Raw genomic sequence first — 44508 nt, forward strand, 5'->3', positions numbered from 1 at the left:
GATCTCGGCCGGGTCGATGTCCGCGTGCACGATCTTCGCGTACGGGGCGAACGAGTCCAGCTTGCCGGTGACGCGGTCGTCGAAGCGGGCTCCGAGGGCAACGATCAGGTCCGACCTCTGCAGGGCGGTCACCGCGGCGACCGTGCCGTGCATGCCGGGCATGCCCAGGTGCTGCGGGTGGCTGTCGGGGAAGGCTCCCAGTGCCATCAGCGTGGTGGTGACGGGCAGGCCGGTCAGCTCTGCGAGCGTCCTCAGCTCGGGGGTCGCCTGTGCCTTGAGCACACCGCCGCCGACGTACAGAATCGGGCACTTGGCCTCGACTATCAGCTTGGCCGCCGCACGGACCTGGCCGGTGTGCGGCTTGGACACCGGCCGGAAGCCGGGCAGCTTGGCCGGGGGCGGCGAGGGCAAGGCGGTGCGGGCCTGCAGGGCGTCCTTGGTGATGTCGACCAGGACTGGGCCGGGACGGCCGGTGGAGGCGAGGCGGAAGGCCTCGGCAATGGTCCGTGGGATGTCCTCGGCCTTGGTGACCAGGAAGTTGTGCTTGGTGATCGGCATCGTGATGCCGCAGATGTCCGCCTCCTGAAAGGCCCCTGTCCCCAGCGCCCAAGACGGCACCTGCCCGGTGACCGCGACCAGCGGTACGGAGTCCATGTAGGCGTCCGCGATCGGCGTCACCAGATTGGTGGCACCCGGCCCTGAGGTCGCCACGCACACCCCGACTCGTCCGGTGGCCTGCGCGTACCCCGTGGCGGCATGCCCCGCGCCCTGCTCATGCCGTACGAGAACGTGGCGGATGCGCGGCGCGTCCATGAGAGCGTCGTAGAAGGGGAGCATCGCCCCGCCCGGCATGCCGAACACCGTGTCGACCCCCTGCTGTTCAAGGGAACGGACAACAGCCATGGCACCCGTGCACGCCCGCTCACGTTCCCCCTCACCCTCACAAGCCCCCTGTAAAACTGGGCCGCTGATGCCGACCTGGCCTAAGTCGATTCCGTTTCCGCCCGGTTCGTTTTGCACAACGTGGAGGTCGACGTTCCCATGAGCTTCGCACGGGAAGCCGGATGCGGCGTCGTGGGGAGAAGTAGGCATGGGTGTGGCTCCAGGAAAGGCGTGAAGCGGTGGATGTGGGACAGAGCTTCATTGGAATGCCTGGAGCCAATGCCAGATAGGGGGGTCAGGCTGGCAACGTGTTGCATATGCCGTGAGTTCGTGCACTCGTGAAGATTCTTTGAACAAACTGTGGATGTCGTCCGGCCCGTCCAGGGCTTCCTGCTGCACCGCGACCTGAGGCCACGTGTGCCCGTCTTACCGGCGCCCCGCAGGCGTTTGACATACCTCCGTGCACGGGCTGGCGAGCCGGATGCGGCCGAGGCCGGACACTGCGAGGTCAATGGCCCGAACACGCGGCCTTCACCGGCATCGATCCGTAGATGCGCCGCTCCGACCGACCGGTACTGCCGATGGCCGGTCGGGCGGCACATCTGCCGGCCACCGCCATCGAGGAAGGCAGGGCCCCTTCCTCAATGGCGACAGCCTGGCCGACCGCTCCGAGTACCCGGGAGCGGACGATCTGGCATGGCGTCGAGGGACGACGACACGCGGGCGGCTGCTAGGACATGTCCAGGACGAGGTAGAGGGTGCTCCCGGGCTGGATCTGGTAGGAATCCACGGTCCGCCAGTCCGCCAGCACCTGGTTGGCGAAGATCAGGCGCTGCTGGTCCGGCGGAATCCCTTCCTTGTCCTGGATCTTGCCCTTGACGCTTTCGATCGTCTCGTCCCCCTGGACCTCGATCGTGATGATCTTCCCGGTCAGGGTGTGGACAAAGATGCCGAAGGTCTCCGGCGGACGGACCGTGCCGCTACCGGCCAGGGCGCCACAACCGGAGCTACCGGCGGCTTCACCACTGGCGCCGCCGAGGCCCATTCCGGTGCCCGTGGGGCAGGCTTGCGACGCCTTCACGCCGGCTGCGCCTCCTGCGCTGCCCCCATGGCTGAATGGCTTGTTGACTGCAAAAGCGGAAGTGGCTCCGGCAGCTGGCAATAGGAAACCGATCGCGGCCGCGAGTCCGACGGCGACCTGCCGGGTTCGAAAACCTGATAAACAAAAGACAGAGGGCATAAGCACTCCCTAAAGGCCAGGACAGACCATGCGTCTGCCGACCATCGCAACGCTAGCGGTGCTCAAGTCCCCAGATCCGTAAAGAAACGAGGGAGCCTTCACTGTTCTGACATCATTCAATTCGCACTGCTGCGGGCGTGACGGAAAATGTGCCAGACCCTCAGATGGGCCGCCATATTCGACCGGCACCGTGTCCGGGCCAGGCATAGTGGATCGGGCCCAGGCACGAGGGATTCTGGTGCGGGCTCTACCAGCTGACGCGGGCTGCACCATTGCCACCCGGACTGCCATCACTTCCATGCGCACCGCCCATGCCGCCGACGCCGGCTGTGCCGTCCAGCGAGCTGTAAGGCAGGCGGTTGTCGCTTGGGGATGACGCTTTGAAGAAGACTCCCGTAGCCGGATAGCTCTGGCCTTGAGCGCCGCCACCGCCGCCGCCGAGAGCGCCGCCACCACCACCGCCCATGGCGTAGCCGCCGTAGCCGGCGCCGCCTCCCCCACCGCCACCGCCGGTCCCGCTTCCGCCGCCGGAAGCGGCGCCACCTCCGCCGCCTCCGCCACCGTCACCGGAGGTGCCGGCCGTGCCAACGCCGCCGCCACCACCGCCGACCGCGCTGCCGCCGTCGTTGCCGCCGTTGCCGCCGACGCCCCCGCCGGGACTGTCGGCACCGCCGCCGGCGAAGCCGCCGCCACCTCCGCCGCCCCCATCGCCACCCTTGCCTCCGCCGCCGAAGGTGCCGCCATCACCTCCGGCGCCCCCGCTGTCACCAGCCTTGCCGCCGTTGGTGTTGCCGCCGTCGCCGCTGTGGCCTCCTCCGTTACCGCCGATGTCGCCGACTGATCCACCCCCGCCCCCGCCTCCTCCGCCTGCGACGAGGGTGGGGTTCTGGGCCGGGTAGGAGGTGTACTGACCTGGTTTGCCGATGCCGATGGTGAGCTGGCTGCTAGGGGTGACGGTGATGACGTCGCGAAGGTAGGCGCCGGCGCCGCCGTTCCCGCCGTTGCTGCCGGCGCCGCCTGCGGCGCCCCCGCCACCCGGACCCCAGAGTTCGAGGGTGACCTGCTCAACGTTGTCGGGAACGGTGAAGGTCTGGTCGCCGGGGTCGGTCATGAGGGCCATGGTCGGGGTTTCGGTGCTGAGGGTGAAGGGGCACCAGGCGTTGGTGCCCGCGCCGAAGGAGCCGTTGTCCTGGGACTGGCCGTTCTGCTCGCTGTCTGTCGTCAGGATTTGGGTGGTGGCCCAGAAGGGGGTTCCGGCGGTGGTGAGTGCGGTGGCGAGTTGGCTGGGCAGTCCGTCGAGTTTCCAGGCGGTGTTGATGGCGACCGGTGGGTTCTGGTCCTGGTCGTAGGTGTCGGCGTCGACGGAGACGCAGTTGGTGGTGTCGTGGTCGAAGAACCAGATCTTGCCGGAGCCGCCGTCCTTGGGTGAATAGAGTGCGGCCCGGATCCGGTTGAAGGCGAAGGCGGGGTTGTTGTCGGAGCTGCCGAACACCTGGGCGATGGGCTCGGCGTAGGTGTCCGTGTCGCGGACCTTGAACGTTGCGCCCTTGACGGACATCTTGCGGACGAGACCGCCCTGGAACAGATAGACCGCCGCCGGATCGTCCAGACAGAGCGCGGCGTCCAGCGGCTTCGTGCCGTCCAGACTCGTACCCCCTTCAACGGCGAACGGGTCGACATTGAAGAGGTCGGTCAGCGTGCCCGACTCTTCGGGAGCATCACCCCACCACGGCTTGCCCGCGGACGGGTCCCAGGCGTACCGGTCGTAGGTGTGCTGGCCGTTCGCCGCCTTGTACAGCCCGAACAGGCTCGGCCCCACCGTTTGAACGTCCGTGCCCCACGGAATATGCGCGGGTGCGGAGAAGACTGCGTCATACGCTTGCATCGCAAGGTGCCCCTTCCGTGACACATGGATGTCCTGACCGCCAGGACCCGCCAAGTCGTATGTCGCCGTCACAGGTTTCTCCCCTCGGCTGGGCGGCCTTGGGGTGAGGGGGCAAGGTCGTCGCGGCGTTGTCGCTCAGAGAACCCTCGAGCGAGCCCCGGCCACCCGAACGCCAGGTGAGCGACAGGCGTCACCACCGGGCAGATCGACATCTCCCCCGCCGCCTCACGGCGACCGACCCCGGCAGCTGTCGCACCTGTCGTACGCAGTCGGGGCCCATGGCATCGGCTGTGCGGTGCCCCCTTCTGCCGTGTCAGCGGGCGATGAGATTGCGCTCTCCGGCGGCGATCTCGGCGGTAAGGGTGTTGCCCGGGGGCGGGAAGGGGCAGATGAAGTGGTCGGCGAAGGCGCAGGGCGGGAGGAGCGCGCGGTTGAAGTCGACCGTCGTACGCCCCTCGGCGTCGGGCGCGGCGGGCCGCAGGAAGCGGAACCGGTAGCTGGAGCCCCCGCTGCTCGCGTCGGCGAACACCGCCCACAACGAGCCATCGCCCTCCACCGACACCTGCAACGTGTGCTGCTTTCCGGCCAGGTCGAAGGCCAGCTCACCGCCCAGGCCCAGGCCCCGCTCGACCCCGTCGGCGTTGGCCACCCGCACGGTGCGCACACCCTCGACAGTGCTCTCGGCGTCATACGGCGTGAAGCGCCCCTCCACCGCCCAGCGCGCGTCGTACCCGGTGGCCTCGATGCCCCCGAACGCGCGGCGCGTGGCGGACTCCGGGTCGAAGTCGCGGACCGCCCACAGCCCTTCGCGACGCAGCACCACGAACCGGCGCTCCCCCAGCGCGACGCGGGCCGCACCGACCGGGCCGGCATCGGCGGCAAGGCGGGCCTCGCCGCCGAAGGGCCGCCCGTCCAGGGCAAGTTCGCCACCGGCCTCGGCGGTCAGAACGATCTCGTCGCCCGCCTCCACCCAACGCCCGGGGATGTCCGGAAGTCGACCATCCGGATAGTCCGCGAGCCAGTACGTGCCGACGAGGGAGAGCGGACCATAGGGAGCCGACACCGCCTCCGTCCGCTGCTCGCGCCAGCGCTTCCAGTCGCGTGATGCGCCCGTCGATGCGTCCGTCGTCATGGGATCAACCCCTTCTATGCGGGCTCACTCGGCCCAAGATGCGAGCAGCGGCGTCGCGGCGCCCTCGTATTCCGTACGGGCGCCGACCTCGTCTGCGGCGCCCAGTGGTTCTACGGCGTGGGCCGGGGCCCATACCCTCGGGGCTGATCCGCGGCTCCGTCACGGCGTCGTTCGCCGGACCGGGCACCCCTGGACGCTGGCGTAACTGCCGTACTCGATCATGTGGTTGAGCGCGGCACGGGCGCCGACGAGCCCGCTGTCCTTCTTCGTGAGATGCGGTTGGTCTTGAATGCCACGGCCCCGAAATTGCCGAACCACACTAAAAGCCCCAAGGCGATGGGCACAACCTGACGTGGTCGCATTTCCCTGATCGGTCGAATGCCGAAGTGTGTTCTGCAGCCGAAGGGGATTCACGAGTGCACAAAGTCGCGTAGTGCGCCACGTGTTGGCTACCTGACCCCTCTTCCTGCGCCCTTCCCCCGGTAGTGCAATGAGGACCCCTGCCCGTTCCTCTCGGCTCGAAGATCCGTCAGCGGCCCTTGGCGCCGAGACGAAAGCATCGATCGTTTGGAGGGTCCATGTTCGCTTCAATGCGGGCCGTACGCCGACGGGGTGCCTGGATCGCGGTCGCTCTCCTGACGATGGCCGGCGCGGCCGTCGCGCCGACGGCGACGGCCGCGCCGACGCTCGCTGAAAGCGGCTTCACCTGCACCGGTAGCGTGCGTTTCGACTACTCGCCGGGGCTCACGCACGTACCCCAGCTCCTGACGATCGACATCAATGGGCAGCTCGACAACTGCACGGGGGCGGGAAGTCCGAGTGACTCCGCCGAGCTTGAGCCGTTGTCGATCCATGTCACCCGGTCCTGCACGGACCTGCTGGTGCCGCAGCACAACGTCGAGACGCTCGAATGGAGCGACGGTTCGACCAGCGTGCTCGACTTCCAAGCCACATCCGTCTACGCCAATGGTCAGCTGGTCGCGACTCAGGTCGGGTCCGTCACCAGCGGTCGCTTCGCGGGCCACACGATCGCCGGGACGGTGACGACGCTCGCCGATCTGACGAAGTGCAGTACCCCCGGAGGCCTCTCGACGCTCCAAGGGCCCTGGACTCTCACCTTCGTTCCGCCGCTGTAGTAGCGGAGCCGAGGTGCCGCAGGAGTGGATTTCCGCGGACGCGGAGTCGCCGTCGCACACGCCGTGATCGTTTCCTCGGTCCTGTCTCGGAATTCCGCCCAGAAATCATCAAGGAGGACGCATGTCGGCCGAGGAGAACATCGCGTTGGTACGCCGGTTCTACGAGGAGGTATGGGTCAAGGGAAACCCGGACGGGGCCGACGTATTCGCGGAGGACTACGTGCGTCACGACCTGCGCGGCACCGCGGCCACGCCGGGCCCGGAGGGGCAGCGGCGGATCGCACGGGACTTCCATGCCGCCTTTCCCGACCTGCACTTCCAGGTCGATCTCATTCTCGCCCAGGGGGAATTGGTGGCGGCCCGGTGGACCTCTGCCGGAACCAACACCGGTTCTTGGGGATCCGTGTCACCCACCGGCAGGTTCGCGCGGTTTTCCGGGGTCAACATCTTCCGTCTCCGCGACGGAAAGGTCGTGGAGATCTGGAACCACCGCGACGACCTGGCGCTGATGCAGCAACTGGACGCCCCTGTCTTCGGCGGTGCCGTCCCCGACCCGGGCCGTGCGTAACACCGCGACGGCGGCGTCCGGCGCCACATTGCCCAGCGCGGGCGGTCCCGCCCGCATCGTCGGCCGTATTCCCACGGCAAGAAGGTGAGACCGCCCATGGACCGGAAGAAACTCGTCGTCGTCACGGGCGTCGGCATGCGCAAGGCCGGCCGGCTGTTCAAGAACACCGACGCCGCGGACCACATCGACTACCGGGGGGACACCTTCAAGTTGAACGCCGCCGCCGGGAGCGCGGCGGAGCTCGGCAAAGCCGGGCACATCGTGTACATGGTCGGCGCCAACGAGACCTACCTGAACTATCTGGGCGAAAATCTCGTGCACAGTGCCTCGCACTACGCGGTCGTCGACCTCCTGGACCGGGACGCGACCGTGGCTCTCGCCGCCGAACTGACCGACCTGGCCCGCGGGCTGGACGCGGACCTCCATATCGTCCACTACGGCGGGGTCTCCGAGGTCGACGTGCCCCTACCGGACAACACGGTGTTCCTCGATCCCTGGCGCACCCCGCCGCCGGCCATCCCGGAGGTCATCGCCAGCAACACCTCCACCCTGCTCAACCTGTTGCAAGCACTGCGCGAGACGCTTCACACGCAGGAGATGACGAAGGTCGTCATCATCACCGCGGTCGCCGCCCAGCGCACCGCGCGCTTCCATGGCCTGGACGCCATGCAGAAGGCGGCCTGCCACGCCATGGCCCGCAGCCTCGCCGTCGACCTCACCCGGGAGCGCATCTACGTCACCGAAGTCATGCCCGGCATGACCGACACCGGCTTCTACGACCCGGACCCCACCTACACCGCGATGTCCCAAGCCGGTCGCGAGTACGGCTACGAATGGACCGAAGGCACCTTCCCGCTGTTCTCCTCCCGCAAGGTCGGCCAAGCCGTGTGCTTCGCTCTCGACACCGACGCCCACGTGCGGGAGCTCTCCCTCATCCCGTACGGCCAGTTCCCCCACCTGGGGGCCTAGCCATGCGGATCGCCTTCATCGGTACGGGAAACATGGGCGCGCCGATGGCCCTGCGTCTCGCCCGCGCTGGACACGAGCTGACGCTGTGCGACCCCCGCGCGGCTGACGTCGCGGAGCGCTTCAAGGGGCAGGACGTGCGCTGGTGCGAAATCCCGGCGGACACCGTCCGGGAAGCCGAGGTGATCTTCACGTCGCTGCCCGGCCCTGCCGAGGTCAAGCAGGTCACGCTCGGCCCCGAAGGCATCATCGAGGGGATGCGGGCAGGAAGCATCTACGTGGACCTGTCCACCAGCAGCCACGACCTCATCCGGAAGATCGACTTCCTTTTCCGGCCTCGCGGGGTACGGGTCGCGGACGCACCGGTCAGCGGCGGGGTGATCGGCGCCGATCAAGGAACCCTCGGCCTCATGGTCGGCGCGGATCCCGAGACCTTCCGCGAGATCCAGCCACTGCTGCGACTGCTCGGCTCGACCATCGTGCATGCCGGCCCGCTCGGCTCCGGCAGCATCGCCAAGCTGATCCACAACATGGTGGGCATCTGCACGCGCGCCGTCCTGTCCGAGGCCTTCACCCTCGGCGTAAAAGCGGGGCTCGACGCCTCCGCCTTGCTCGAGGCCCTGAAAGCCGGCGCGGTGGGCCAGGGACTGCTGCTCCAGCGCCTCATCCCGGAGATCGTCTTCACCGGGGACTTCGACCACGCCCGCTTCGCCTTGAAACATTCCAGGAAGGACATCGGGCTGGCGACAGCCCTGGCCCGTGACCACGACGTACCGACCCTGATCGCCAACGTGGTCGAACAGGAGATGATCCAGGGCATCGTCCGCGGCTGGGGCGACAAGGACTCCGTCTCCGCGTTCATGCTCCAGGAGGAACGCGCGGGCGTCGTCGTACGCACTCGCCTCGACGACGCCCGTCCCCCCGGCGCGGCCACCGGCGGACCGGACCAGCCATGACCCCGCCCACCCACGCGCTGGCCCCGGACCGGTTGTGCCTCGTCGTCGACGACCTGGACCAGGCCGCCGCACACGCCCGGTCGCTCGGCTTCACCCTCACTCCCGAGGGCGAGCACATGGTCGGATCCCGCAACCGGTGCGTGATGTTGCGTGGCGGCCAGTACCTGGAACTCCTCGACCCGCACGCCACGGTGCCCGACCCGGCGAGCCAGGCCTACGAAAGACGCCTCCGCCGATTCGGCGAAGGCCTGGCCGTGCTGTCCCTGCGCTGCGAGGACCTGCACGCCCTCGCCGAGACCTGGCGACAGGCGGGCTTCAACCCCTCACCTGTGCGCCCCTACAGCCGCACCATCGACCTGCCCACCGGCCGCACCGAGGCCCGCTTCGAACTCATCCAACTACCGCACCCGCCGCTGCCCGGCGTGCCCAGTCTGGCGATCTGCGCCTGCAGGCAGCTGACACCGGATGTGGTCTGGCGGCCCGACTGCCTGGACCATCCCAACGGCGCCGCCGCACTGACCGGACTCGAGCTGTACAGCGACGCCCCGCACAAGGACGCCAGCGTCCTTTCCCACCTCACCCAGATCCCATGGCACCCCACCCCGACCGGCCCCGACCTCACGCTCGGCACCGTGCGGATCCACCTCCGGCACACCACGCGCCGCCGGCCCATCGTCCAGCCCGCCGTCCTGACGCTCGAATCCCCCTGCCCCATCAGCCGCGCAGCCCTGTGCGGAACCGAATTGCTCGCCAGCGAAGGCGATGAAAGACCGAAATGAGAAATCAAAGAAGGCAAGGCCCAGGCTCCAGGAAAGGAACCAAAGTGATCCTCAGAAATCGCATCCTCCACCTCATCGCCGCCGTGCTCCTGATCGCTTCAGGAGGCCTGTACGCCTCTGGTGCCGCCACCGCGGCACCAGCAGCCGTCGGCGACCTCACGTGCAACGTCAGCTCAACGGTGACCTTTGACCCGCCCCTCACCAATACGCCACGGGAAACGGACATCACCTTCGAGGCGACGTACGAGAACTGCCAGTCCCTGACAGGCTCAACGATCACCAGCGGCTCACGCTCGGGATCCTTCACCGATGTCCGCTCATGCCTGGACGCCCCCCTCGACGGAGTGCAGCAAGAGTTCGCCGTGCACTGGGACGGCAAGCGCAGCAGCACGGTGAACGGTACGGCCCAGGGCGGCGACATCCTTGGAGTCACCGAACACACCATCACCGGTCCTGTCACCGGCGGTGAATTCGCGGGAGACACGTTCGCCGAGGTCGTCGCGCAGGTGCCCGGAAACCCCTTGGCTTGCCTGCCGCTCATCGGAAGCGGAATCGCGACTCAGACCGGGACCGGGCTGCTGACCATCAACTGAATCGGCTCGGCAACCGGCACGGCTTCAGGCCCTCATGATGCGCAGTTGTGCGATGACGTTGCGGGCCTGCAGGGTGTTGTTGCGCATGAAGTCGTTCAGCCGCATCCGTACATGTGCCCCGGCGCCGATGATCCAGATGTCCAAAGCCCTTCCGGCCACACGCACCCGCTGGTCGGCTGCGAGGCTGGTGACGGGAAGCGAGCCCGGGGGCGGATTCTCCAGGTGTATCCGGCTCCCGTGGTGGTAGAGGTAGGGCTTGTTGAAGCCGCAGGCGCACACCACGTGATGGAACGATTCCTGTTCACCGTCTGCCCAGGTGATTCGCCAGGATGCTGTCACGTGGCGGACCGATTCCACGGACCTCGTACTGATGCGTAGTTCCTTGCGGTCCAGGTGTGTCAGCAGGCTGCGGGCGTTCGGCAGGCTCATCGCGCTCAGTCGGCGCCGGAGAACGTCCCTGTGCGCGGCGAGGAGTTGCTCGGCGGCTTCCTGCGGTTGGTCGGGGAGCCATTGGTAGAGCTCTTCGAGGAGACTGATGGTGACGTCCTGCCAGGGGGCGGCGCCCTCCTGGCAGAGGCGGACCTCGTCACGCAAGCGCCGTACGGGGTCCGTCTCGCCGGACAGCTGCCGGCGCAGGGGACGGCGGTCCACCCTCCGCATGGCCTCGATGCAGATGCGGGCGAGCTTGTGCCGCAGGAGGGGATCGTCGATCGACAGGTCACGTACCCGGCGCAGGTCGACCGGGTCGGGGTGCAGGCCAGAGCGGGAGCGGACGGCGGGCAGTTCACCGGTGCGCGAGCTCATGGTCACCGTATGGCCGTCCCGGCACAAGATCCGCACCGCGTCGATGGCGGAGTTGCCCATGCCCAGCACCAGGACGCGCGCGCGGGCAGGGACTGCCGCGCGCAATGCCGCTGTCGGATAGGGGGTGGCGGTCAGCGCTGGGTGTCCGACCATGTCGGACACCAGATCGGGAACGACCGGGGATGCGAAGCCGGTGCAGACCAGCACCCTGGAGGCGGGCAGCACCCGGCCGTCAGCTAGCTCGATCACATGGCCCCCCGCGGCGCGGGCAGTCCTGATGGCGGTCACCCGCGCGGCGACGTACTCCAGGGTGGTACCTCGCCGTGCCGCCAGCTCTTGGTAGTCCCGGAAGCGCTGACGGCAGTAATCTCCGACGTGAGATCGGCGGGGGAAGTCATTCTGGTCCGCGAGCCCCTGCGCATGAAGGTAGGCGGTGAACTCCCCTGGCCTGTCAGGGAACAGCGAGTGCAGTGCGGCGCCCGAGTTCGCCAGCACATCCGGATCGGCGTCGCCCCACACCACACCGCCGATCGGCCGTGGATCCACGACGGTGACCGAACCGGACCATCCGGCATCCACGAGCTGCAGCGCCGCGGAAACGCCGGTCGCCCCCGCACCGATCACACATACTCGGGAAACAGTCGGCGGACGGGAGTCCGGTGGCGGCGTCGAGTGCTTGGGCGGGCCCGCAACCGGCTGCCCGTCCAGTGACCCTGGCCTCGGCGGCGATCCGGTCATAGGTGAAACGGTAGGCGGTTCCGGTCGGGGCCAATGGTCGTACGAATGAGTAGGGTGCTCGCTTCACTGATTCCGGGGCAGCTCGCCCAGGTGTGGGCAGGTCTCCCAGATCTTGCGAACGGCCACGTGGTGAACCGGCGTACAGGTGCGAGATGTTCAGGGGCGGCGCGGGCACAGTGCGTCGGCCTCAACCCCTGTTGCGGGGCGCGGCGGCCGGGCCCGCGATTCGGCGGCGAGCACCGACGACCACCGCGCAGGCGAGGGCGGCTCCGGCGGCGGGCAGGGCTGCGCCAAGGACCGGTCGCGCGGCGAGTACCCCGGCCAGGGCGGTGCCGGACGCCTGGCCGGTGCCGACGGAGGCGGCCAGCCAGGCGTACGCCTCGGTGGTGGTCCCGACCGGCGTGAGTGCGCCTGCGGTCAGGAACGCGTTGGTGAGCAGGGCGGTGAGGAAAAGGCCCGGCACCGCGGCCAGCACGGTCGCCCCCACTGGGCCGGTGACAGCGATGAGGGGCAGCCACCCGAGCGTGAACAGGACGCTGGCGGTGATGAGTTGAGCGGTGATGGTGCCGGGCCAGGCAGTCCGGCCGTACAGGAGTCCGCCGACGAGACTGCCGGTGGCCAGCACAGCGGGGATCAGCCCGGACAGCAGGCCTGTCTCGTGACGCTCGGCGAGCGCGACAGCCCATACGTTCAACGCGCCCAGCGCGAAGCCGACGCCCCCCATGGCGAAGAACAACCACCGCAGCCCGCCGTGACGCAGCGGCCCCAGGACGCCGGATCGGCCGGCGGCGGGGGTGGACCGCCAGAGCCGGGAGGGGGCCGCGGTCAGCACCACGGCGGCGCCGAGGAGGCCGAGCACCGCGGTGGTGACCATGGCGGCGATTGAATTCACCATCGTGGACAGAGCCGCCGCCAGCGGAGGCCCGGCAACGAAGATCAGCCCTTGGCTGCCGGTGTCGAGGGCGAGGGCGGCCCGTCGGCGTTCCTCGTCGGGCAGGACTGCGGGCCACAGGACGCGCAGCCCTGGCTCCAAAGGCGGGGTGCTCAGTCCGGCGAGCGCGGCAAGTCCTGCCGCGACGCCGGGCCGAGCGGTGACGTCGGCCCATGGCAAGGCCAACAGACAAGCAGTGGTGGTCAGGACCGCGACCGAGGTGACCAGAGTCTGTCCACACCGGTCGACCATCCGGCCCAGGACCGGCTGCCCCATCGCGGAGCCCACCCCGTACACCGCGCACAGCAGGCCGCCGACCCTGAGCGATCCTCCCTGCTCTGTGACAAGCAGGAGGATCGCCACAGGCGCCATGCCGTTGGGCAGACGCCCGATCAACGTGCCGAGCAGCAAACGGGCCACGTGTCGTTGCCCGAGCAGCAGGCCCGGGCCGGTGAAGAAGGTCAACGCACTGCTCTCCAGGGGGACTTGCGGTGCGTGGGGGGGGCGACGACGGGCCGGGCGGTGCGCCACCGCCCGGCACCGGGCAATCAGCTGGTGGATGACAGTGGGGCTCCTGGCAGCGGCAAGAGCACAGAGGCAGGCCGCCGGGGAAAGCTCATGTAGCGTCGGGAGGCGTATTGGATGCGTCGAGAGCCGACCAGATGACGAATGGCGTCATGGGCGTATGCGTCAGGGAGCCGGCGATGTGCGGCACGGCATCAGCAATGGCGGCGGCGATGGTGGCCGGGGGCGGAATGGCCCCACCTTCGCCCAGCCCCTTGAAGCCGCCCGGAATAATCTCGCTGGGGGTGTGCAAGTGCTCGACGGTTATCCGTGGAACGTCTGCTGTACGGGGCAGGGCATAGTCCTGCAGGGTCACCGCGAGCGGCTTCCCGTCGACGGGGTCGTGCTGGGCCTCCTCCAAGAGCGCGAGGCCGATTCCCTGGGCCACGCCGCCGATGATCTGCCCTTCCGCGAGGGCCGGATTGACGAGGTTCCCGCTGTCGTGCACGGTCCAGTAGTCCTCGACCGTCACCTTGCCGGTCTCCCGGTTCACGGCGACAGCCGCTCCGTGCACGCCATAGGCGAAGGTCAGGGCGGGAGGGTCGAAGTCGACGGTTTCCTCGAGCTGGATGCGTTCCTCGTGGGTGTTCCGGTCCCAGCCTTTCCAAGCCCGGTGGGCCACGTCACGCCAACTCACCGTCTGCGCGCTGTCCGTGGCCCGATACCGCGATGTGTCCGTGGTCGGTGCGTTCCCCGGCTCGACCTCCCACATGACGTCGTTCGGGTCGACGCCGAGCCTGCGGGCCGCCAGCGACCGCATGCGCCCGCGCATCCTGTCGGCGGCGAGCATCAGAGCACCGCCGGCCAGTGTCACCGAGCGGCTCGCCTGCGAAGACAGATCGGAGTACGGCGTGGCGGCGGTGTCGCCCAGCTGGACCGAAATCCAGGACAGTGGAACGCCCATCCGGTCGGCGACGATCTGCGCAAGGGCTGTCTCGATGCCCTGGCCGACAGGGATCACACCGGAGAAGACTGTTACGGTGCCGTCCTGATTGACCCGGATCTTGCCGCTCTCCCATCCTGCAGCGTCAATCCCGAGAGCGCCCAGCAACGAGGTCGGGGCATATCCCGTGAGTTCCACGCTCATGGTGATGCCGCTGCCACGGCTCACCGCTCCCTCGGACACCCGCCGTCGACTGTTGGCCATCTTGGCGGCTCGCAGCAGCGCAGCAGGGTAGTCCCCGCTGTCATACGTGAAACCTGATCGGGTCGTGTACGGCAGGTCCTTTGGCCGGATGCTGTTACGCAGCCGCAGCTCGACGGGATCCAGGCCGAGTTCACGAGCGGCCTCGTCGATCAGCCGCTCCCGGATCCAGGACGCCTCCTGCATGCCGTAACCACGGTAGGCCCCGGTGGGAGCGGCGTTGGTGTACACCGCGTCGACAGTCGCGCCCGCGCGGACGAACCGGTACGGCCCTTCGAGAGCCATGCCCGTAGCCTGAAACGGTCCGGAACCCGCCTGGGAGGGGAACGCTCCCAGATCTCCCACAATGTGCGCGTCCAACGTGAGGAAACGTCCTTGGGCGTCCAGTGCGAGGCGAGCGCGGGCCGACTGGCCACGGCCCTGGTAGGCGGCGGTCAGGTTCTCCCTGCGGTCCTCGGTCCACCGGACCGCACGCCCCAACCGCATCGAGGCCAGACAGACCATCGCCTCGTCGGGGTGGAGCATCGCCTTCCCCCCAAAGGATCCACCGACGTCAGGCGCTACCACGCGGATCTGATCAGCCCTCAGCCGTAGCGCGACCGCCAGGTCCTGCCGGACCACATGAGGGGACTGCGTGCTGTTCCACACCGTCAGGCACTCAGTGTGTGGCAGCCAGTCGGCCAGTACCCCGCGCGGCTCCATCGGGCTGTGGGCGATGCGCTGGACGGAGAGATTGCGCGTGACGATGTGCGCGGCCTCATCCATGACCCGGGCGATTTCCTCGGCTGTATCGCCCAGTTCGGCGGAGCCTGCGAGATTGGTCCCGTTCTCCGGGTAGAGCAAGGGGGCGCCCGGGGCCAAAGCGGCCTCCGTGGTGGCGGCGACGGGGAGTGGGGCGATCTCCAGGCGCACGCGCTCGGCGGCGTCTTCGGCCTCGGCCCTGCTGTCGGCGACCACCACGCCGATCGGCTGGCCGACGTACCGCACGGTGTTGATGGCAAGTTCGATGTGGTGAGGGTTCTGGCCGGGAAGAGTCCACGCCATGGGCAGTGGTTCGGTGAAACGCCCGATCTCATCTGGACCCAGTGCCAGCTTCGCCCCCGTTTCCGACAGTGCCTCACCAGCATCCCACTTGAGGATTCGACCATGGGCGACAGGGCTGCGCACAACAGCCGCGTGCAGGGTACGTGGAGCTTGGATGTCGTCGACGTAGTACCCCTGGCCACGGAGCAGCCTGGAGCTTCGACTGTTGGGCAGCGCACGCCCGATCCACTTGCCCGACGCCTCGTTCCCGGTCGCATTCGCGCTACTCATGTCGCCCCTTCCCCTTTCCACCCGCCGCCCAGTACCGCTCCACGGCCGCTCGGATCCCGGCGTAGCCGGTGCACCGGCACAGGTGGCCGGGAAGTACGTCCTCGGCGATTTCATGCCCCGTCAGCTCTTGCTCCTCGGCGTGGGCAAGACTCATCAGCAGGCCCGGAGTGCAGAAACCGCATTGCAGTCCATGCGATTCGAGCAACGCCCTTTGCATGCCGGAGAGATCGCCGTCGTCGCCGGTCAGACTCTCGACCGTGCGCACGGAACTGCCCTCTGCTTGAACGGCGAGCATCAGGCACGAAGGCACCGGAATATCGTCGACGAGTACGGTGCACGCTCCGCACACTCCCTGCTCGCAGCCGACATGGGTACCGGTCAGAAGGAGCCCGTGGCGCAGGTAGTCGCTCAGTAGGGTGCGGTCCTCGGCGGGCGCGGTCGCGGGTTTGCCGTTGACCGTCATGGTGACGTTTCGCCGCCGGGCCGGCGCGTCACGCCATCCGGGTGTTCCAGCGGCCTCAGTCATGAAGCGCCTCCAGGTTCCGCAGCCGGTCGGCGCAGCGGCACAGCAGCGAGCGCAGCAGAGCAGTTCGGTAGCGTGCGTTGCCGTGCTGATCGCTGGGCGGGGCAGGGCCCTCGCCTACCGCGGCGAGGGCACGGTCCAGGCCACCACCGCCCAGGGGGAGCCCCCGCAGCTTCTCCTCACACGCTGTCAGGCGCACCGGCCGGTCAGCGACTCCTGCCGCAGCGGCTCTCGCCTGGCCGATCACGCCTTCCTCAAGGCTGACGCCCAGGCACAGGGCGACCAGCGGGAGCCCTACCGCAGTACGCCGGGAGACCTCCGCGAAGACGAAGCGGAACTGCGGCAGGGGAGGGAACTCGACGTAGGTGAGGAGCTCGCCAGCGTGCAGAGACGTACTGTAGGGGCCGGTGAAGAAGTCGGCAGCGATCACGCACCTGCTCCCGGACAGACTCTCCACGGTCAACCTGGCGCCCAACGCCACGGCCACCGCAGGCAGTTCGGCAGCAGGGTCAGCATGACAAAGGCTTCCTCCAAGGGTGGCACGCTGACGAATGGTGTAGTGGGCCACTTTGCCGACAGCCTCGGCGAGTACCGGCTGCCTCTGCAGAATCAAGGGATGGGTCAGCAGACTCTGCAGCCGCGCCCTGGCCCCGATCCGCAGGCCGTCCGGGCCATAGGTGATTGCGTCCAGCCCGGACACCCCGTTCAGGTCGACAACGGATGAGGGGCGACGACTGCGCGCATTGAGTTGCGGGATCAGGCTCTGTCCACCGGCCAGTGGGGCACCGCCGGGCCCCGCTTCGGCGAGCAGCCTCAGGGCCTGCCGCAGGTTCGTCGGCGCGTAGTACGCAAGAGCCGCGGGTTTCATGGGCCCGCCTCCTAACCGCCGAGCACGCCGTGGAGTGCTCGGCCTCATCACGCATCAGCTCGGTCATGAGTCCCCTTGGACGGGCCCGGTCTCTCGATGGGGGCCGGTCCCTCGGCGGGAGCCGATCCCCCGGTGGGAGCCTGATGGCTTTGGGGCAGTGATCGGAGCAGGTCGGTCACTTCACCGCGTAGCTGCTCGTCGACTTCCCGTCGCTGGCCGACGGTCATCTCAAGCCAGGGCGTGCCGTAGTCCTCGAAGACGAACACGCCTTCCAGGAGAGGGCCACGCGTGTGCGGAGTGGCGGTTCGGGTCTTGTCGATCCAGCCGTGCTGCCGAAGTGTGCGATGCCCGACACTGCAGGTGGGGGTCACCGCTGCGATGGTGGTCTCCAGGTAGCAGCTGGTGTCGGTGAGGCCACGCACCGCTGCGTCCAGGACAGTCAGGCGTTCGGCTTCTGTGGCCGATTCCGGGATCTGGCCGTCCCAGGTCTTCATCAGCACACCCGGCCGTCCGCCCAGGGCATGGATGTAGAGTCCGAGATCGTCGGCAAGAACGGGCATGGATAAAGCCCTGCACCAGGCAAGGGCCTTTGCCCGGGCATTCCCCGCAGTCGTCACCGCGTGTTCCTCCACCGTCAGTGACATGTCGAGATCGCCGGGGAAGACGAGGGGCATGACGTCCCGGAGAACTCTGTGCCATCGGGCGGCCTTGAACGGGTTCGTGGTCGCGATCAGCAAAGTGGCCGGCAGCGGAGAGGTCACCACGACTCCCGTGGCCTGAGCTGCGGACGACGGCCGCAGGCGCCGAGGCGGCGGTTCGCGATGAGCCGGTCGAGGACATCGGTGGGCTCATCGCCGACGGTCAGGAGTTCCGCGTGTGCGGGAGAGAGGAATCCCTCGGAGACGGCGCCTCGGGCGAACGCGAGAAGACTGTCGTAGTAGTTCGCGGTGTTGAGCAGGCCGAACGGTTTGTCCAGATGGGACAGTTTGGCGAGGGTCCAGGCTTCAGAGATCTCGTTGACTGTCCCGAGACCGCCCGGAAGTGCGAGAAGCATGTCGGCCAGCTGGATCATCCGCTGCTTCCGCTCGGCCAGCCCATCCACCACGTACTGGCGAGACAGGGACGGATGTGCGACTTCTTCACGCATAAGGCTTCGGGGAATGACCCCGAAGACCTCGCCCCCGTTGTCGAGCACGGCGTCGGCCAGGATGCCCATCAGACCGAGGTGCGAACCGCCGTATACGAGCGTGATGCCACGTTCAGCGAGTTGCTCGCCGAGACTTCGTGTCGCCGACGCGTAGTCGCGCCGGTGACCGGCAAAGCCGCCGCAGAACACGCAGATCCTCATCCGGCCACCTCCACCAGACGCTCAACCGTCTCGGACGGGCTCGGCAGCTGTTGGATCTCCTTCTGCAGGCGCTGCGCTGCCGCACGGTGGTCGGCATCATTCAGCAATCCGTGGAGTGACGCGACGACGCCTTCCCTAGTCGCCGTACCCGGTTGCAGCATGCGCGCGGTACCTTGCCGGGCGAGCTGATCGGCGACGGTGAACTGGTCGGCCATGTGCGGAAGGATGAGCTGGGGTAGTCCGCCGGCCAGACAGGTCAGGGTGGTGCCTGCGCCACCGTGATGGATGACGACGTCACAGGTGGGTGCTACGTAGCTGAAGGGCAGCCAGGGGCCTGATCCGGGGCTCGCCACCCGCGCGTTGAGCGGCACTCGCCCATAGGCACCGTCTGCGGCCGCTCGTGCCTGCTGGTCGGGGAGGATGACGACGGTGTCGTAACCCAGCTCGTCCAGGGCCGGAAGAATCGCTGACAGAGCGTCGGTGCCGCCGGTCTGTGGGATGACGGATCCGAGAGTGACGCACACACGCGGCGGCGGCGCCGGCCTCAGGAGCCACGCCGGCACGGCACCTGGTCCCGAGTACGGAATGTGCCGTATGGCCCGAGCGCGGCCGGTCTGGGCGGCTTGCAGGCTGGGCGGCCACAAGTCCAGCTCGATTGCCGGAGGTCCCGGGCTAGGGTTCTGTCCCCAGCGCTCGTACAGATCGGCCAGTTCTTGATCCACGCCGCGCAGAGCTTCCCGCGGAAGCGCGGGGCCGAGGTTGATCGAAACAGCGGGAATGCCGGTGACCTGTGCGGCGATGGGGCCGGCGAACTCCAGTGCCGTATGGACGATCAAGTCGGGGCGCCATGCGCGGCACAGGTCAACGATCGGGTCCGTCAGGAAGTTCGCGAACCGGCTCACCGTCCGTATGGCGGTGACGTGCATCCCTCGGGGGTCTGATGACCAGTCGGCGAGCAGCTGTCGGTCGCCGACGCCCATGATGTCGCGCGTTCGGACGACCCCGCCCACCGTGACGGCCGGCAGCCCACTGGAGGCCACGGTTTCCGCGAACTGTTGGGGAACGGCCACCCGTACCTCGTGTCCGGACGATTGAAAGGCCCAGCCCAGCGGCACGAGAGGGAAGAAGTGACCGTACTGCGGGCACGACGTCATCAGGATTCGCATGTCTGGTCCTCGCGTTCGGGACGGTGGTACGCCAGCTCCGGGGCCCACGCCACCAGTCCGCCGAAGGCGATCATCCGAGCGTTGTCCACGCAGAGCGACATCTCGGGGAAATGGACCGTCATGCCCTTCTCGGCGGCACGGGCGGCGCACAATTGCCGGAGCCGTCGGTTCGACGCCACCCCTCCCCCAAATGAGATCCGGGGGGCGTCGTGGGCGGCGGCAGCGCTGAATGCCTTGTCGGCCAGGATCGTCATGACACATTCCTGCGCCGATACGGCAAGCAGTTCCAGATCTTCGGGGCCCGTCACGGCGCGCATCCGTTCCAGGACCTCGCCGTACAGCGCGTGGAGATCGATGTTGTAGCCGTTTCCGGCGTTCAGGACCTCGGTGCGAGGGAAGCGGACGAACTTCCAATCCGATCGCGTGCCTGCGAGCCTGTCGATCGCGATGGCTCCGTCCGGCTCGGCGGCCGGGACGAGCCCGAGCAGTTCGCTGCACCTGTCGAGGACCGCGCCCGGGGCCCGGCCGTGTCCAAGCCGGTTTCTGTCCGCCGCATCGTGCGTGCCCAGCAGCCGGTAACTGCCCACATCGGCGGCGAGCTGAAGGTGACAGTGGCCACCTGCCACGGTCAGGCCGATGAAAGGAAACTCCGGTGGAGGATCACACAGCAGTCCGGCCAGCAGATGGGCCTCGTGGTGATCGACCTCAATGACCGGCAACGACAGACGGACGGCGAGATCGGCCATGAGCTCCCTGGCGACCTCAACATTCGCGTTGTGTTTTCCCCTCACCACGGACACGGAGAGGAGCCCCGGACGCGGGGCCGACGCCATGGCCTCACCCAGCAACGTAGGCAAGGTCCCGGCGTGGAATGCCCTCAGTTCGTCTCGCCACTCCACGCTGTCCTGCACTATGGCGGGAGATGACGGCGTGAACGTCTCATTGCGTTCGCAGTGGACAGTGCGCTCCTGGTCCAGGACACACACGCAGCAGTTGTTGAACGTACTCTCCACCGCAAGGGTGACAAGGCCGTTCTGTGGACTCCCCATCGCTGTCCCCTCCGTGTCGTGGCGATTTACGCGTGCCTCATCGGACAGCGGGCATTGGCCCTGCTGAGGCCCGGTGCAGACGGTCCCGCACCGCCATCCAGTCCTCGTCCTCGGGAGGGGCCAGCACGGCAATCGTGCTGATGCCCCGGTCATCCAGACGATGCAGCGCGGCGTAGAGGTCAGCTCCATAGCCGGCGGGGTCATCGGGCAGCACCTCGACATGCTCCGCCCACGCCGTGCGAGCGACGTCGAGATCGACATGGGTGAGAATCCCGCATGGCTTCCCCAAGCCACTCTGGCCGGCCACTTCGACGTCATCCACGATCACGACCTTTGCCCGCGGGGCGTAGTGTCGTCGCCCCTGGCCGGGCGAGCGGGCAGTACCGTCACCGTCGCCAAATGAGGCCGCGGAGAAGTCGATTGCCCCGATGGCATCCCTCAGTTTCCGCAACGGCAGGGCCCCCGGGCGCAGCAGACGCGGCGGCGTACAAGTGATGTCCAGGACCGTGGACTCGATTCCCCACCTGCACGGCCCGCCGTCCACGATCAATGGCACATCGGGCAGGCTGCGCAGCACGTGTTGCGCGCACGTGGGCGACACGGACTCGGAACGATTGGCGCTGGGAGCGGCCAACGGCAGTCCGCAGGCCGCCAGCAGGTCTAGCGCGACCGGATGGGCGGGAACGCGAAGCGCCACCGTGCCAGTGCCTGCGCTGACCGCATCCGGCACATGGGCCGCGCGATCCACCACCAGCGTCAGCGGCCCCGGCCAGAACCGGTGAGCCAGCTCGACCGCCACTCCCGGCCAGACACGCGCCAGCGAGCGCGCCATGTCCGCGTCCAGGGCGTGCACGATGAGCGGATTCCAGTCCGGACGGTTCTTCAGGCGATAAATCTCCGCGATGGCGGGCGTCGAGAACGCATCGGCGCCCAGCCCGTACACCGTCTCCGTCGGAAAAGCGCACACCCCTCCCGCACGCAGAACACGAGATGCCTGATCAAGACCAGCCGCATCAGCGCTCACTATCACTGACGAAGTACGCACATTTTCTCCCGGAGCTCGTAGCGGGAAACCGCTCTTACTCAGCAAATACCTGCGCCTTAGCCGGGCGGAAGACGGATGCGACAACGAGTAGCGAGCACAGAGCGCAACCTTGTGAGATTGTGAACTTTGCCCAGCTTGATCTCTGCCCTGTGCCGGCGCACACGGCGTCAACACCGACCCGACCAGCGTGTCCCCCGGCTCCGGGACGGTTCCACTGGGCAGATGCCCGACCCGCCCGTCGATCACAGTGACCGAGCCCGACTCCACGCCCAAGTACGAACGACGAGAAGCACAGAGGTCCGATTCGAGCATGAGAAAATTCCCGGATCGAACAAGTTTCGCGAAGTCTCCAAGATCGCGCCGAACGCAAGCATTTCCCCTCGCCAGCTATCTCGGTGGCGCAAAGAACCGCTGTGCGCACTTGCGAAACGACGGATTGCACTCTGGGCGGAAGTCGGTGCGCAGGTAACGACGCTATTTTCTTGAGGTCTACGGCCCGACAACGTAGATCGACGAGGTCGGCTTCTCGCGCGAGCTTTTATCGAACAGCACCATCATTACATTGGTATGCGATAGCGGCATGGAACTTTCCCCATAGTTTTCGTGCCGGGAAAGTGACGCAACAGTAGTATCCAATCGCCGGGCAATATCCCGACGCAGCATGTAGATCGGAACGCCCTTTTCAATCAAGAACTTGTGGTTCGTGGGCTTCAGGCCGACGACCCCAAAATCTACTCCGCTAAACGCCATTCCGGAGAACCCGAGGTTTGGGTTGATGGCAGTGATGATGCCGCCGAGTTCTATTGGCACACCCTCTACCGATTGCTCCTTGGCAGCGGCTTGCAGTCTGGCATGAGCGTAGGAAAACAGCACACTCAATGTATTCTTCGGAGACCAGGCCGCGTTCCAGGCGCGTGTCATTTCTAGGGTATTTTCTGGTTCCCTTCCGGCATGCCGGGCAATCCCCTGCTCGGACTCGGTGCCGATCGGCGAATACGACACCCACGCAAACGGCAGTTCATGGCCTTCCAGGTACGCGCCAAATGCCGCGATTTCATCTTCTCGGGCTTTGTGTACGTAGTGGAGTTCTTCGGCATACAAACGGCTTGTTTCCAGATCGGTGCGCTTCATGACGATACGCTTTCCGGTACGCTCTTCTTTCACGATCACGCTGGTCGTACCGTCGGCCGCAGTACGGTATTCTCGGCCTTTGGTGGTGGTCGTAGGGTCTGCACAGTCAAACGTCGTCCCATCTCCACGCACGAAACCCGCTAAATCCGGATGCCGTTGCGCCCAGCGGTCGCTCGCTTCGCTCTGCCTTCCATAATGTGCCCGCACAACAGGGATAATGACATCCAAGTTTGGTCGCACCAATCCTTCGCTTACCCTGGCGCTAAACCTGTCACCTGCTTCGCCGCGAAAATCTGCTTCAGTCTGTGCCGCTACGTCGCGTATCGCAGCTGCCTCACCCTGCCATACGTCTTCCGGCTCGTAGTGGCATAACGAAAGCATGGACTGGATTGTGACATCAAGCTCACTCACAGCACCCGCCGCCTCGACCATTTCCAGTTCTGCAACAGTCGTTGAGATAGGCTCTCGGGTCAGATGTATAAGCGGGTTCGTATGCCACTTAAAGGCATCCCTGTCGATCACATAATCGGCGCCTTGCTCGCGCATGCTCTTCAATCCCATCCACTTTGCGACTTTGACAGAACATAAATGAATCTCGACTGAATGAAGTTCAACCGCTCGCCGGGCCAGTTGGCAGCGTGACCTGCGGCGCCGATGAACGCGGTGCTCCATGCCGTGCTGGACCCCAGACCGCCAAGACCTCCCCGAGCGGGTCCGACACCCCGTTCGGCGTAATCCCCGCCCTCCCCCACCACCACCGCCTCACCAGCAACGCCACCGTTGAGTCGCGCGGAACCCGAGCAGGACCTAAACATACCTTAGAGGGCGAAACGTGACATATTGACATAAAAGTAACACATGAAGAGTGGTGAGATGCAGCGGCCGTTTAACACAATGCCGCTGCAGTCCTTTATGGATCCGTCCGAATGGCTCATCTTTAACGAGGAAGTCGCGACCGTCGCCGCAGGCTTTCCGGACATCACTGGTGTCTTAGCCATCGGGTCGCTGGTTCAGTCGTTCCGACCGCCGATCAACTTCTATGAGAACCAACGAAGCGGACCGCTCGGTGTCGCCTATGAATCGATCCGACACCCTGAACGCCGCAAGGTTTTCCCCAGCAATCACTCTGACCTGGACATCTGGGTAGCCGTCCGGGATACCAAGGAATCTGCTGGCATAGAGCAAGCCGTCAGCTTGGGCGGCATCTCCCTGCTTGAAGAACTGGCTTCGGGTCGGGTACAGAGGGGCACACCGCAATGGGGCCGGAAAAAAGAGGCCGCATTCAACGCCTACTACAAAAACCCAGACCTCTACCCCCGCGGCTTTACCACTACCGCACACGACGGTGCCCAACCCTGGATGGCGACCAGGTTCAAATCAATGGTTGAGCAGGCCTTACTGCACCGCACTCCCGATTTCGTAGACCGAATTGCCCGATTTACCGAAAAGAAGATACCAGGCAACTTTCTCGAAGTCCGGGCGTTTCCCGAGTCAGTGTTTAATCTGCGACCGGACGACGTTGCCGTACCGGGAGACGGCGAAGATCGACAACCGTTCCCTCGTATTGCCGATGAACAATGGATTGGACCAAGTCACGCTTCCCGTGTCCTGCATGCGGCCGATGGCGCAGGCATTTATCCCTTTGCCGGCGAGGGCAGAATTTTAGGTCAGGCAATACATGATTACATACAGTCCAGAGAGCCAGGGTCGAGGAGTCGAAGTTATGGCGCGGTACTCTTAAAGCCGGATGCCATCGAAAACAATCAGGTAGCGATCATCAAAGCGAAGATCATAGAGGGCGTCGCCCGCTTCTCCGGCAAGGTCGTCATGGAACGCCTGTTTGAAGGGCTAACATTTGAGCAGGTCAGGATTATGTACCCTTCCCTGTCGGGGCAAGATCTTGAAGAAACGGCGATATATCTTGCGGGCGGCCGCAGCCTGGGGCTGGTAATCCAGGGTGACATCAGTCAGGACAGAATGCTGCATGAAGTGGATGCAATAAAAGGCCCGCGCGTGGGCGATCGAACCGAAGCACGATTACTTGAGGGCCGTAGACTGGTCGGCTCCGTACGTGACCTCCTGCCACTCCCAGGTGACGAAGAAAAATACCGGGCTCTACTGCCGGCCCTCTTTAGGCGCAGGATCGAGACTGGTCACCGATTCACGGACGAAGAATACGCATACTATTCCAGGAATCTCATACATTCGCCCGATAATGTCATAGAATTACAAGGGCTGCTGGATGTAATGGGTTTCGAGGGGCCGCGCGATTAATTATGGCCATAAAGATCATCGACCAAGCCGGCGAAGAAATAGGCTGTATCGAGAAACAATATCTTGTGCCGTTGGGTCTGCGGCACCAGATCGCCCGCGTCATCGTCTACGCCCGTAAGAGCGGCACTGTGCTCCTGCAGCAACGCAGCCAGGCCGATGATTCCTGTCCTGGTTTGTGGGATACCAGCGCAAGCGGTCACGTGGACGGCCACGAAGTATTGGTGCATGCAGCGATTCGTGAACTCAAAGAAGAGCTGTCCTTTGACGCCGGCGAAGACGCACTGGACTACCTCGGATCTTTTGATACGAGCGTGGAGCTGGGCGAGGGCCGGTTGGAACGCGAGACGCACATTTACCGCTTGGGAGTCGAAGAAGAAATCAACGTCTCTGTCGCAGATACGGACGAAGTAAAACAAACAGCTTGGATAAACCTGGAACAGCCCACACCTGATATAGAGCTAACCAAGGGAGCAGCACAGGCACTCCAGTTGTTCAAGTGCTGGCATGACCATGATCACCTGATGCGCGGTACTCGGTGAAGCACGAGGCGGGCGAGGGATTCATGGCGCGCCGCCTGAGAGAGATCCCGCTGCCCAAAGGGGCATCGAGCGAGCATGAGCACATGCTCCCTGTCGCACCCCCTGCCACGGGGCTCCGCACTCCGTGGCATCACCTCCCGGCCAATGTCCGTGGCGCCTTGGAGGAACTCCTCGGCGCGGCCGTGACCGAGGCGGTGACCCAGTCCGGAGGGTTCTCGCCCGGCGTGGCCGCGCGATTACGTCTGACTGACGGACGGCGTGTCTTCGTAAAGGCGGTCAGCGCCGACACCAACCCGGCGAGCCCGGACCTGCACCGCATCGAAGCCCGGCACGCGGCCGCCCTGCCGGACTCCGTACCGGCCCCCCGGCTCCTGACTTCCTACGACGATGGCACCTGGGTCGCCCTCGTCTTCGAGAACGTCGACGGGCATCAGCCCCAAGTACCGTGGAAGGCAACGGAATTAGAGCGCGTCCTCGACGCCGTCGGGGACCTCGCGGTCACGCTGACACCCGCCCCCATCGACGCGCGGCCGGTCGCCGAGACCAAGGCCAGTGCCTTCCACGGCTGGCAGCAGCTGACCGAGTCCGCCGAGGCTCATGCGGACGGCCTGGACCCGTGGGTCCGGCGCAACCTGCACATGCTTGCCGAACTCGCCGCTCCCTGGCCCGAGTTCGCGGTGGGCGACACCCTTGCCCACGGCGACCTGCGGGCCGACAACATGCTGCTCACCGCAGATGGACGCGTCGTCTTCGTCGACTGGCCGCACGCAGTCCTCGCGGCACGGTGGTACGACCTGCTGATCATGCTGCCGTGCGTGCGCGCCCAGGGGGGTCCGGACCCGGAGGCCGTTTTCAGTGCCCACCCGGTGAGCCGCGGCGCCGACCCGGGCGGCGTGACCGCCACCCTCGCCGCACTCGCCGGCTACTTGGTCCGGAACTCCTTGCTGCCCGCCCCGCCCGGACTGCCGACCCTTCGCGCCTTCCAGCACGCCCAGGGCGCCGCCGCCGTCGACTGGCTCCGGAGGCGGCTCGGCGAACCAGCGCTGCCCTGACGCGCGTGGTCTCGGGGGCTCAAGGCGATCGCTCAGCCGATCGTCAGTGTTACCGTCCCGCGGTTGTCCTGGTGGACGTTGCTCGCAAGGCACTCCAGGAGGTTGATGTTGGGCCTGACGACTACGACCAATACGACAGATCCCTCTCTGTACCCGCTGATGACTTCCCCTGTTGCGGTGACGACCGTTTGCCCAATTGGGTGGGTGACGACGGTGGTGTCGTACTGGACAGTGCTCTGCGATTGTTCGCCGGTGCTGGTCCAGTCGTAAGTGACCGTCGACGAAGGCGGCAGGGTGTCCTCGAGTGAAGGCAGGAGGCAACTTGCCTCTTGTTGGTAAGTGGATGTCGAACGTCCTTCGGTAACAACAGGATCCGCGCAATCGTAGTCTTCCTCGATTGAGACCGTGGTCTCTCGGAAAGTCGGTCCGAGCGGCGGATCATAGGTCGCTTCAATGGCGCCGACACACTCCATGGGAGCCTGATCAGCGTCAGCCGAACTGGCGGAACTGGAGGGGGCGATGATGCCAAGCGGAAGCAGCAGTACCAGGGCAGCTGATGAGCTGATTCCGATGCGGCGCAGGAGTCTCTTGGTAAACACGCGTGCACCTCCGATGGTTGTCTGTGAAACGGTCTTACCGGTGCACCAGGAAGGGTGCCGCCGGGCAGTCGGCAGATTTCCGTGAATCAACCGGAGTCTCAGGAAGAACTGAGGCCAAGGGAACATCCAGAATGCCCACGCTTGGCTCCAGGAGCCAGAGATGGGTCCCCGCGAGAAGAGCGCAAGAGAGCTCCCGCACGGCGCTCGCTGCCGACTGCGCGCCGTCTGGAGTGGTCAATGCCGCTGATGAGGTTTCTGAGAAGACAGTTCAGCCACCGGCAAGATCTCTGAGAGTTCCCCGGGCTTGCGTCACAGCGCATGGACCTTCACCACATGGACCTTCCCAGCTGCCGCTCAGCCCGCTGAGAGCATCGCAGGGTCCGAGATCGGGGCGGTGCCGGGGAAGGAAGCGACGGCGACTCCGGGAGCGGACCCGGCTCGGGTACGACCAGCCGACCAGAGTCTGAGCTGCCCCGACGGGCTTCGCAGAAACACCGGCTCTTCGCCGGTTCCCTGGGTGGTGGGGCGATGTCGAGGGGCCCAAGACGCCCAAGACCCTCGTTGGCCCGATCGGCCTCTGCCCGCCGCGCCGATGGAGTGACCTGGCTGATCCGTTCACGCGTGCCTACCAGCCGAATGCTTGGGCGCGGGCGTCCACTGGGACACGGCCCGGCCGCACCCGCACAGACGACGTTCGCGTCCACCACATACTTCTACAATGATGGCCCCGGAACCTTGCCCTGCTCCAGGAGCAGTGACTTACGCACCCTCCTCTGCACTTCTCCCATCTCCCAGGCCTGGCTCGATAACGACCGATTCCGTTTCGGATTCGACGTACGCGTCGACGAGTCTGCCCCACAAGGCAGGATGCTCGAGGGCGGCACCGTCGGCCCCAAGGGCGATCCGGGGGACGACGGGGACACCGGTCCAGCAGGTCCCAAAGGCGACCAAGGGCCCCCTGGTCCGCCTGGTCCGAAGGGTGAGCCGGGCGGGAAGAGCGACCCGACGGGACCCTGCCGAGTGCGGATCATCCCGAAGGTCTTAGCCATCCGTCAGGGCCCCGGAACCGGCTACGACCAGGTCGGATCACTGCGCAGGGGGCAGATCGTGAACGTCAATTGCAAGGTCAACTCCACCATCGTCGGCGGTAATCCCCGCTGGTACAGGCTGAGCGACGGCCGCGGATGGATCGCCGCCCGCTGGGCCGCCAATGTCGGTGCCATCGAGCCTTACTGCTGATGCTCTGACCGCATGCGGTGATCGCGGAGCAGCCCGCGGAAGGCCTGCCTAGACCAGGCGGTCGTTCTTCACCCGCTGGTGGGTGAAGGAGGAGAGCCACCGGTGCAATCGCGCGCCGCAGGCATCGTCATGCGCTCCTCCAGGCACGGCCTTCCGGATCACAAGGGCACAATGTGGCACCGCCTACCCCGTTTCCCCTGTCCCCTCCCTCTATATAGCGCTGACGTGTCGTGGTGCTCTGGCAGGACTGCTCGCCCCTCCCGAATTCACCTCGCCCTTGGGCTGCAAGCGCGAAATGAACGGGGCCATAGAAACAAGGTCTGGGCATGTTCACATGAGCAGGGGAGAAAAGATCCGGCACCCGCTGCGGCCTGATGCCACTCAAAAACGGGATGGTGGAACATGGCAGGATTCCGGCTGGCACTTGTTCAGATGAATGCGGTTCTGGGGGACCTGAATGGCAATATCGATGCCATGCGACAATGGACCGCCAAGGCCGCCGCTGCCCATGCGCAGTTGGTGGTGTTTCCACAGTCGGCCATAACGGGCTTTCCCCTGGAAGACCTTGCTGCTCGTCCCTCATTTGCGGATGACGCGTACACCGCGGCAGGGCGTTTCGCGACCGCGCTGGCAGCTGACGGGCTGGGCGGCCTTCCGGTGGTTTCGGGCTGTCTGGCACCGGACGGCTGGCGGCATTCGGTGGTGCTCATCCATGAGGGGCAGATCATGGCGGCTCCATCCGGGGACCGGGACGACAGTGTTCACGAGCCCCAGACAGCGCGGCACTTCGCTCCTCAAGAAGCCCTCACGGTGGTGCGTGTCGCCGGGTTTGATCTGGCGCTGGCTCTCGGCGAGGACGTGCTCGCCCCGGATACTCCCGCCATCGCGGCGGCACGAGCCGGCGCAGTGGACCTTGTCGTCACCACCGCCGCGTTTCCGTATCGGATGGGAGGGTTTGACGGCCGGCTGAACCTCCTGAGGCAGCGATCCGCTGAGGCGGACGTCCCCCTGGCGTGCGTGAACCTGGTGGGCGGCCAGGACGACCATGTCTTCGACGGCGGTTCCGTACTGCTGGCTTCTGATGGTCAACTCGTGGCGCGGACCGAGCGATTCGAGGAACAGCTCTTGGTCGCCGAGGTCAAGCTTCCCACCAAGGCCGGCACCCCGAGCCCACTGCCGGCGGGCGTCACCCTGCGCCACCTGCCGCTCGACGCACCCTTGGTGTCATCCTCGCCCATGCCCGGCATGCCGGTGCGACTGCCACCCCTCGTGGCCACACCGCGCGGGAAGGGGACCGGAGTCGAGCAGGAAGTGTGGCAGGCGCTTGTGACCGGAATACGTGACTACACCGTGAAGAACGGTTTCGAATCGGTGATCGTCGGCCTCTCCGGCGGGGTCGACTCCGCGGTCACAGCGGTACTGGCCTGTGATGCGCTGGGCCCCGACAAGGTGGTTGCGGTCTCCATGCCGAGTGCCTGCTCAACCGACCACTCGCGGGGTGATGCGGCCGAGCTGGCACGCCGTGTCGGTCTCGATTTCCGGTCAATTGCCATCCAGCCACACGTTGATGCCGTGCTGGACACCATCGAGCTGGACGGGGTCGCCGTCGAAAACGTACAGGCCCGGATGCGCAGTCTGCTGCTGATGGCCCTTTCCAACCAGGAAGGGCATCTGATGCTCAACACGGGCAACAAGACCGAGTACGGGTGCGGTCACGCCACTCTCTACGGAGACTCGGCGGGCGGCTACGCTCCACTCAAAGACGTACCCAAGACTCTCGTGTGGCGGCTCGCTCACTGGCGGAACGTCCAAGCGGAACAGCGCGGTGAAGCCGCACCCGTGCCGGAGAACATCATTCTGAAAGAGCCCAGTCCCGAACTCCGGCCTGGCCAGGTCGACTCCCAGTTGCTGCCGGCCTCGTACGAGGTTCTGGACTTGATCATTGCCGGATACGTCGACCAGGGGCTCTGCCGTGACGCGCTGGTCGCCGAGGGTCTGGAGAGCGACGTCGTCGACCGGGTCATCGAGATGATCGAACACGCGGAGTTCAAACGGCATCAGGCCCCGCCAGGCCCTCGGATATCGGCCGGCTCCTTCGGCCGCGACCGCAGGCTGCCCGTCACCAACCGGTACCGGGACCGAGGCGCAGAGGGCCGCGAGGTGCCCGGCCGTGTCTGACACATCGCTGCCTGCGCGGGCACCTCTCATCATCGACACCGACATCGGCGGGGAACCCGACGACGCGATGGCCCTGGCCGTAGCGGCTCGTCGTCTGCCGGACCTCGCGCTGGTGACAACCTGCGATGAAACCGACGGCGAAAGGGCCCGTTTCGCACGCCACTTCCTGGACCTCCTCGGCCGTCCCGACGTGGCCGTCGCCTCCGGACCGCGCCTGGGCGAAGATCCATACTTCTGGGCCAAAGGCATCGCCCCGGCCGACGTCGCGCCACAGCCCAACGACCCGGTCGCCGCCGTACGCGCCGTGTGCGCCCGGGTGCGGGGGCCGGTCCGCTGGCTGGGACTTGGGCCGCTGACCAACCTCGCGGCGGTCCTCGCCCGAGCCCCAGGGACGGCACCCCGGCTGCAAGTGACGCAAATGGGCGGTGCTCTCAGCTACCGGGACGCCACCCTTGCCCAGTACAACTTCCGGCTCGACCCCGGTGCCGCCCGGGCGGTCGTCGCAGGCTGTGCGACATTGCGGCTCGTCACGTATGACGTCACCTTCAGCCAGCAGCTCGTACTCACGCCCGATTCATCAATTCTGCGTTCCTTGGCCGGGATGCGGCATCCATGGGCCAAAGCCCTCACCGAACACTGTGCCCAGTACTTTGCCGGCTACTACCCCAGCACAATCCCGCACACACCGCTGAGCTTGTCCGCGGCAATGGGCGAACCCTTCATACGGTTTGCATCGCGGCGCATCGCCCTCGATGAAGCCGCCCGGATGCGCCTGTCCGACGAAGGCGACCTCGTGCGACTCAGCGTCTCAGCGAATTACCCGGACTTCCTTGGCTGGCTGGAAAACTGTCTCGCGTGATCATCGGCCCGTCCCCTCTATCTGCCGTCCCGCGGAGGCATCTGTGCCACACGACCGTCTCCTTCCCGCGTCCGCACACTTCCGCCAGCGGGATGAGAGCACCGACTTCGCCGTCGTCGGCACTGGTGTGGCCGGGCTGACCGCCGCACTTTCCCTCAGCCGCCTCGGCTCGGTCCGCCTCTTGACCAAGTCGACGCTCGGCGGCGGCTGCACACCGCTGGCGCAGGGCGGCATCGCCTGCGCCAGCGCACCCGACGACTGTGCCGAGCAGCACGCGCGGGACACCGTCACCGCCGGCTGCGGTCTCACGGATGAGGCCGCGGCCCGGACGGCCACCACCGCCGCGCCGTCCGTCCTTCAATGGCTCGCCGACTGCGGTGTCGTATTCGACCAGGGACCGGACGGACTGCTTCGGCTGGGCCGCGAGGGCGGCCACCTCCGCCACCGCATCGCACACGCCGGAGGAGATGCCACGGGCGCGGCAATCTCCGCCGCGCTCGTCGCCGCAGTGCGGGGAAGCCCCGGGATCACCCTTGTCGAGCATGCCTTCTTCCGCGATGTGCTGCTCGACGTACAAGGACAAGCAGCGGGAGTGCTGTACGAACAGGCGGGGGGCGAGGTTCGGTTGGCATCTCGCGCGGTCATTCTGGCCACGGGCGGATATGCGGGTCTGTTCCCGGTCACCACCAACCCTGCCCAGCTGACCGCGGACGGGGTCGCCTGCGCGCTGCGTGCCGGAGCGGAATTGTGCGACATGGAGTTCGTGCAGTTCCACCCCACCGCCTTATGGGCACCGGGCCACGGCGGCCAGCTGCCCCTGGTGTCGGAGGCGGTACGCGGCGAAGGCGGGCGGCTTGTCGACCGCAGTGGACGAGCGATCATGGACGGGGTGCATCGGCTCGGCGATCTCGCCCCGCGCGACGTCGTCGCCCGTACCATCGCCCTGCGCCTACGTGAAGACGGCGCGGACCACGTCCTGCTCGACGCACGTCACCTCGGCGCCAAGGGATGGGCCTCCCGGTTTCCCACCATCCGGGCGCACTGTCTCTCCCACGGCATCGATCCTTCCGACCAGCCGATCCCGGTCGCGCCTGCGGCGCATTACACCTGCGGGGGCATCCGCACCGACCTGGCCGGCCGTACCTCGCTCCCCGGCCTGTACGCCTGTGGAGAGGCTGCCTGCACCGGGCTGCACGGCGCCAACCGGCTGGCCTCCAACTCCCTCTTGGAGGGCGTCGTGTTCGCCCACCGCGTGGCCGCCCATCTCACGACCGAACCGCCGCCGCGCCGCGAACCCGCCGGCCCGCCCCGGTCTGCGCCACTCCTCCCGGCAGCCGCACGCAAGTCCCTACGCGTGGCCGCCGCCGCAGGCGGTGGCATCCTGCGCTGCCACGACCAACTGTGCGAAGCACTGAACGAGCTCGAGAAGCTGCCCACCCTGCCTCCTGGCCCTGTCAGCCGCGCGGACCGGGAGACAAGCAACCTCCACCTCGTCGCCCTGGCGATGCTCCTCTCCGCCCTCCACCGCACCGAGAGCCGCGGCAGCCACCACCGCACCGACTACCCCACCCCCGATGGCACGCGCGCACCAGGCCACTCCCTGATCCGGCACACACCGGACGGACTCATGGTCCTCGACGCCATCCCGCTCCGCGCCCGCCGAAGGTCACCGTAAGCGCACCGGGCTCCATCAGGCCGCTCAACGCGAGCTGCGGGCCGCTGCCGAAGACCAGACGCAGATGACGCACATCGAATACGACGAAGCATCGGTACGGGGTGAGGGAAACGGATCCGTCCGTGACATAGGACGTTGCGTTGAACGGCACTGGACCAACCCAAGGATGACCGATGCCGCACGTGCGCTTTGTTGTGCCCGAGGACGAATCCGTTCGCCACTATTTCCAGATGCCCTTGGACGTCGCCACGGCTGCCGCCGTTCTGCGGCAGCAAGGGCACACGGTGAGCCTCTGGGATCGCCGCGCCGACGCTGAACCCCCGGATGAGCAGGCCGTCGACGGGGTAATTCTGGTCACCGCGATAGCGGACCGGGCCCAGTGCTACCCGCTGGATGTGGCACCGATCCGTGAGGCCGTCCGCAGCGTGCGGGGGCTGCACCCGGGGGCATGGATAGCGGCGTGCGGTCCTCATGCCACTCAGATGCCGGCCGCAACGCTCGATGCGCTCGATGTGGATCACGTCTGCATCGGGGAGACGGACGCCGCTTCCGTGTACGCGGCCGGTGCGCTGCTGGGTGGCACAGCGGCCTCCGACGTGCTCGACGCCCGGACAGCCGATGCCGAGTTCGATCTCGCCAAGTTGCCGCTGCCCGCCTACGACCTGCTGCCCATGCACCGCTACCGGGCCGAGATGTTCGACGGCAAGCACCTCTATCACGGCCCCAGTGGTCTGGTATTCGGCGCGCGAGGCTGTACGTATGGCTGCACGTACTGCCATCTGCCGTTCGGAACCCGCATACGGACCCGTCCAGTCGAACGCGTCCTGGCGGAGGTCGATGCTCTGGCGGGGACGGGCATCTCGTCGGTGTTCTTCCTCGACTATGTCTTTGGCATCACTCCTCCGTTCTATCGATCACTGTGCCAAGGGCTGAGCCGGCGCCGCGTAACGTGGACCGGCCAGACTCGTGTCGAGATCGTGCTGAAGAGCGACGTCCGGCAGTGGGCCGAAGCGGGATGCCAGGGCATGTGGCTTGGCGCCGAGTCGCCCGCTGTATCCATGACCGGTGTCGACAAGCGGGTGACAGACGACGCCATCCAAGCGGCGGTGACCAAGCTGGAGACTGCCGGGATTCAACCGTTCACCTTTGTGCTCATCGGCCTGCCCGGTGACCCGTCCTGCCGGAGCGGCACCATCGTGGACTGGGCCGCGCAGCTGCCTGCCAAGTTCGGGGTCAACCAACTGTTCCTACGCCCCGGCACCACGCTCTACGACGAGTTCGCACCGCGCTATCTCGGCGGCAGGATGCCTGTGACATGGGATGAAGTGAAGGCGGTCACCGAGACATACCGGCGCGAGTACCCGGTCGACCTCGACGAGCTGGACGAGCGTCTGCGCGCACTCCCCAACTATCTCGGCAACAGTTGGCAGCCCTATGCCCTATGAGTGAGGCGCCGACTTGGCGCGCCCGGACCGAGATCCCGCCGCCCCCAGCGGGAACCCAGGTGCACCCTGCCGAGCAGCCCCGGCTCACTCAGACGCTTCCGGCGATCTTGACAAGTTGAGCGTAGTGATCGCTGTGGGCAAGGAGGTGCTGGTGAGTTCCGTGGTCGGTGATGCTTCCTTGATGGAGGAGGTAGATATGGTCGGCACTGGCTGCGCTGGCGACGCGGTGCGTTATGAGTACGACCGCTTGATGGGGATGGGGTTCGGTCAAGACGGTGAACAGATCGTTTTCCGTCTGGGCGTCCAGGGCGGCGCTCGGTTCGTCGAGGATGAGCAGATCGGCGGAACGGTAGAGCCCGCGGGCGAGGGCAAGTCGCTGCCACTGGCCGCCGGAGAGGTTTGTGGCGCCGTGGTATTGGCGGTCCAGTTGAGTGTCGACTCCGTCAGGCAGGGACGTGAAGATCTCGTCCGCATGACTTTCCCGTAATGCCCTTGTGAGTCGGCTGGCGTCTGTGCCATCACTCATCGTGACATTCTCGCGGCCGGTGAAAGCGTAGCGAGTGTAGTCCTGTTGGACGATGGCGATACGGGAGCGGAGGGAGTCGGGATGGAAGTCCCGTGTGTCCGTGCCGTTCCAGGTGATGGAACCACCCGTGGGTTCATACAGGGAGGCGAGGAGCATGGCCAGCGTGGTCTTGCCGGAGCCGTTGGGCCCCAACAGGGCGATGGTGGTGCCGGGGCTGATGTCCAGGGTGATGGAGCGGAGGGTGTCGTGGGGGGATCCCGGATACCGGAAGGAAACGCTCTTCAATTGAATATGAGGTGAGTTGGGCACTGCACGGCTTCCCGTAGCGGCTTCATCCCGCTCGGCATCGGTTTGGCTGATACGGGCCAGGTCTGCGAGAAACATGGCGTTGGCCTGTACTCCGGTGGACATCGTGATCAGGGTGGCAGTCTGGGTGCGGAGGTTGAGCAGTGCGTAAGCGCTGGCCATGGCAGCCCCGGCCGGCAGGTCTGTATGGGCCAGAGTCAGACCCGCCGTTGCCACGAACAGCACGCTGCTGGTGAGGCGTGCCACAGCGGTGCGGGCCTGACAGCGAATAGCGGTGCGGCAGGTGGTGTCCGCTACGACGGTGGCGATCCGGCGCCAACGCTCCTGGATCCAAGGGGCGCTCTGGAATGCCCGGATCTCTCTGGCGCTGCCGGGAGTCAGCATGAGCTGGTGGAGGTAGGTCATGTCGCGCTGCTTCGGGATCAGTGCGGTCGCTGCCGAGTAGGTGTCGGTCAGATTGCGGATCTCAGCGAAGGCCAACGGCGCGAGGGCGACCGGTATCAGAAAGGCGAGGAACGGGCTGATCAAGAACACCGCGGTGGAGGCCGCCACGCTGGACAACACGGTTGAGACGGTCTTCGTGGCTTGTGTAATCGCCGTCGAACACTGCAGTGCACCGGCATTCGCGCGCTGGAGCGCGTCGAAGAACTCGGCGTCCTGGAACGAGATGAGCCTGGCACGTGTGGCTGCCTGCATCACCTGTTCTTGCGCGGTGATTCGGACCTGTTCGCTGAGCCGTGTCGTGGCCAGTGTCTCGACCTGCTGGGCCAAGGAACGGCCGGCCAGCGCGGCGACAAACCCCGTGCAGCCGCTCACGGCAGTGGCCCATGAAGTGCGGTCCTGGAGCGCAGCTATGAGGTCGGCAAAAGCCTGCGCGGAGGACAAGACGCTGGCGGCCACCAAGACCGCTGCCAGGAGCTGTGCCCCCACCACCAGTTGGAGCCAGCCACGCGCGGCCCGCCAGTTCAGGACAAGCGCATGACCCGCTCCGCGCAGCACAGCGCCTGATCCGGACGTGTGCGGAAGTCTCCCCAATCCGGGGCGGCGACCGTGGCCCTCTACCCCACCGGTTCCGCTCACAGAGCCTCTAACAGATCGTCAAGCCCCTTTTGCCGCCGTCGCAGAGCCTTCGAGATATCCACGGCGGTGCTCGTAACCAAAGGCATGTGTTGGGCCATCTCCGCCAAGTGCTCCAACTGACGCGGACTCACCGGGCGGGCAGCCCAGCACACCCACTGCGCCGTGAGGAACTCGGCGCGCGGCGCCGCCGGCCTGGCCTCCTCACCCGCCACGGGCATCGAGGGCAGCACCACGCCTGCGAGTGGAGCTTCCAGCACGCAGGCGACGCCGTCGAGCACGGGGTGGACGCAACCTCTGCCGCACTCACCGGAGTTGCTCACCCGGACGTACGGGTCCGGGCACATGACCCAGCCACCGGCCTGCAGATCCCGCGCTCTCCTGGCAAACTCGCTCGCCCAGCTCAGGGGCACCAATAGCAGCCCATGCCCCGGGTGCCACAGGGCAAGGCTGTGAACGTCCACTTCATCGCCACTGCAGGAGGCCGCGTCAGAGTAGCAATTCCGTAGCGCATCAAGCCAACTGATCGTCTCTTCCAAGGTACGCAGACGAGCGATCAGCGAACCACCCCGGTAGAGCAAGAATAAATTGTGTGGCCGCTCCACGGTCAATGTAACCGGAGCGAAAACCCCGTGATCCACGGCGTGAAGGGACAAATATTCCTCAAGGAGCACCGTGGCGTCTCCCCGCGTTGCCACCCCCAAGATGCGCTGTCCGCACGCCACCGCACGGCACACCGTGTCAGCCTGGGAGACAACGTTGACCGAGCACGACGAAACGGCCTCACTGACCGTCACCGACTTCCCTGCGCCCAGTTCTTCAAGCAACAGTGACGTGACTTCATCGTAGCCGGACAGCAGCTGTGGCTCTTTCCCGGTATCCAGCAAGACCCCCGTGGGCGTGCCAAGTCGTGCCGCCTCAGTCGCAAGCCTTTCCAGCGCTGAAACATTCAGGTCGCCTGGTGGCCCGAAAAGGCTTGGCGGTTCTCCCCCGGCCAGAACAACCGAAAAGTCGCTCGCCCCGGAAGGCCAGACACAGCCCTTGGCGTAAGAGAGCAGGTTCGCCCGCAACTGGGCGCAGAAGCCACACTCTTCGCTGACGGCGACGACAAGTACCCGCCGTGGCACAGCCACCCGAGCGGCCGCGGCCAGAACAACCCCACGCTGCCGATCCCGGTCCTCCACCCAGCGCGCGGCCTCTGGCTCCCAGACCTCATCCGCATTCCGCAGGCGCAGCAGGCCCGCCGCACTCCAGGCCTGCACGCAGGCACGCTCCTCGTCCTCGAGCGCCCGCTCCAGTCGGCCGGCGAAGGCGTCCTCCAACCACCGCATCGCTTCGGTGTTGAGGTAGGCGCCGGCCGGCGATTGCGTGTGGGCCAGAACACCCCCGCCCTCATTCAGGCGCACGATGGTCGCATCGGGTTCCACATCCAGGACACTCCGCACAGCCACTCCCGTCACTGGGCCTTCCATTTCATCCGGCCAGAATGGAGACGTCCACTGTTCTGACCGGCAGGCTTCTGCCGGCCAGAAACAAGATTTCCGGCCGGCAGGGAAACCGTCAGAGCCTAAAGCCCTAGCCCAAGCACTGGGAGTACCACTGATTAATCACCACGCAGGGACCCACCTGGCAACATGTTGGTCCAGGCCAGCCCATACCGCCGCATTGCCCAAACAGAGGGGCGCAATCCATGGGTGCCGCAAAGACGTGTGTGAACATGTTCCGCCTCCCGAAGAGAAGAATCTACGTGCGATGCGCATCACCAAGCATTCGATGAGGCGTCGCCGAGCCTGACAGAGGACCAGTTGAACGACCGGGCCGCTGAAATCCTCCTGCGGAGCCCTCCTCTCAGCTCACTGAAATTTCCCGTCCAACGTTTCCAGTGGAGCGGATCGCGGGGGTCGAAACCACACATCTCCTCACCGGCCAACTGATGCACCACCAAAGGGAAATGCCCGGCACCAAGCCGCCGAGAAGCCCCCGCATGCGCCATTACCGTGGTTTCAACCCCCTGGCGAGGGCCGCCTTGACCTCATCGAAAATTGCACCACTACAACCCAGCACCGTCCATGGGGTCACCACCATCTAAGTGGGTCACACCGATCAACATTGTGCGCTTGTGAAGGTCTGCACCTGAGCGCAGGCAGCGGACAACACCGGCGGCGAGGTGCCGCTCCCCCCACAGCGCGCAGCCCAGCGAGTCCGTGAAGAACGAATGTCAAAACTTCATCAACCCACGAGACCCGGTGAGATGGTGCTTGGCCGTACCCCCGTTACTCGTGGGACGACCGCACAGACCGGCAGCCCATCGGGCCTGCGGCGGCAGACACGTCCCGCACCCTGGGAACTTCCCCTCACACGTCAACCGCCGGCCCTCATTTGCGGCTTCAAACGGGGCGTGCGCAAAGTGCGCGGGGGTACGCACCGGCCTCCCACAGACACCTGTCACACACGCTTGTCCCTGTCCGGACAGCGTCGCTTTACTACCGCCCTCGCACAGCGCACCCGTTCCCACGATCAAAAGGCGTGCCAATGGAAGGGAAACCCACCGTGCAAGATCCTTGTCTATGTGCCGAAATCTTATCCGCCTGGACAGCTGTATCCCCAGGCAGAATAGAGCCACGCAGGTTCGAGGATCCGCTGGGAAATGGCCAAACACCAGCAGGCGATCCGAACAGCGATAGCTCGCACACACCACGAGGCCCCGTCTGCGTCACGGGACGCAACCACCACGTCCAATCGACGCAGCAGAGCGGCTGCCAGGCGACACGTTCCCGTTAGACGACGTCGAGCAACTCCCGGCGAGCGTCGCGTGGTCCGCGCGCGGTAGATGCCGCTCCCGGTTCCCGCGATGGCCCACACCCTCTGCCGGTTATGGAAGGCCCTGTGGCAGTTGCCGCAGTTCCCCTGACAAGGGGACCCCCCCCGCTGGCTCCGGAGTGGGAGTGGACCATGAAGTCGTGCAGGGCGCAGAGTGCTGTGGTCGGTTTCACAGGCGGCTCCGGGAGCCTCGGGCAGGGCATGGCGGGTGGCGGGGCCATCGGTGGTGTCGCAGGGAGCCCCGGCACCGCAGGAAACGGCGGAGGCGGAGGAGGAGGAGGCGGCGCCGGGCTCGGTGGCTTCACGCTTGGCGGCGGCGGAGGCGGCATTGGTGGTGGCGGCGGAGGCGGCGGCGCCCAAGGGGCCAGCCAGCATCCCGCACAGGCCGTTTTCAAACCGTTCAGCCAAGATGACCCCACTATTCCCTACAACTCGTTCGACGACAGTGCAGGATTCGGTGGCGCTGGTGGCGGCGAAGGGGGAGGCAAAGGCAGTCCTGGAGGCAATGGTGCCGCCCGCATCACCTGGTAGGGGCCACACCCGAATCCTCCTCCCCCATCTCCGAAGCACCCTCTTCGCTGAGCGCGAGGGCTGGCCTGCGCTACAAACGAGACAGCCCCGGTTGCCCCTTAAGACCGTCTTGCAGCACGGCACGACGCGCCGCGCCTTCATTTCCGCCGCGCAACAACCAATGTTTCTACGGCACTTGGTTCGTGCGCCTCTCCATCCTTTTCGTCATGGCACCCCTGCAAGCCATTCAGGATGGACCAGTTACAGCCAGCGCATATTACGAATCTTTGCCCTTTCCATGACCAATATGATCAAGTCCTGACAGGCGATCACCGAACGTGACCGCCCACAACGAGGCGTGCATCAGTACGCACACAAGCCCACAACAACCTTGTCAGGAGAGAAACATGAGGCTCAGACGAGTCGCTGCAACCGCCATCCTGCTCACCGTCATCACCGGCGGAATCAGCGGCGCGACAGCCACGGCCAACGAGTCGGACTCGGGAGAGACCAAGAAGGAGATCACGCCGCCGTCCTTCATGGTCAGCACCCCCAAGAGCAAGCACCAGGCTCCTTAGGGCACGGCGAAGCGCCTCGGCCGCCCGTGTGCGCCAGGACACCGTTCTGGCGCACACGGGCGACACCATCCACTCGTGCGCGCAATGCGATATCGGCAGCCAGCGGAGCGGACGCTCCTCGAGGCGCCTGCGCGGCTCCGAGGGGAGAAACCTGTGACGGCGACATACGACTTGGCGGGTCCTGGCGGTCAGGACATCCACGTGCCATGGAAGGGGCACCCTGCGATGCAAGCGTATGACGCAGTCTTCTCCGCACCCGCGCATATTCCGTGGGGTCAGGGAGTTCAAACGGTGGAAGCAAGCCTCTTCGGCTTGTACAAGGCGGCAAACGGCCAGCACACCTACGACCGGTACGCCTGGGACCCCTCTGAAGACAAACCGTGGTGGGATGACGCTCCCGCAGAGTCGGGCACTCTCACGGACCTCTTCAACGTCGACCCGTTCACCGCCAAGGGCGGGACGAGCCTGGACGGCAGCCAGCCCCTGGACGCCGCACTCTGCCTGGACAATCCAGAGGCGATCTACCTGTTCCAGGGCGGCCTCGTCCGCAAGATGTCCGTCCACCAGCCGACGTACAAGATCCGCGACACGGACACCTACGCCGAGCCGATCGCCCAGGTCTTCGGCAGCTCCGACAACAACCCCGCCTTCGCCTTCGACCGCATCAGGTCAGCTCTCTACTCGCCCAACGGCGGCGGTAACTCCGGCAGGATCTGGTTCTTCGACCACAACTCCACCAACTGCGTCTCCGTCGACGCCGACACCTACGACCAAGGCGGCAACAATCCGGCCGCCATCAACACCGTATGGAATCTCGACGGACTGCCCAGCCAACTCGCCACCGCCCTCACCACCGCCGGCACCCCCTTCTGGGCCACCACCCAAATCCTGGTGACGGACAAAACACATCACGTGAACGGCCAATCCCAGGACAAGGGCTATTTCGGCGCGGGCACCAACGCGTGGTGCCCCTTCACCCTCAGTACCGAAACCCCGACCATGTCCCTGTTCACCGACCCTGGCGACCACACCTACACCGTCGCCGACGGCGTCACTGCCGTCACCGTCGAACTCTGGGGGCCAGGAGGGGACGGCGGCAACGGCGGCGGCTACAGCGGGGGTTACAGCCCTCCCGGCGGCAATGGTGGAAACGGCGGGGCCGGTGTCTACCTCAGAGAGATCCTGAGCGTCGGCGACCTCACCTCAGGGCCCGGTTTCCATGTCGGTCGACCCGGCGACTACACCTGCTGGCCCGCTCAAAGTCCCACCCTTATCGCCGCAGGCGGCGGAGGAGGAGGTGGCGGCGCCAGTGGCGGCTTTGGCGACGGCGGCGGCGCCGGCGGTAATGGCGACACGGACGGCGGCACCGGCGGCGACGTCTACGCCGACGCTGCAGGCACCGGTGGCCGCAGCGGGAGCAACGGCGGCCAGGGCGGCGCCGGCGGCACTGCCCACAGCGCCCACAGCGGAGGCGGCGGCACCGGCGATGGCGGCAGCGGGGTCGGCGGAGGCGGAGGAGGGGGCGGAACCGACAGCGGCGGCGGGAGCAGTGGCGGCCAGGGCAGCGACGGCAGCAACGGCGGCAACGGCGGTACGGGCGCCAGCAGCGGCGGCAACGGCGGCGCCACCGGGGCGGGCGGCGGAGGTAGCCACGGCGGAGGCGCCGGTGGAGGGGGCGGAGGCGGAGGCGGCGGAGGCGCGGGCAGCACCCCCGGTGCCGCTGGGGGCGGAGGCGGAGGCGCCGGCAGCGCCGGCGGGGGCGGAGGCGGCGGGGGTGGGGGCGCTCCGGGCAACCCGCTCGTGCGGTCAAGCACCCATGTGGGCCTGGGCACTGATGGCACGCCTTCCGGCAACCCGCCCAGCACCGTGGCGACCGGCGGCAATGGGGGCAGCGGTGCCAGCCATGACAACGGCGGCAACCAGGAAAACGGCGGCAGCGGCGGCAACGGCGGTGTCCGGATCACCTGGTAGGACGCTGTCAGGCCTCTCTCGATCTGGGTGTCGTGCCTGGACCTATTGAGCAGAGGTCATTGGCGGCAGAGGTCATTGCAACTGGTGCACATGCCGGTCCAGCGCCTCAGGGTGTTCTGGAGGGTTCGACTGAACAGCGCCTGGCCCGAGAGCTCTCGGCCAGGCGCTGTTCAGTGAGGAGGGTCCGGGACTCCAGGCGAGGGGCAGCGGAGGGAAACGGACCTATCAAACATGAACCCACCTTTTGCATCCAAGCTCATGTCGAGACGGGTAGATGGGAGTAAGAAATGCATGGCGCCGCCAAGAATGACCTAGGGGACGACCGGCCGGATTCGACCGGAATAAAAGTAGTCGATCCTGCGGAACAACACGCTTCTACTGGGTCCGCCACTGTCTGGGTAAATATTTCCAAACAACTTGGCCTATTAGACATCCAACGCGTTGGACTTTCTTACGAGTCGGGCAGCGGAGGAGATTCCGGCGATGTATGGATCTGGCTGGATGCAGCTCTGTCGACTTCGGGCCTCAAGGTTGAGGTAGCCGGACTCGGACTCGGCATTCCACTCGACGGCACCTTTGCGCCCATGATGGAACTTCAGGGCCTTGGAATCGACTTTGACCGTCCGCCCGTGAGGCTTGCCGGAGCTTTCGTCAACCGCCAGCCCACGACGGATCCAAACTATAAATTGCAGATAGAAGGCGGCATGATTTTCGCGGTGCCTTCATTCAGCATGGAAGCCTTCGGAGAATATATACGACTCATCGAGCCGCCGATTACCTCAATGTTCGCCTTCCTTCAGCTTCAGCTCACTTCTGAAACAGAAGGAACTCCGCCGGAAGGAATTGAGGTATTCCCCGGCGTGATGCTGACGGGGGTCTGCCTCGGCCTCGGGGTGAACAGCCAGCTGCGCGTGCCGGATCCTGCCAACGTGCTGAAGTTCCCGCTCGTGTCCTCGCTCATGTCCGACTCGACATTGAGTCCGCTGGGGATGGTGGAACAGCTCACCACGCCCGGCCAGAACGACCATGACGCGTGGGTCACGCCGCAGGACGGTGGGTTCTGGTTCGCGGCCGGGATCGCGGCGAACATCGTCGAGGTGTTCAACATCTGGGGACTTGCGGTTGTCTCGATCCCGCAGGGCGGCAACTGGGCGGCCGCCCTGATCGGCACCCTGGACATGGTTTCGTTTAAGGGCCTGTTCAAGGTCAAGGCCGCCTTGGAAGCCGAAGTCTCATCCGAGCTCGTGGCATTCGGCGCCACTCTCGCCCCCGGCAGCTACATCATCAGCGACAGATGGTTCAGCCCCTCCGGCGGAATAGACTTCTACGCATACATCGGCGGAAAGAACAAGGGACAGTGGGTGCTCACCGCGGGCGGATACCCGTCCAACTTCAGCACACCGCCCGGATACCCGCCGGCCCCACCAAGAATTGGAATCAACTACTCAGAGGACATCGGAATCGCCGACCTCGAGGCGTCTATGAAGGCATATCTGATGTTCTCCAACGCCGGTATGGCGGCTGGCGGCACCTGGGATTTCAGCATCACCGGGACGTTGTGGGAAGTCGAGGTGAAGATCTACTTCTCGCTGTCCATCGACTTCATGGTCCAGTGGTCCCCCTTCTACGCCAGCATCTCTGTACAGGCGCGTGTCGGCGGACGGGTCAAATTCTGGATCTTCAGCGCGTCGGTGGAAGTGTCCTGCACGGGCTCTGCGTGGCTTCCGCCCTTCGGCGGAGAAGTATCGGTGAAGCTGCCGTTCGGCATCCACCCGTCCTTCCCCTTCGGCAGCCAGCCCGCGGTACCCGACTGGCTGTCCTGGGACGACTTCGTCACCCAGATGCTCCCGAAGGACGGGCGTCTGCTGACCAAGGCAGAGTCTGGGCTCATGGCTGTCCCGGGCACCTCGGACACCGCGCAGAAGACTCTTCCGGTGAAGGCATCCGGATCCGCGGGCCCCTGGAACGTGTCGATCCACGGATTCAGCTTCTCCACACACTGTGTGGTCCCCTCCACCAGCATCACCGTCAACGGCACCACCCCCGCCAACATGTCCCAACGCCCCCTGGACGTACGCCCCATGGGACCCACCAACGC

General features: G+C 66.1%; 34 protein-coding genes and 1 pseudogene (1 of these 35 only partly in view). 17 read left to right on the plus strand and 18 right to left on the minus strand.

Annotation, left to right across the window (positions count from 1 at the left end; genetic code table 11):
• The 4 genes and pseudogenes from ACIBKX_RS37415 to ACIBKX_RS37430 all read right to left on the minus strand — a co-directional run.
• A pseudogene (locus ACIBKX_RS37415) lies at positions 1-912 on the minus strand (acetolactate synthase large subunit) (its annotated part extends 849 nt beyond the left edge of the window); the annotation flags it as partial.
• A 700-nt stretch (positions 913-1612) separates the two neighbouring features.
• A complete protein-coding gene (locus ACIBKX_RS37420) occupies positions 1613-1963 on the minus strand; it encodes a ubiquitin-like protein (RefSeq protein ID WP_363275730.1) in 351 nt (116 codons plus the stop codon).
• 406 nt (positions 1964-2369) lie between these two features.
• Positions 2370-3941 carry a hypothetical protein gene (locus ACIBKX_RS37425; RefSeq protein WP_399377092.1) on the minus strand — a complete coding sequence of 524 codons (1572 nt, stop codon included), beginning with the start codon at positions 3939-3941 and terminating at the stop codon, positions 2370-2372.
• A 379-nt stretch (positions 3942-4320) separates the two neighbouring features.
• Entirely contained in the window at positions 4321-5139 is an 819-nt protein-coding gene (locus ACIBKX_RS37430; protein WP_363277534.1) for a DUF1684 domain-containing protein, read from the minus strand.
• Positions 5140-5717: 578 nt separating this feature from the next.
• Here ACIBKX_RS37430 and ACIBKX_RS37435 point away from each other — a divergent pair.
• The 6 genes from ACIBKX_RS37435 to ACIBKX_RS37460 all read left to right on the plus strand — a co-directional run bounded on the left by ACIBKX_RS37435 (position 5718) and on the right by ACIBKX_RS37460 (position 10137).
• Positions 5718-6275 (plus strand): hypothetical protein, encoded by a 558-nt coding sequence (locus ACIBKX_RS37435; RefSeq protein WP_363277535.1) that lies wholly within the window; start codon positions 5718-5720, stop codon positions 6273-6275.
• A 121-nt stretch (positions 6276-6396) separates the two neighbouring features.
• Positions 6397-6843: an ester cyclase gene (locus ACIBKX_RS37440; RefSeq protein WP_363277536.1), complete on the plus strand. Its 447-nt coding sequence runs from the start codon at positions 6397-6399 to the stop codon at positions 6841-6843.
• A 96-nt stretch (positions 6844-6939) separates the two neighbouring features.
• Complete coding sequence (locus ACIBKX_RS37445; protein WP_363277537.1) at positions 6940-7812, plus strand: SDR family oxidoreductase; 873 nt, start codon at positions 6940-6942, stop codon at positions 7810-7812.
• A 2-nt stretch (positions 7813-7814) separates the two neighbouring features.
• Positions 7815-8765: an NAD(P)-dependent oxidoreductase gene (locus ACIBKX_RS37450; RefSeq protein ID WP_363277538.1), complete on the plus strand. Its 951-nt coding sequence runs from the start codon at positions 7815-7817 to the stop codon at positions 8763-8765.
• Positions 8762-9544, plus strand: a complete 783-nt coding sequence (locus ACIBKX_RS37455; RefSeq protein WP_363277539.1) for a VOC family protein — start codon at positions 8762-8764, stop codon at positions 9542-9544. Before ACIBKX_RS37450 ends, ACIBKX_RS37455 begins: the two co-directional genes overlap by 4 nt.
• A 44-nt stretch (positions 9545-9588) precedes the next feature.
• Positions 9589-10137, plus strand: coding sequence for a hypothetical protein (locus ACIBKX_RS37460; protein WP_363277540.1), 549 nt, complete (start codon positions 9589-9591; stop codon positions 10135-10137).
• Positions 10138-10161: 24 nt separating this feature from the next.
• Here the strand turns inward: ACIBKX_RS37460 and ACIBKX_RS37465 are convergent, their stop codons facing one another.
• The 11 genes from ACIBKX_RS37465 to ACIBKX_RS37515 form a co-directional block, all read right to left on the minus strand.
• Complete coding sequence (locus tag ACIBKX_RS37465) at positions 10162-11679, minus strand: FAD-dependent oxidoreductase (protein WP_363277541.1); 1518 nt, start codon at positions 11677-11679, stop codon at positions 10162-10164.
• Positions 11680-11866: 187 nt separating this feature from the next.
• Positions 11867-13075: an MFS transporter gene (locus tag ACIBKX_RS37470; RefSeq protein ID WP_363277542.1), complete on the minus strand. Its 1209-nt coding sequence runs from the start codon at positions 13073-13075 to the stop codon at positions 11867-11869.
• Positions 13076-13226: 151 nt separating this feature from the next.
• A complete protein-coding gene (locus tag ACIBKX_RS37475) occupies positions 13227-15632 on the minus strand; it encodes a xanthine dehydrogenase family protein molybdopterin-binding subunit (protein WP_363277543.1) in 2406 nt (801 codons plus the stop codon).
• Positions 15625-16158: a (2Fe-2S)-binding protein gene (locus ACIBKX_RS37480; protein ID WP_363277544.1), complete on the minus strand. Its 534-nt coding sequence runs from the start codon at positions 16156-16158 to the stop codon at positions 15625-15627. Before ACIBKX_RS37480 ends, ACIBKX_RS37475 begins: the two co-directional genes overlap by 8 nt.
• Positions 16151-17023, minus strand: a complete 873-nt coding sequence (locus ACIBKX_RS37485) for an FAD binding domain-containing protein (protein WP_363277545.1) — start codon at positions 17021-17023, stop codon at positions 16151-16153. The genes ACIBKX_RS37480 and ACIBKX_RS37485 overlap by 8 nt, the downstream gene beginning before the upstream one ends.
• A 47-nt stretch (positions 17024-17070) precedes the next feature.
• A complete protein-coding gene (locus ACIBKX_RS37490; protein ID WP_363277546.1) occupies positions 17071-17784 on the minus strand; it encodes a non-canonical purine NTP pyrophosphatase in 714 nt (237 codons plus the stop codon).
• On the minus strand, positions 17781-18371 hold the full coding sequence (locus ACIBKX_RS37495; protein WP_363277547.1) for a TIGR00730 family Rossman fold protein: 591 nt from the start codon (positions 18369-18371) through the stop codon (positions 17781-17783). Before ACIBKX_RS37495 ends, ACIBKX_RS37490 begins: the two co-directional genes overlap by 4 nt.
• The gene (locus ACIBKX_RS37500; protein ID WP_363277548.1) at positions 18368-19537 is read right to left on the minus strand and encodes a nucleotide disphospho-sugar-binding domain-containing protein; all 1170 of its coding nucleotides are present in this window, start codon (positions 19535-19537) and stop codon (positions 18368-18370) included. Before ACIBKX_RS37500 ends, ACIBKX_RS37495 begins: the two co-directional genes overlap by 4 nt.
• Entirely contained in the window at positions 19525-20283 is a 759-nt protein-coding gene (locus ACIBKX_RS37505; RefSeq protein ID WP_363277550.1) for a hypothetical protein, read from the minus strand. The genes ACIBKX_RS37500 and ACIBKX_RS37505 overlap by 13 nt, the downstream gene beginning before the upstream one ends.
• 340 nt (positions 20284-20623) lie before the next feature.
• Positions 20624-21943, minus strand: coding sequence for an L-threonylcarbamoyladenylate synthase (locus tag ACIBKX_RS37510; protein ID WP_363277551.1), 1320 nt, complete (start codon positions 21941-21943; stop codon positions 20624-20626).
• A 177-nt stretch (positions 21944-22120) separates the two neighbouring features.
• Complete coding sequence (locus tag ACIBKX_RS37515; RefSeq protein WP_363277552.1) at positions 22121-23308, minus strand: hypothetical protein; 1188 nt, start codon at positions 23306-23308, stop codon at positions 22121-22123.
• A gap of 312 nt (positions 23309-23620) precedes the next feature.
• On the opposite strand from ACIBKX_RS37515, the gene ACIBKX_RS37520 reads away from it, so the two are divergent.
• The 3 genes from ACIBKX_RS37520 to ACIBKX_RS37530 all read left to right on the plus strand — a co-directional run bounded on the left by ACIBKX_RS37520 (position 23621) and on the right by ACIBKX_RS37530 (position 26627).
• On the plus strand, positions 23621-25036 hold the full coding sequence (locus tag ACIBKX_RS37520) for a hypothetical protein (protein ID WP_363277553.1): 1416 nt from the start codon (positions 23621-23623) through the stop codon (positions 25034-25036).
• A gap of 2 nt (positions 25037-25038) precedes the next feature.
• Positions 25039-25575 (plus strand): NUDIX domain-containing protein, encoded by a 537-nt coding sequence (locus ACIBKX_RS37525; RefSeq protein ID WP_363277554.1) that lies wholly within the window; start codon positions 25039-25041, stop codon positions 25573-25575.
• Positions 25576-25658: 83 nt separating this feature from the next.
• Positions 25659-26627, plus strand: coding sequence for an aminoglycoside phosphotransferase family protein (locus tag ACIBKX_RS37530; protein WP_363277555.1), 969 nt, complete (start codon positions 25659-25661; stop codon positions 26625-26627).
• Between the two features lie 32 nt (positions 26628-26659).
• On the opposite strand, the gene ACIBKX_RS37535 is transcribed toward ACIBKX_RS37530, so the two are convergent.
• A complete protein-coding gene (locus ACIBKX_RS37535) occupies positions 26660-27226 on the minus strand; it encodes a hypothetical protein (protein WP_363277556.1) in 567 nt (188 codons plus the stop codon).
• A 1020-nt stretch (positions 27227-28246) separates the two neighbouring features.
• Here ACIBKX_RS37535 and ACIBKX_RS37540 point away from each other — a divergent pair.
• The 5 genes from ACIBKX_RS37540 to ACIBKX_RS37560 all read left to right on the plus strand — a co-directional run bounded on the left by ACIBKX_RS37540 (position 28247) and on the right by ACIBKX_RS37560 (position 34622).
• A complete protein-coding gene (locus ACIBKX_RS37540) occupies positions 28247-28465 on the plus strand; it encodes an SH3 domain-containing protein (protein WP_363277557.1) in 219 nt (72 codons plus the stop codon).
• A gap of 402 nt (positions 28466-28867) precedes the next feature.
• Positions 28868-30643 (plus strand): NAD+ synthase, encoded by a 1776-nt coding sequence (locus ACIBKX_RS37545; protein ID WP_363277558.1) that lies wholly within the window; start codon positions 28868-28870, stop codon positions 30641-30643.
• A complete protein-coding gene (locus ACIBKX_RS37550; RefSeq protein ID WP_363277559.1) occupies positions 30636-31502 on the plus strand; it encodes a nucleoside hydrolase in 867 nt (288 codons plus the stop codon). Before ACIBKX_RS37545 ends, ACIBKX_RS37550 begins: the two co-directional genes overlap by 8 nt.
• Before the next feature lie 43 nt (positions 31503-31545).
• Entirely contained in the window at positions 31546-33177 is a 1632-nt protein-coding gene (gene nadB / locus ACIBKX_RS37555; RefSeq protein ID WP_363277560.1) for an L-aspartate oxidase, read from the plus strand.
• 173 nt (positions 33178-33350) lie between these two features.
• Positions 33351-34622: a B12-binding domain-containing radical SAM protein gene (locus ACIBKX_RS37560; RefSeq protein WP_363277561.1), complete on the plus strand. Its 1272-nt coding sequence runs from the start codon at positions 33351-33353 to the stop codon at positions 34620-34622.
• A gap of 88 nt (positions 34623-34710) precedes the next feature.
• Here ACIBKX_RS37560 and ACIBKX_RS37565 read toward each other — a convergent pair whose 3' ends face one another.
• Positions 34711-36453 carry an ABC transporter ATP-binding protein gene (locus tag ACIBKX_RS37565; protein WP_363277562.1) on the minus strand — a complete coding sequence of 581 codons (1743 nt, stop codon included), beginning with the start codon at positions 36451-36453 and terminating at the stop codon, positions 34711-34713.
• A gap of 77 nt (positions 36454-36530) precedes the next feature.
• Positions 36531-37958: a hypothetical protein gene (locus tag ACIBKX_RS37570; protein ID WP_363277563.1), complete on the minus strand. Its 1428-nt coding sequence runs from the start codon at positions 37956-37958 to the stop codon at positions 36531-36533.
• Between the two features lie 2310 nt (positions 37959-40268).
• Between ACIBKX_RS37570 and ACIBKX_RS37575 the strand changes: the two genes are divergently transcribed.
• The 3 genes from ACIBKX_RS37575 to ACIBKX_RS37585 form a co-directional block, all read left to right on the plus strand.
• Positions 40269-40439, plus strand: a complete 171-nt coding sequence (locus tag ACIBKX_RS37575; protein WP_363277564.1) for a hypothetical protein — start codon at positions 40269-40271, stop codon at positions 40437-40439.
• Between the two features lie 291 nt (positions 40440-40730).
• On the plus strand, positions 40731-42410 hold the full coding sequence (locus ACIBKX_RS37580) for a hypothetical protein (RefSeq protein WP_363277565.1): 1680 nt from the start codon (positions 40731-40733) through the stop codon (positions 42408-42410).
• A gap of 287 nt (positions 42411-42697) precedes the next feature.
• Positions 42698-44508: DUF6603 domain-containing protein (locus ACIBKX_RS37585; protein WP_363277566.1), on the plus strand; the 1811-nt coding region annotated here is incomplete at its 3' end.

It is taken from the genome of Streptomyces sp. NPDC050658, assembly GCF_044457025.1.
Taxonomy (GTDB): Bacteria; Actinomycetota; Actinomycetes; order Streptomycetales; family Streptomycetaceae; genus Streptomyces.

Excerpts from the sequence above, each read along its gene's own strand:
- ACIBKX_RS37430 (WP_363277534.1), bottom strand. The coding sequence starts at position 5,139 with ATGACGACGGACGCATCGACGGGCGCATCACGCGACTGGAAGCGCTGG.
- ACIBKX_RS37435 (WP_363277535.1), top strand. The coding sequence starts at position 5,718 with ATGTTCGCTTCAATGCGGGCCGTACGCCGACGGGGTGCCTGGATCGCG.
- ACIBKX_RS37440 (WP_363277536.1), top strand. The coding sequence starts at position 6,397 with ATGTCGGCCGAGGAGAACATCGCGTTGGTACGCCGGTTCTACGAGGAG.
- ACIBKX_RS37445 (WP_363277537.1), top strand. The coding sequence starts at position 6,940 with ATGGACCGGAAGAAACTCGTCGTCGTCACGGGCGTCGGCATGCGCAAG.
- ACIBKX_RS37450 (WP_363277538.1), top strand. The coding sequence starts at position 7,815 with ATGCGGATCGCCTTCATCGGTACGGGAAACATGGGCGCGCCGATGGCC.
- ACIBKX_RS37455 (WP_363277539.1), top strand. The coding sequence starts at position 8,762 with ATGACCCCGCCCACCCACGCGCTGGCCCCGGACCGGTTGTGCCTCGTC.
- ACIBKX_RS37465 (WP_363277541.1), bottom strand. The coding sequence starts at position 11,679 with ATGACCGGATCGCCGCCGAGGCCAGGGTCACTGGACGGGCAGCCGGTT.
- ACIBKX_RS37475 (WP_363277543.1), bottom strand. The coding sequence starts at position 15,632 with ATGAGTAGCGCGAATGCGACCGGGAACGAGGCGTCGGGCAAGTGGATC.
- ACIBKX_RS37480 (WP_363277544.1), bottom strand. The coding sequence starts at position 16,158 with ATGACTGAGGCCGCTGGAACACCCGGATGGCGTGACGCGCCGGCCCGG.
- ACIBKX_RS37485 (WP_363277545.1), bottom strand. The coding sequence starts at position 17,023 with ATGAAACCCGCGGCTCTTGCGTACTACGCGCCGACGAACCTGCGGCAG.
- ACIBKX_RS37495 (WP_363277547.1), bottom strand. The coding sequence starts at position 18,371 with ATGAGGATCTGCGTGTTCTGCGGCGGCTTTGCCGGTCACCGGCGCGAC.
- ACIBKX_RS37500 (WP_363277548.1), bottom strand. The coding sequence starts at position 19,537 with ATGCGAATCCTGATGACGTCGTGCCCGCAGTACGGTCACTTCTTCCCT.
- ACIBKX_RS37505 (WP_363277550.1), bottom strand. The coding sequence starts at position 20,283 with ATGGCCGATCTCGCCGTCCGTCTGTCGTTGCCGGTCATTGAGGTCGAT.
- ACIBKX_RS37510 (WP_363277551.1), bottom strand. The coding sequence starts at position 21,943 with ATGCTCGAATCGGACCTCTGTGCTTCTCGTCGTTCGTACTTGGGCGTG.
- ACIBKX_RS37515 (WP_363277552.1), bottom strand. The coding sequence starts at position 23,308 with ATGCGCGAGCAAGGCGCCGATTATGTGATCGACAGGGATGCCTTTAAG.
- ACIBKX_RS37520 (WP_363277553.1), top strand. The coding sequence starts at position 23,621 with ATGAAGAGTGGTGAGATGCAGCGGCCGTTTAACACAATGCCGCTGCAG.
- ACIBKX_RS37525 (WP_363277554.1), top strand. The coding sequence starts at position 25,039 with ATGGCCATAAAGATCATCGACCAAGCCGGCGAAGAAATAGGCTGTATC.
- ACIBKX_RS37530 (WP_363277555.1), top strand. The coding sequence starts at position 25,659 with ATGCTCCCTGTCGCACCCCCTGCCACGGGGCTCCGCACTCCGTGGCAT.
- ACIBKX_RS37545 (WP_363277558.1), top strand. The coding sequence starts at position 28,868 with ATGGCAGGATTCCGGCTGGCACTTGTTCAGATGAATGCGGTTCTGGGG.
- ACIBKX_RS37560 (WP_363277561.1), top strand. The coding sequence starts at position 33,351 with ATGCCGCACGTGCGCTTTGTTGTGCCCGAGGACGAATCCGTTCGCCAC.
- ACIBKX_RS37575 (WP_363277564.1), top strand. The coding sequence starts at position 40,269 with ATGAGGCTCAGACGAGTCGCTGCAACCGCCATCCTGCTCACCGTCATC.